This window comes from Paenibacillus sp. Soil750 (assembly GCF_001428045.1).
Taxonomy (GTDB): Bacteria; Bacillota; Bacilli; order Paenibacillales; family NBRC-103111; genus Paenibacillus_E; species Paenibacillus_E allorhizoplanae.
The window spans coordinates 1-46,097 of record NZ_LMSD01000021.1; the positions used below are offsets into that span (position 1 = coordinate 1).

The following is a 46,097-nucleotide window of genomic DNA, read 5'->3' on the forward strand; positions in this document are numbered from 1 at the left end:
TTGTCTTGATTCGCTCATGGAAAGACACCTCTTAGTTAATAGTTAAGATTATTATCACTTCTACACTAAGAGACGTCCACTATTAATTCTAAGTGCAGAAATCCATCTAATCCATTCAGAGGTGGGCACGAGAGGCAATTCGCACGCGTATAGGTTTGCCCAGCACCACCCAGCCTTGCTCTGCTCTGCTCTGCTCTGCCCTGCCCTGCTCTTTCCTGCTCCGCCCCAGCACCGCCCCAAACAACACAAAACCGCCCCCTCGCAGGGTCGGCTCCACAAGGCTCTATCGGCGATGCTTATTCCGATAGAGCAGCCAAACGAAGTACGGCACGCCAATAATGGCGATGACGACGCCGACGGGCATCTCCACCGGCGCGAACGCCATTTTGGCGATGAAATCGGAGATCATCACCAAAAGCGCGCCGACAATCGCACTGACGGGCAGCAGCCGGCGATGCGTTATGCCGACGAGTCGGCGAGCGATATGCGGCGCCATGAGGCCAATAAAACCGATGCCGCCGGAGACAGATACGCAGGCACTAACAATGCCGATGCTGCTCAGCAGCAGAATCGCCTTCTCTTTGTCCACAGCGGCGCCCAGCCCGCGGACGCTCTCTTCGCTCAGCTGGAACACATCCAGCACATGTGATCGCCAGACGAGAACTGGTGTCAATAAAATCAACCACGGCAGGATGGAAATAATATACTTCCAGTTCGCATTATAGATGCTGCCAGATACCCAGACGGCGACCATCTCGAAATCTTTGGCATTCATTTTGAGCGTAATGAACACGGTCACTGCAGATAAACCCGATGCTATTGCAATCCCCGTAAGCAGAAGGCGCTGTGAATCTAGCCTCCCTTCCTTTTGAGAGAAGACATAGATCAGAAGCGCTGCGACCAGCCCACCAACCAAACCAACAATAGGCATCGCCAATATCGCCGCCCAGCCCGTTCCTTTCACCTTCCCTTGAAAGAAAAACAGGAAGATGACCATCGCCATCCCAGCTCCCGCATTGATACCCAGGATGCCCGGATCGGCCAAGTTGTTCCTAGTCAAGCTCTGGACAACTGTTCCCGCCATCCCTAACCCCATCCCCACCAACAAAGCGATGACGATACGAGGTAGTCGGAACTCTAATATCACTAGATCATAATCATGCTGCGTATCAATCCGTAGCAGAGTTTTTAACACATCTTTCAACGTAATATCGAAAGCCCCATTTGTCAGGGACATATATGCCGTTAATAACAGAAGTCCAATACCAACGATAATCTGTAAGGCATAGTACCGATCATTTCTTTTATCGATGAGACTCCCCTCCTCGCGTGCGAATGAGATAGAGGAAGAACGGAACACCGAGTATCGCGGTAACGACACCAATCGGCATCTCGAATGGATAATTCAGGAATCGGCTCAACACATCACACAGCCCCAAGAAAACGGCACCGATCACAGCCGAACATGGAATAATCCATTTGTAATCGATCCCCGTTAGAAACCTTGTGATATGTGGTACAAGCAGGCCAACAAATCCAATTTTACCTGCAATAGCCACAGAAATACCGGTCAGTAATACGACGCTTAATGTCGTTAACAATCTGACCTGCATCGTCTTCTGCCCAAGCGATACGGCGATTTCGTCACCTAGTGAGAAGATCGTCACCGACTTGGACATCCATATGGCAAGCCCTAAGCCTACAACGGCAAAAGGAACCGCCAGCATAATCAGCTGTGGATCCAGTTGATGCAGGCGTGCGTTGTACCAGAAGCTTATATTTTGGGATACTTGAAAATACATCGCAATTGCCGCAGACACACTACTCAGAAACGTCCCAATCAGTGTCCCTAGAATCGCTAAACGTACAGGTGACAATCCCCCTGGCAATAGCGAAGCTAGCCCGAATACAATAACGATGCTTAGCGCCGAACCAGCAAAAGACGCCATAATCATAGCCATCATCGAGGAATAAGGTGCAATGACCATACACAAAGTTACTGCGAATGCTGAGCCATCGGATATACCCATGATTGAAGGGGATGCCAGATAATTCCTGGTCATCCCCTGCATGAGAGCGCCAGACACCGCGAGGAACGCACCGACGAGCAGCGCGACAATTACCCTTGGCAGTCTTGCGTGCATAATAATTTGATGATCGACATCGTTCGCATCAAAATGGACGAAAGCTTCAATGATACGGCTGAAATCCATGCTTTTGGCCCCATAGGAGATGGACAGCACGATCGTAAAAAATATCGCGAAAGGTGCTGCCAATAAGATGAGGGTTGGTGCGGGTACTCTCCATTTCATAGCTCTACTCTCACTTTGCTTGAACTAATTTAAAGCCATTAATCGCTTCTAAGAATTTAATTTTACTGTAAGCTGTACCGCCTTGTAGTAATGGATCTACGAGATTGGTATATAATTGGCCATTTTTAACGGCATTAATGTTTTTGAAGATAGGGTTGTTTTTCAAGTCTTCGAACACTTTCGGTGTATCTTTGTTCTCTTCCTCAGAGAATTCAACAATCAAATAATCCGGGTTCATCTCAGCAAGCTTTTCGAGTGAAATATTTTGTTGCGCTTTCGCTGCTTTCACTTCCGCTGGTACTGTTGCACCAAGCTCAGCGTAGATAGATGGATTAAAGAATACATCCTCAGGGAAGATGAATAAGCTGCCTGCACGTACGCGAATTGCCAATACCTTCTTATCCTTGAAAATAGGACCGATCTTCGCTTTCAAAGCTGCTGAATCCGCTTTGTACTTATCTAGCACTTGCTTCGCTTTATCTTGTTTGCCTGTCAGTTCGCCAAGTAAATTCAAGTTATTTTCCCAATCTGTTGCAATGTGAGATACCGGAATCGTCGGGCCCACTTTCGTCATTTTCTCAATCGTCTCAGCAGGGAATTTCGTGCTCATCAGGATAACATCCGGCTTCAACTTTAGAATCGTTTCTAGGTTCGGCTGTGCTTTCTCGCCTACGCCCTCTGCTTTGTCCGTAATCGGCGCGAATACTGCTGGGAATTTACCACCAACCGTTAGTGCACCAACCGGCTTCACATCTAGAAGCAAAGCATCTTCCAAGGACTCAAGTGCACCCGTAATAACGAGTTTATCCACTTTTCCAGGAACTGTGTACTCTTTACCAACGTATTTGATGACTCTTGGCCCTGAAGGCGTCGCTGCGGGAGCAGCTGTTGGAGCCACCGAAGCAGCTGGAGCTGCTGTACCTGCTGCTGCAGGAGCCGTTTCTGTTTTCCCTCCGCCACACGCCGTCAATCCTAACAGAACCAATGTCGTAATACCGATTGTTGCTAACTTTTTCATTTTTCTTAAATCCCCTCTCTATCCGTTACGAATGATAATCATTCTCATTGAATTATAAAAGAAGTTGCCCATGTCGAACATGGACAATATACGGAAGTTCTCATGTACGATTGTCACATAAGAGATCATGAATATCTTGAACCATGCGTTCCATGGCATAAGCTGAGTACTCTCTCCAAGGATCCGATGAGATTAAATGCACGCAATTTCTACGGACAACCTTCAAGTCCTGCCATAACATAGAGGTTCTAATTCGTTCCCAATGCTGTAAGGTCTCGGACTCCTGTCGAATATTGAGTAGTAGGTGATCCATATCGAGATGAGCCAGCTCCTCAAGCGTCAAGCATTGATTAGTCTCATATCGCTCTGATCCGGCTGGCGACTGCAAAGCCAGATCTTCAAACACGTCTCTCATCCCGCGTGTCGGAAATAGAAAGAAGCGATCGCCTAGTAGGCTAATAAATATTACGGTGTCATCCTGCAGCTCTTCTTCCAGTCGCTCTCGCACCAGCTTTACTTTGCGATTATAGCCATCCACCCAAACAACTGCTTCATCTAAAGCACCTACAATCTGTGCCGTGGCGTGCAGTTGTTCCTGCCAGCTTTTATCATACAGAGGGACGATATGAACGGGGGCAATTTGCGACAAACGCTCCTTCTCCTCGATTTCCAGTTGATCCGTACTAATAATGTAATCGACATGACTGTTCGCCAGTGCGTCCACATTCGTTTCCCAATCCTCATTAAAACGGTACCCACTTAAGTGCAGCGGGATATCTGTTCGATAGTTGTTGTAATAGTAGGTACTCCATTTGGGGTGTAGAGGGGCAGCATAGGGCATGATTTTGAGTGCGAGTAATTGTCCTAGTACCGCCACGGAGTACGCAACGATTCGTTGTCGGCGATTTTTCAAATAAACAGTCGGCGAGACACCAACCTCTTTCTTAAACATGCGGCTAAAATAAAACTCGTCATTGTAGCCCACTTGGTAGGCAACATCCTTTAAACGCACATCGGTTTGCAGCATAAGCTGCTTCGCCATGTTGACCCTTACTTCCGTCAAATAGTCGATGGCCGTTTTGCCGTACGTTTTTTTGAATAAACTCACGTAATATTTCGGACTTATTTCAGCCATGCGTGCGAGCTGTTCAATCGTCATACTCTCTCGAAAATGGGCTTCGATATAGCTCTTGGTACGATCCATAGCGGCCCGTGAGTCGGATTTGGAATTCTGACGAATGTGGGTCATCACCCAATAGATCAATTCTAGGAAAACGGGCTGTCCTCGAAATCGTTCTATGGCACTCTCACTTCGGCTGCACAGACAGAGCTGCTCACAGAGCTGATGTAGCGTACTCTCCATATGGACGGACAGCTCACCTATAAATGGAAAATTCACCTCGTCGTCAGAAGTATCACCCTGAATATCAAATGCAATGAGATACAACTCCGACTTCTGGCCCTCACAGAAACCGATGGTTTGGCCAGGCACCATGACATGTACCGTATCAGGTTGCATACGATAGGATTCTAAATCTATTCTCAAGTGGCCTTCACCTTGCTTGACAACCACCATGCAATAAGAAGAAATAAATTGCTGCGCTAATTTAGCCTCTTGAATGAGCTGCGCAGTACGAAATTTAAGCCATGTATGATCAAGGCAAAGGAAAGTGTCTTCATCTTTAGTCATCACTTCAGACAAGATAGCAGGCTCCCCTCTATTATGAAAATGAGAATCATTATCAATTTAAAATTTAGCACACAAAGAGAAGACCTGTCAACGATTGACAGACCTTAATGTTGTTATAATTTGGTCTATATCTACCCGTTCTGGCCCCTTTAGCTCTGAGGATAATCTGCAGCATGTCGTTAAATAGTAGGTATTCGTGTTCACGCCAGAAGGCCAATTTAATTCAAAGGATGAGAACTGCCACGGCTCACCGCCTAACTGCTTATTCCCCTCCACACCTTCTGAGGTCAAGACCGAGAAGTTGGTAAGCGGCAGCGATAGCCCTTTGCCTACAGCTTTGATATAACTTTCTTTGGCTGTCCAAATCTGATAGAAACGCAGTTGTCTCTCCCAGTCTTGAGCGCCTTCCAGTACGAAGCGATACTCATCCTCCGCAAAAAAGGATCGAGCAACGCCCTCTTCGAAGGCTTGCACGCGTTCCACATCGACGCCAACGGGTTCGTTGTCCACCAAACAAACCACCCAATCCCCGGAGTGGGACACGTTGAAATGGTAGTTACTCACCCCGCTAAGCTTCGGTTTACCGTAGCTATTTAGCTCGAATCTGATGCTTGCATTGTCCATGTGAAGATCCTCGATAATGCGACTACGAAGCAGCAGATCCGCCATCAATCCTCGGATCAGATCTTCTCGGTGACGAAAGCGATTCAGGCGTGCCCGCTTCTCTTTCGACATGTAGGTGAGTCCCTCGGTGACCACTTCTGGGGTTATCGAGGGAATAGGTAATATAAATAAACGCGCGATGGCGAACACCTCATTTGTTAAAACAATTCAGCTATTATAGCCATACTCTCATTTCGTTCCCCTCCTAGTGAATCCTCTTTTTGCCTCTCAGCATAAACAAAAGCTGCGTATCAAAAAGATACGCAGCTTTTATAAACGATGTCTATTTAGGTGGTATGGATGCGAAGCGTTGAATCGATTGCTGCAATTGCTCGAAGGCTACGGGGTTCTCAGAGAGCTGTTTATTCGACCTTACAGCCTGCACCACGTGGTGCAGCAGACTTTCTGGCATATCGACATCACCCGTATTCGCTGTCAATGCAACAATCATCTTCAATTCCGGAATACCGAAGATACGTCTACCGCCTGAACCCGAAGCATAGAAAATCTCCACTTCCTTGCGACTTCCCTTATTTAAACCTTTGGCAAGGGATTTGGTCCACCAATAATAGCCATAAGAACCTTGCGTACCATTACTATAATTTAAAGTAATTCGCTTCATGAATGATGTGCGAATCCAAGATTGCGGAATAATGGACTTTCCTTCCCACTTTCCTTCATTCAGATAAAGCAAGCCTATCTTCGCCATATCTTCCAGTGATAAAGCCAATGCCCACGCGCCAATGGTAATGCCATTGTGATCATGATTCCAGTTCACATTCGTTATACCAAGCGGTTCGAATAACCGCGACTTCGCATATTCAAACATGGACATACCCGTTACTTTCCCTAGTACTGCCGAGAGTAAATGCGCATCACCGTTCGAATAGTTAAAGACCACACCAGGTTCATGTTGCGCTGGGCGATTTAGAATATACGCTACCCAATCTGGGGCATGCATCATCTCAGTCGATGATTCTTCCTGATCATTATTCCATGAGAGTCCTGAAGTCATGCTAAGCAGATGCTTCAATTGGATCTTTGATTTTAGAGGATCATTTTCTAACTCTGGATAAAATGTAGCCAAACGCTGTTCAATCGTTTTCAGTTTTCCTTCTGCTAAAGCAATTCCGATTAATGCTGATGTCACACTTTTGGTAACTGATTTCATATCTTGCAGGATTCCAGATTGAATCCCTTCTTTACAAGCATCTGCTACCCATACACCATTCCGAATAACCGCTATACTGTGCACACCATGATCATGGAAAACGTCAAAAGTCTTAGCTAAGGTAGCTGAGTATAATCCTTGTGCCTCAGGCGTTGATGTTGGCCAACCATGTGCGGGCCATTGAGCCGATGGACGAGATGTTGCTTCCATACTACTTCGTAGTGGACTAATCGTATTTGTTAACACAAGATCAATCCTTCCAGTTTGTTTTACCCCTTTTTCCCTGTAATATACCGAAAAAGTGTGAAGCAAATGTGGTGTGAATCTTAAGAAAACCTTAATTTAGCTGAAAGTTTCCTGAAAATCTGTGTTGTAAACGCTCTTATGTTACAATTTAATGAAATGTTACTCACACCGTTAGCTTCGGAGGTTACCTATGCGCAAATTAATTTTCTTCATCGGTCCTGCAGGTGCAGGCAAAACAACACTAGCAAGGGCTTGGGTCCGCCGACATGGCGGAGCTTTCTTAGATATGGACACGTTGCTGCGCCCCGCGGCAGAAGCAATCATGACACTTGCTGGGCAAGACCCCAGCGATCGGGATTCGCCATTTTATAAGCAACACTGTCGCGATTTGGGATATCGCATCACGATGGATGCGGCGCTTGAACAGCTCCTACTTGATCAGGATGCTATCGTGATCGGGCCATTTACGAAAGAACAGGGGGACCCGCTGTGGTTGGAAGGGGAGTTGGCTCGTATCGGAGCTTCCATACGGGATGTCAGTATTAAGGTAATTTATGCTTACTTACCGAGTGAGGATGTTTTTAAGGAGCGTATTCGCTTAAGGGGCTCGGCCTTGGATGTATGGAAGCTGGACAATTGGCAGCAATTCCGTTCTTCCCTGCAGCGCAGAGAAGTTACTTGGCGGATGAAACCGTCATCACTCCTGTATTGGGATAATTCGGAGCCTTTAACGGATGCTAGGGAAGCTGATTTAGCTGCTTTTATCTTAGCTTGATTAGGAAGTAGACAACTAAGTTGAGAAGTGCAAAAGGGGCTGTCTCCAGGTTCTAAATTGACCTTTGGAGATAGCCCTTTCGTGCGTGTCCTATGCATTTCATGAAACTTAAAATCCTGATTCCAGATAATCGTCATGCTGATCGAAAGTAGGAATATCCTGCTCCTGATTCGGATCTATGACCGATACGCCATCCGTTGTCGTTACATGCCAATCTTCGTTAGAGCTGAGAACTTCAGTTAAGAAAGCATCAATATCCATTAGGTTATTTTCCTTCCATTATGTACCTCAAGGGTGTAGCCCTATTATTGGTGTTGAAGGGTATGTTTATTCAAATCATTGGTATTCAAGATATGATGTTTAATATCAAGGCTACAGCATCACTCGGTACTACAACAGAATAGTACTTATTTCATCCATCATATACTGTTATCCTACGTGTATACACATTTGCCCGAAATTTACCACTGAGCTAAAGGGAGGTTGCTTCTTTGGACATTCATCATCGATTCGATCATTTAGAAAAGAGAGTCATCGAGCTCGAGAAAGAACTCGCACTGTTAAAGCAAAGCCAAGTAAGTCATCCTGCACCTGCACCTGTTCCTACTCTTAATTCCAATCCCAATCGCACTCCCGCTCCTGTTCACGTTCCGCCCACTGCACCACCTAAACAGGAAGTCATTAAAAAAGAAACCGACTGGGAGCACCTCATTGCCAGGGTATGGCTGCCGAGGATTTTTATGTTCGTACTTCTCATTGGTATCGTATGGGGATTCAAAGCGGCGGTTGACAACGGACTCCTCACAGAACAGATGCGCTGTGCGATTGGCTACGTGGTCGGTGGATGCTTTGTCTTCCTCGGTTTCAAACAACACAAGGCTAACCGTCCACTGCTGGCACAGGCATTATTAGGCGGTTCCATCGGATTGTTCATGCTAACCACCTTTGCCTGCCATCAGTTGTATGAACTCATCGGGGCACCTATTGCGTTCACCCTGAATGTATTATGGGTAGGCTTAGGTTTATGGTTTTCACACAAATTAAAATCACAATCCTTAGCCATAATAGCAAGTGCAGCAGGCGTTTTGACGCCTTTCTTATTAAACAGTAACAACCCTTCTTCCCTATTTTTCGTTAGTTACGAGACGTTGTTATTTGTAAGTTTTATGTTATATGCGATACGTAATCAATTTGTTGGTTTATTTTACACTTCGTTCGGTCTACTACCTCTTGCATTGTTCCTTTTTGGTCTTGGTGTACATGGGGATACAAAGTTAGCGGCCATGGGAATGTTAGCCCAACAAGTAGCTTTACTAGCGACGATCTGTTTGAAAAGCCCCACAATGAATCATCAACTTCGATTGCTCATTCCGAGTTTTGCATTCACCGCCATTTGGTTTAAAGTGGCTTACACCGATACGCAATTCAACGTTGCCATGGTTGCCACTTGTATAGGCTATGCCTTGATTTCCTACTGGTTCAGTAAGATGGCACAAGAGAAGTTACCCTATACGATGACAATAGCATCCTATGCCTTACTTTTCTACTCGGCTAACTACTTCAGCGACGATGCGTTACCTGGCTTCTTATTGGTTGAGGGAATTATTGCGCTGTTACTTGGTTTTATCGTGAAATCAGTATTACAGAAAATCAACGGAATCATCATCTATGCACTCGCTTTTGCAACGGCATTGGGTACAATCACCGAAGGTATGAGCAGCATCATGTCGGTTGTCATGTTAATATGGCTGCTGGTATTAGGAACCCTAGCGGGTATGATTGCCATAGTATCGCATTTCGGGGTCGGTACCAACACGAAGAACGCCTTAATCCTGCTTAAGTATGGACTTGGATTCCTATTCTTGTGTTTTATAACGGAAATAACACGAACGTTGACACACGATTTCAGTGTGAATAGCCAACATCTGTGGGTCTCGACGGTGTGGGTCCTCTACGCGATTAGTGTGATTGCCTATGGACTCAAGAAAGAAGTCAAACAAATAAGACTCACCGGATTAGCGTTATTATTCCTAACTTTAATGAAGGTCATCTTCATGGATTTGCCCAATGTCTCCCTAACAATCAAAGCAATTATGTTCATTGGGCTTGGTTTCATCGGCCTATTGTTATCTCGCTTCTTCTACAAGAAATCATCAAGCACGTGAATACTCCCCATGTTGCACAAAAGGCGTTCACTCCATAGAGTGGACGCCTAAATTCTTCTATTCTCGTGTAACGTGTGTGCGGAATGTCCCCGCTGGTAAGCCAAGTCCATTTACTAAATTGGCCTCCGTGTAATTCGTCCAAGCATAACGCGCCTTGGCTGGCTTCGTAATCTCTGGATGCCACACTTCAACGGTTTTCCCAACGATGCTCGCTTCAGCCTTCAGGAAGTTGCCATCCTCAGCAGCGATTTGGAAGCCGATGAGCTGCTCGCTCCCCACAGGAAGTCCTAGTCCCCCATCTGTATGATCAAAATGAAGCACAATTCGCCCACCTTCGATGTTCAGCTCACGGTACACAGGGCCAGAGCTCGTAAGCTCTTTCCCATAGACATGCTCCAAGGCTGTTAAAGCAAGACGCTGCCCTACGGTCCTCTTATCTCGCGGATGAATATCATCTCGTTCCCCACAATCTAATGTGATGGCCATGCCCGTATGTGGGACACGCTCGTTCACGATCGCTTGGGACTCGCGCAGCAACGGCCATGTTTCACCATCTGGTTTACCATCCGAACAGAAGGATGTCAGTTGGACGAAATGGAAAGGGAGCTGATCATTGTGCCAAAGTGAACGCCACTCATGGATGAGTCCTGTCAGCAGCTTATCGTACAGTTCCGCACGGCCTGCATCACTTTCACCTTGATAGAATAGGAACCCCTTTAAGCCGTAAGGTACGATTTTAAGCAGCATCGTTTCGTAGATACCACAAGGCCTCATCGGATTATGAGGATTCATTGGTGGAGGCCACGGATAGCCCCCTAGTTCCTCGGGCGTAGCTCCTGCTGCTTTGCGCTTCTCATAATCCGCTGTCGCTTGATCATAAGATCGTTGAACACTCTCAAAGGCGACCCAATCGAAATCCTTCATCTCTTCTGCAAATGTATCTAGATACACCTCCAGTTCAGGGTGCTGATGAATCGTCGACTCACTTACCCAACATGCCGCCGAGGTGCCGCCCCAGTTGCAACCAATAATGCCAACAGGTATCCCCTCCGAGGCATGAATATGTTGGGCAAAATGATACGCAACCGCTGAGAAATCCGGCACGTGCTCAGGCAGGGCCTTATTCCAGGAAGCGATCATCGGCGTTTCGACTGTGGGATCTTCCCATTCCACTTTGGGAACTTCGAAGTAACGAATGAGAGGGAAATTCGCTTCCGCGATGTCTGCCTGCGCGTGACTAGTATCTCGCACCTTCCACTCCATGTTAGATTGTCCACCTGCTAGCCAAACATCGCCAAAGTAGACATCTGAAACGGTTGCAAGTTGTCGTCCCTCAGAGCTGATGGTTAAGATATGCGGGCCTCCCGCTTCGAATGCAGGCAGTATCCCCTGCCATTTGCCGCCTGCGCTGATGGTCTGCACCTGATGTCCTTGGCACTCCAAGGTTAGCTGCATCCCATCGGGGCCTGTCCCCCAGACAGGGTTCTCTTGATTTCGCTGCAAAATCATTCCTTCGGAGAAGATTGCGTGCAGTTGAAAGCGGTTGCTCATTGTCACACCTCGTCATCTAAAATTGGTATATAATGGATTATTCCTCTATCTCATGATACACTATTTCGTAGACGAAGAACGTCCTTTTTGCCAATTTGGCTGAGGGGCGTTTTTTGTTTTTCTAAAAGGAGGCGACGACTGCACGGTGTCATTTGAACCTGCTCACAAAGCATTTATGGAAGATCACCTAGCTCGCCGATCCGGAGAGCGTAAGGGACGTTTGCTCCGCGGGCATAACTATGCTGAGAAGCTATTCCTTCAGCAGGTGTGGTGGCCTTTATTCGAAAGCTTAAACCATCTGCATCCCGAGTATGAGATCTATGATTGGAATCGTAAATCACAATTCCTCGACTTCGCTTACCTCAGCCCTGGTGGACGTTTCGGGATAGAATGCGATGGCTTCCAGAGTCATATCAGAGAGATGGATCGCGAAAAGTTCAGCTATGCGCTGAATCGTGATACCTTCCTTACTGGGATGGGTTGGAGAATGGTCCATTTCGCCTTCGACGATATTCAGAACCGTCCCGAAGTATGCCAAATGCTGCTGCAGTTAGTCATTGGCCCCCATCTCATTCGGCCATCAACCTCAGCAACACTGACTCCGGATGAAAAAGAAGTCCTTCGGCTAGCCATCAATCTTAGCAGACCGCTCCGTCCGAAGGACATCATTAGCCGATACGAGGTTAATTTTCGTACAGCTCGTAAGTGGCTTAACGCCCTTGTTACGAAAGGAGCGCTGCGCAAGAAAGAAGGTGGCGGTGCCTATGCGCGATACTATGAGTTAAGCGATGGCGCTTGGCAGCGATTGTTGTGATACGTTGGGGCTGTATGCTGGAATGGTAGCATAACATAGTGATCTCGGTCTGCTAGAGCTAAAGTAGAGCCAGAGCCGTCACACTCTCGGCAAGTTGCATGCTGTGCAACATGATTGCCGAGAAACAGCCGACATGGGCATCCATGTTGCATCTTATGCAACATGATTGGCTGTTTTGGATCTAATTGGGGCTTTGCCCCTCAGATTGTTGTATCAAATACAACATCAGGGGCGATTCAGCCCCGAAAGCCCGAATGATGTTGTAGAGAATACAACATCATTCGGGCACCTATATAAATATCCAACAAATACTCACAATCAAGTTGTTTAAATAACCTACAGGTTATACAATAGAAACAAATATGCCTACAAAGTTGAGGTTCCCCCTATGCAAATTGAGGTTTCATCCAAAAACATGCCCTTCCTGGAATGCTTCTCATCGGAAACTCGCGTGAAAATGATTGAGCTTCTTGGCGAAGCGCCATTAAATATTAAACAGCTGTCCCAGCGACTAGCGATTTCGTCAGCGATCGTAACGAAACATATTCAGAAACTGGAGCAAGCTGGTATTGTGCGGTCGGAGAACGTGACCGGTGTGCGCGGCACGCAAAAGATCTGCTACCTACAGCTCGAACAAGCTACACTTCAGTTTAAGTCGAAGAAGCCCTATGAGCATCCGACAACGACGGTTGCGATTCCCATCGGCCAGTACGCCTCCTTCGACGTGAACCCAACGTGTGGCTTGGCATCACCGACACAGCTGATTGGTGTGCTGGATGATCCCCGATACTTTGCGGATCCACAGCATGTACAAGCTGGCATTCTTTGGTTCGGCAGCGGCTACGTGGAGTACCGTATCCCGAACTTTTTCCATAGCAACCAGAAGCTTCGCACGCTAGAGATTTCATTTGAAATCTGCTCGGAAGCCCCTGGCTTTAACGAGAATTGGCCTTCGGATATTTCTTTTTCGATCAACGATAAACCACTCGGACAGTGGACCTGCCCTGGTGATTTTGGTAAACACAGAGGGGTACTCTCCCCCGACTGGTGGGGAAATGGCAACACACAGCATGGTCTATTGAAAATTATTACCGTGAATCCGCAGGGTTCCTTTCTAGATGGCACACAAATCTCAGCGACTACCATTCACGACCTGAATATCGCATTCTCCCAGGATATTCATTTCCGTATTGCCTCCTTAGAAACGTCCACGAATTGTGGTGGTGTTACGCTATTTGGCAAACAATTCGGCAACTATGCCCAAGATATTATCGTGACGATGCAAGAAGATAAATAGCTCCCCTTCAGCTCAAAATAACCCTATTCCCCCACCTCAGAAAGAGGGAGGAAATAGGGTTATTTTGAGCTCTATTTTAAACATTGGCATAAGAAAATTGTAAGCCATCCTGAATCGGAAGATAATGATGCTCCGTCTCCAAAATCGCATCTACCGTGCGAAGCACATCTGGTTGGCGATGACTCATTTGTGCATTCTTCTTCAGCTTGAGCAAAACAGATTGATTCGCGATGACCTCTAACAGCTGGCTTTTCATCTCAGCTGCGTTCTTCACTTCGACGGCTGCGCCGATTCCAACGAGATAGGCAGCATTTGCCTGCTCTTGGCCTGGAATTGGCTTGTACAGCATCATCGGCAGATCCAGCGCAAGCGCTTCGGAAACGGTGAGCCCGCCTGGCTTCGTCACGATCAGATCGGATAATGCCATCAGCTCATGCACATGATCGACAAACCCTGTCACCATCACATGATGGTGCGTGTTCGATCCGCCTAGCTCCTCTTCCAAATGCTGTTTCAGCTTCTCATTGCGTCCGCAGACGAAAACAAATTGCACAGGTGCCTTCAGATCGTTCGACTGCAGCACCGATTTAAACGACTTCCCGATCAGCCCATGGCCCCCGCCCATCACAAGGACAGTTGGCATGTCGCGTTGCAAGCCATATTTATCACGAAGCTCCTCACGATTGTAGGTTTGTGTGAATGGCATGCGAAGCGGTATCCCTGTCACAACGATACGCTGTTCAGGAATCGCATACCGCAGGAGCGCCTGCTTCACATGCTCCGCCCCAACCAGATACTTATCCGTCCCCGGATGAATCCAGTAGCTGTGATCGGTGTAATCGGTGATGACCGTCACGGTCGGCACGATCGTAAGGCCGTTACATTTTAGATAAGACATCGCTGCCGCAGCACCTGGGAACGTACACACGACTTCCGTGGGCGCTTCCTCTTCTAACAAATCCAGCATCCGGTCGGTGCTGAATGACTTCATTCTTTTGAACAAATGGGATAACGCGGTATCATGTCTGGTCTTGTGATATAGAAATCCATATACGGAGGGCAGGCTTTTCACCCATTGCATATAACAGTATTTACCGAACCCATGCAGATACGGATGCGTCCACGCCAAATAATCGACGACCTTCACTTCCATATCCGGCCTATACATACGTACCGCTTCAAGAATAGCTTGTGCTGCTTTATTGTGCCCATCGCCAAGACTGCCCGTCAGTATCAAAAGCTTTCCTTTGCTTCTCATTGCTTCAGTCCCCTTTCGAGCTTATCCTGCCGCGCACTAGCAGCGGTCGATCTTGTTAACCACGTTCTTCTACTTCTCTCCACTACATAGACGACTCCTTCAGCCACAAGCACTGCACCCACAATATCCATCAGCACATGCTGCTTAACGAACAATGTTGAAACGATAATGAGAACTGCCATGCTCGCTACAAGGATGGTGTAAGGCTTCGCAATCCGCTTGGATCGGATATAGGCTCTCATCATGAGGTAGGCCGTTAACACGTGTGTACTGGGAAAACAGTTAAACGGTTCATCCGAGCGATACACCCACTGCACCGTCCGCAGCAGCCAATCACTACCTTGAATGTCCGGTCGCGGTACTGTTGTCTGATATATAGCATAGACGCTATAACACAAAAGCAAACCTATAACAAATTCCACGAGTGTCTGGAAATAATTCGATCGATCTTGATACGCTAAATATAGGAATCCTACAGCAAGAAAGAGATACCAGGATAAGTAAGGAACTACGAAGCCTTGGATAAAAGGTATCTGTCGATCGAGATCCGTCATTAAACTGTACGCCGTGCCTTTATCTTGATTTAAATGTATATAAATGAGCCCTACTAACGGGATCAAAAGCAGTCCGCTGCACGCTAGCAAATAGGACACCCAAGCTTTTGTTCTCATGCCAAATCCTCGCTCTCCTCTACGTTAACTCTATCATAAAGGAGTATCGCCATTTGCTAAACGCACCAAGGTACTGTCTTTCTTTAGCCAAAAGTCGTGAAGAAACCTAGACCAAAGGCGGAGTTGTCCACACACTTACGTGCATATAAGATGAAGGTTGATGACGCCAATGCGTTAGCTGCTTAGCAGAACGTCGGCACAATTGTTACTGTTACAATAATATTACAGCAATGTTACAACTTCATACAGCATACCAAATCATACGCGGAAAAGCATCTTCTGAGCATATCGGTGAGAAGCATGCATTATGGTTTTGCAGTTCGGACTAGCGGTATCGCGTCCAAATGGTTATCATACTCTCCACCTGTGGATAACATTTTCTGTGGATATGTGTATAAGATATTGAAAAGATTATGCACAGCTTGGTTTGTGGACATGTTGATACTGTGGGTAATTTTGGGGATAAGTGTGTAAAAGGTGGATTTCCATGGCAAATTTGAGGACAAAAAGAGGGAGGAAGGCGGGTGGATTGAGTTAGAAGAATGAAGGGTAAAGAGAAAAGAGTGAAGGAGAGCAGATTGAAGAGTGAATATGGCCGGCGGGATTGGACGATTGAAGGTAGATCAAAAAGCTGGTGGCAACGAGGATAGAAATAGATGGATAGTGGCATGTAGATGGTCAATTGGCGTTGGTGGTGTGTAGTTGGTGACATGTGGATGATTAGTGTGGTTCGTGGGATGTGGATAGCTGAGTGTGCTTGGTGGTGTTTAGATACTCGCGTCAGAACAACTAACTGGATTTTCTCCAGCTAATTTCAGGTCTTTTCACTAAAACGAAGCATTAGATGGAAAATCTCCAGCTAAATCTGGCCATGCGCGGCAAAAGGGGGAGATGGCGTCAAATTAGCTGTAGGAAATCCATCTACTTTGTGTTTCGAAGGATTTACGCCGAAATTAACTGTAGGAACTCCAACTATTTCCGCCACTGCGCCCCTTCCACAGCCACCACAGCGTCAACCGACGCATCCAGCCGCGGACACGTCTTATTTTAAAAACTGATCCGTTGATCCCGTCGCCACAAAATCACTTAGCTTCAGTAGTTTCTTCTTCCCCATGTTGCCTTTTATCGTGTGTGAAGTGGGCTTCTCGGCTTTCGGATCGTCAACGATTCGTTTGACATAATCACCTGTAAGCAGGTTATAGTCTTCTTCGTCACCCGTCGTTTCAGTCATCGTCCCCGAATAGAAGGACCCCATCGTGGCACCGATCAGGTACCAGTCCTCATTTTGAAATCTGAATCGGTATTTCCCGTACCATCTGTCGTTGCTTCCTCCATAAAAACTCACGACAAGGGAGCCTCTATCGATGTGTATGTCAGCCAGCGGATCGCCCCAGATCCCGCCTTCATCGGCTTTCAGGATCGCCTTATCTGCCATGATTGAGCGTGTGTAGGTGCCATCCTTATTTCCAAAAGCAATCAGAAGTGCCCTTTCAGGTGCTTGATCTTCTGCGCTTTCAATCTTTTCGATGACCATGGCAATGTCTTGGATACCATCTTTGTTCAAGTCACCTTCCACCCGCACGGAGCCACTCTGACGGACAAGCTGCTGCCAACCTTCGGGCATAAGGATTGCCGGGTTTTTAACCTCGCTCATCTTAGGTGTCGCTTCTTCCTTTTTCACACGAATAGAAGCCGTTGGCTCTTCTGACATAGCGTTCGGAACGGCCGTTGTAAGCTCATCTGCTTGGCACGCGGACAACCCCATCATGAATGCGAATACCATGAAATAATAGAAAAATTTCAACCGTATTTACTCCTTCCCACGTATCACTTAGAACGAATCTTATTATTCACGAAATGTCCGAAATCCTATCACTGACCCAATAACAACTAATACGGGTACGAAAGTCTATTCCTTACCCCTTTCCCACTATGTTACACCTATTTCAGAAACTTTTTGCCCACACTTTACGTCTAATATTTGAAATATTTACCACAATTGGTGATGGGAAGTGGTGCCGAAATGAATTGGCGAGCAAGTTGTATGGTAACTTTGTTAGTGGTAACCCTAGCAGGACTCTTAGGTAAACCTGCAGGAACCTCGGCGGAATTCATGGCTCAGGGGCCCTATCCCCCTGATGGATTACGTATTCCTAGATCGATAGAGCTACTGTCGGATACAGCTTACTTTCCTGCAGCAGATACACCTGCCGATCGGCCCGAAGGGTGGTTTTCTCCACAAAACGTCAAGGTCATTGAGACAAATGGTGCTTGGTCTATTGGCGCAGCTAACTGGAAAATTGAGACGATGTTCGGCCCTCGTTGGATTCGTCCAAATCCGTGGGAGATTGATATCGCTCCACCCGATCGCATTTTGCTAACCTCGGACACGCCGCTATTTAGTAAAATGAGCGAACGAGGCGGTTCGGTAGCAGCCCTCGCACCTCAAGAAGTGAAGGTTGTCCGTGCGGAGAAGCAGTGGTTCTACACGAATGACACGTCCAGTAAAGCATGGATTCAGATTCATACTTCATGGATGGGAGACTTGTGGGCGCACATCCCGGTCAAGCAGATAGGCACCGTTCAAGACGTCAGCAAGCCCGTCTATTATCAAGGTATCTACGGCAGTAAGGAGCTGTTGCCCCTATTACAATCAGTGCAGACTTCGATGGAATCTGCATCTGCTGGGGAAACACGAATCATCCAAGAGTATACAACGATTTATGACCGTTACTTCTTAGTTGAAACCGAGGTGGGTCCTCTGTGGACTTCGCAAGCAGGTGTGTCCATCGTCGCTTCCGATGAAACACTAAACCTGACTACTGAGATTCCACTATTCGCTAGCCCAGCGAACAAAGAAATTGCCGTCCTCTCTGGGGAGAAGGTCACTGCCTTCGAAAAAATCACCCAGCCGTTAAGGACTGGTAGAGGTCCTTATGATATTTGGCATTTCTCAACTTGGTACCATGTCCACACATCAAAAGGAACAGGATGGATTAATCTCTTATACGGGGAGCCCGCGGACGCGGTAAACGTTCATTGGAGGGTATCCATTCATGGTGACCGTGAGTTAATGCGTTATCCTGATGTGTACTATACATCTTCTGTCCTTTTACTACGGAATCAGGATGTGGAGGTTTCCGCGGTATGGAGCATGCCAAACGGCACCACATGGCTCAAGGCTAGTAAAGAAGGGCATATGGGGTGGATCCCTTTACAATCCTGGAACCAAGACAGATTCTGGGACCTCGATACGGGTACTGAACTGCAGATTGAGACCCAGTATCCACAACAAGTTATTCTAAAGCTTGATAGCCAAGGCGTTCTTAAGTGGAACGAAGATGTTGACGCAGGCTATGTAAAAGAAGACGTGGATGTCCTGAAGCTGAAGGTTCTAGCTGAGCAGTTGGGATACCAGCAAGCGGATGTGGAAGACCCTAACGGCGCCGTTCGTTATTCGAAAGGTGACTATGCCTTCGTTCTACACAAAGGGGAACAGCGTGTTGATATCTACTGGAAAGATATTTTAACCAAATCCGTTACCCTTAGCAGCATCCCCCACCAACAAGAAGGTGAGTGGTACTTGGAACAGACTGATGTGAAGCTATTATTCGGCCTTTCCCCCATTCCTTGGTATGAGGGGCACGCTTATTATGAAGGAGCCTACAAAGTCGAGCTCGGAAAGCTCCCCGACAAGTTAGCAGGAACAACTGCTAAACTGGATGCTTTTCTTTACGATACACAGATACAATGGACTCAGAAAAATCTCAAAGACGCCATCCAGCCACGGTTATCTTTGGAGGAAAATAATGATCTAGGCGGCAAGGATGCCTTATCATCGATCACGGTTGCACCCGCCAGTAAGGCTGTTACCGCTGACACAGTCACGCCATTGTACCACTTGAGCACTTCAAGAACCCTGACTTCTGGTCCCCATGATTTGAACATCGTTCTTCGTGTAGGTGAGCGAATCGTGTGGATGCAGCCTTGGCATGTGGTAATGGAGTAGTTGATTTACAGGAATAAAACGAAAAAAGAAGCCTTGGAAGAGGCTTCTTTTTTTTGACTTCAATGTGGCTTAATTGCCGTTTCAATCGGATAAATCCCTCTAATTCCCTGTCACTTCGTCCAATCTACCTTCAAATGATTCCACAGATCTCTCTTCCCCATACAACTCATTCAAATGGGTGAGATGCGACATTCCCCAGTCATTCATGGCCTGTAAGACCGTAGACATGCCTTTGCCGTGTTCTGTGATGGAATATTCGACTTTGGGAGGAATTTGGTGATAGATCTTTCGATGAACAATATCGTGATACTCTAGCTCTCTTAATTGTTGGGTTAGCATTTTTTTCGTTATATCGGGAATCGCTTTTTGAAGTTCGCTAAATCTCATCGTGCCATTAGAGAAAAGGTGAAACAAAACGATGGGCTTCCATTTGCCTACAAGAATCTCTAGGACGGTTTCAAATTTACAATGGGGTTCCTCCATATTGATTTCCTCCTCCATTTCACTTAGGTATCTTTTTGTATACTAGGTTTATTTTGAGTAACTACTTCTCAGTATAGATCCTAGGGATTATTATACGACTATACACTTACTTAATTCAAGGAGGTAATTTTATTTTATGAATATCGCATTGTGGATCGCACAAGGAATTCTAGCATTAGCGTTTATTATGGCAGGTTCAATGAAATCTTTTCAGTATGAGAAAGCCAAAGCCAGTATGCCTTGGGTCAAAGAGTCATCAAAAGGCCTGGTAACTTTCATCGGGGTATCCGAACTACTTGGAGGATTAGGATTAATTGTCCCTTATGCGACAGGAATCGCACCTATTTTGACGCCAATTGCCGCTATTGCACTAGGTTTAATCATGGTACTAGCAGCCATATTTCATGCAAAGAGGAATGAAAACTCAGGTATCGGGATGAACATCATTTTCTTGGCGATATTACTCTTTGTAGCAATTGGACGTTGGTAAGTTGATTACAGCACAATACAATGACGAGTAGGAGGTTCAACTATGCTTTCCCCTGTCTTCTTGCCTCACGGCTCACCCTATACCATTTTCGAAAAATCCGAATTCACTGCGTTCCTGAACCGCTTTGGCCAGGAGAACCGCCCAAAAGCCATCGTCATTTTCTCAGCCCACTTCGAAAGTGAAATAACGACCATTGCTGCGACGGACGATGTGCATGAGATGGTTTATGATTACTACGGGTTTCCATCCTCTTATTATCAAGTTCAATATCCCGCGAGAGGCTCATCGATCGTTGCCTCCATGGTGGAAGAGCGTCTGCGCCAGCATAACATTCCTGTTCAAAGGAAATATCGCGGCTTAGATCACGGCGTTTTCCCTATCATGATGCACGCATATCCGGAAGCAGATATTCCTATCGTTCCCGTTTCGGTCAACCCCTTCTTGCCTGCGAGACAGCAGATTGCGATCGGTGAAGCGCTGCAAGGGCTTGAGCAAGATGGTATTCTCGTCATCGGGAGCGGATTTTTGACGCATAACTTTAATGAAATTGACCGTGACAAGGAAGCTGCACCTCGGGCATGGGCCGTGCAATTCAGAGATTGGATTCGGGAGAAGGTGCTCGCCAGAGACATCGAAGCCTTAAGCCAATACGAAACGCTTGCCCCGCATGCAGCAGTAGGCGTCCCACGTGCCGAGCATTTTGTGCCTTTGCTCATTGCTCTGGGCAGCGGAAGCCCAGGTCGCGAAATCAATGTTCTGCACGACACCATCGAACATGGTTCATTGAGCACACTTTGCTTCAAATTTTGACAAAAAAAAGACACTTCATTCATTAGAAGTGTCTTTTTCATTGCAAGATTCATATGATTATTGAGCTTGTACGATCTCTCTACCCTTATATGAACCGCAGTTTTTGCAAACATGATGCGCTTTTTTAAGTTCAGCACATTGTTCACACTTCACCATTCCTGGCACAGCCAGTTTAAAGTGAGTACGGCGCTTATCGCGACGTGTTTTGGACGTTCTCCGTTGAGGAACTGCCATAGTCAAAACACCTCCAGTTACTTTACTAAACAACAAGAGATATCATAGCCTTCTCGAAGGCGTTTGTCAATGCTAGAGACCATCTTTTGACCTAGCTAATGTCGAATACTTACGATTTTCTTCTTGCCCTAATCAGCAGCAGACCTGCTCCAATAACTAGGATGACGGCTACTTGCACGAATTCTAACAGATGATAGCGAACCAACCGATGATAGATCGCTTTGAGATAAGCCCATTTATTCGTATAGGCCATGGTATCCATCTTGCCTTTAAAACTCACATTCTCTATCGGCTCCACGCCTTGCGCCATCTTACTCAATTCCGATGTAGCATTAGTAAGCTTCTTCGTTAATGAACATGAGCTTGTTTGCAGCATATTCTCCTTAAAGTCATAGTCATAAGCAAAAACTAGATAGGTTTCACCCTGCCCAAACGTATATCCACACGAAGGTTCGCCCAAGTTGGTAAGGACAATGGCCTGCGTCTGATTCATCCCTTTCCACGATTTCTCAACATCGAAATGAACGGCGATTTTATGATCGAGAATGCCATCGATATCTAGAACCTTGGGTTCAATGGCAAGTACTTTGCCAGAAAACACAGCCTTAGATTGTTCCACAGCCTTTATCGGATCTGTTTGCAGCGCGCAGCTACAGGCATAGCTTTTACTCGGCAAGACTAGGCTCATAACAATTAATATAAATACAACAGCTATAGCCATCACAACTTTATTCACAATCTTCGTCCTTCCATTGGAAATCTTCTAAACTAACAGACGTGGATTTCCAAATAATGTTTCACTTGTAGGACAGGGATAATAAAAAAATCCTCCTACCCCGAAGGGCAGCAGGACAACTGTTACTTCTTAACGGCTGAAACCAATAGGAAGATGGGACGACGCGTTTCGTCTTTCATATCAGGGTACTTCTCCAAAGCTTCTGGCGTTGGTTGTGGCTCAGCGAGCTTCGTAATAAGGAAGCCCGCTTCAATTAACGCGTTCATATAGGAAGCGATCGTTCGATGATATTTGACCACATCATGATCTAAGAACCTCGCTACCCGCTGCCCCTCCTCCTGATAGTCGTCGACAGGCCAGTGCATACGCTCGCCTCCGGGACCGTAATGCCAGTCTTGCGCAGCACGTGCGGTAAAGATCGGATGCTCCACAGAGAGTACGAAGGAGCCTCCTGCGGCCAGACAGTGCTGCACCTTACGGCAAACCGCATCAAATTGCTCAACGTAGTGAAGAGCCAATGAGGAGATGACAACGTCAAACTCACCCGCCGAGAAGTCGATATCCTCAATCGCCAGTCTCTGATACGTGATACCCGAATCGCTATGATTCGCGCTGGCATAAGCCAGCATTCTCTCGGAAAGATCTACACCAACAACGGACGCAGCCCCTTGCTCACGGGCATACTTGCAATGCCAACCGTACCCGCATCCAAGGTCAAGAACACGTTTGCCTTGAAGCGTAGGCAGCATCGTACGAAGTACAGGCCATTCCCCGGCTGCGTTGAGACCGCCAATGGAACGAGGCATCTCGCTGTATTTTTCATAAAATCCAAGCTCATCGTATTTATTCTGTTTCATGGCATCCAGAACTCCTCAATTGAATTTATGGTATGATTTATATGTCAGAATCCATTTAGCTCTGTTAACCAGTTTACAATACAATAAGTTTAAAACTCAAAGAATGACCAAAGTGGGTGAATTCCGTTGTTTAAAATCTTACTTATCGAAGATGATGCCACCTTGTTCGCAGAGATCAAAGAGCGCTTGGCCCAATGGTCCTACGAGGTGCATGGCATCGCTGATTTCAATAAAGTACTCGAGACATTTATTGCATTGAAACCCGATTTGGTCATTATTGATATTCAACTGCCGAAATTCGACGGGTTTCATTGGTGCCGCATGATTCGGACGCATTCCAATGTGCCTATCGTCTTCCTCTCTTCGCGCGACCATCCTACGGATATGGTGATGTCTATGCAGCTTGGAGCGGACGACTTTATCCAAAAGCCCTTTCATTTTGACGTGCTGATCGCGAAAATCCATGCCATACTCCGGCGGGTCTACAACTACAATACGGAGCAAATGAAGCTCAAAACATGGTGCGGCGCTACCATCGATTTTGAGAAAAATATCGTTAGTCATGCTTCTGGATCCATTGAACTGACCAAGAATGAAATCTACATATTGAAACTCCTCATCGAGCATAAAAATACGATTGTCAGCCGGGAAGATATCATCAATAGCTTATGGAATGACCAGCGTTTTGTAAGTGATAACACCTTGACGGTGAACGTGAATAGGCTTAGAAAGAAGCTGGACGAGCTGGATTTAGGACGTTTTATCGAAACAAAGGTCGGCCAAGGCTACATCGCAACGGAAGAGACCCCTCAGTATGATTAAGGCGTATCTTAGAGAGCGAATAAGTTGGATAGGGATGTTCCTATTGGGTCAAGTCCTTCTGCTGCTTATCGCTTATCTCGACCACTCGATTCCATTCCGGTCCGTTCTATATATTGTCTTCTTATCCACGATGCTGTTCATCATCTTCATCATCATTCGCTATCACAAGGAGACTGCCTTTATTCAGCGGTTAAATGACTGGGAAACCAGCCTGGATGTATCCGGTTTCGCTGACGCAGCAAGTCCGTTTGAGAAGATCATAGAAGCAGCCTTGGTCAATCAAACCGAGCAGCTCCACCAGACGGCCTCGCGGCAGCAAATCGCATTGGAACAAGAGAAAGACGAACTGCTATCTTGGATCCATGAAGTGAAGACGCCTCTCACCGCCATGCATCTGATGATTGGACGTTTGGATAACGATAGGGCGAAGGCTTCCATCACCTTTGAATGGCTGCGTATTCATCATCTTCTGGACCAACAGCTTCATCAGCTGCGACTTCCTTCGATTGACAATGATCTTTTCATTGAAAAGGTACAGATCGAAGATCTCCTCTATATGGAGATTAAATCGCTGCAATCTTGGTGTATTCAAAAGGGGATTGGTTTCGACGTCCAATTAGATGCCACGGAGACGCTTCTCAGTGATGCCAAATGGCTCGCATTCATCCTGCGACAGCTCTTAACCAATGCGGTCAAATATAGCGACAGCTTCTCACCCGATATTATCGTGAGGAGTTTCACTGCACAGGAGCGTACCGTCCTAGAAATAACGGACTTTGGACGCGGGATTGATGCCAAGGATCTCCCTCGGATCTTCGATAAGGGCTTTACCTCCACGACGTGGCATCAGGACAGCGCCGCGACGGGCATGGGCTTATATCTAGCCCGTAAAGCAGCTGCTACGCTGCACATCCAGATGGCTGTGCAATCGGAGGTTGGCGTTGGAACAACGTTCACACTCGCTTTTCCACAGCCCAACGAACTCGTGCGGATAACAGGCATGTGACAATAATGTCACATGCTTTTCTACTTTGTTCGTCCAATCGAAGGATAAATGCGGTCTAGCTTTTTATAATAAAGCTAATCGTGTAAAGGAGTGTGTCATTCATGTCTATCTTACAAGCTGTTAAAATTCATAAAAGCTTCGGCAATAAACATAACAAACAAGAGGTACTTCGAGGCCTCGACATCTCGATCGAGAAAGGGGAGTTCGTCAGCATCATGGGCCCTTCCGGCTCTGGGAAAACGACGCTGCTCAACGTACTTTCCTCCATCGACAAAGTGAGTCATGGTTCCATTCAGATTAACAAGGCAGAAACGACGAGCATGAAAGAAAAGCAATTGGCTGAGTTTCGGAAGAATCATCTCGGCTTTATTTTTCAGGATTATAATTTGCTGGATACGCTAACTGTGAAAGAAAATATCCTGCTTCCCTTATCGATAACGAAGATGTCCAAGGTTGAAGCTAATCAGAGGTTTCATGACCTTGCGACTGAGCTCGGCATTTATGAGTTGAAGGATAAGTATCCGAACGAAATATCCGGTGGGCAGAAACAGCGAACGTCCGCTGCTAGAGCGTTTATTCATGATCCTGATATTATTTTCGCAGATGAACCAACGGGTGCGTTGGATTCCAAATCCGCCTCAGATCTGCTGAATAAACTTAGTGAAATGAATGTAAGTCGGCAAGCGAGCATTGTGATGGTCACACATGACCCCGTTGCCGCCAGCTACAGCTCCAGAGTAATCTTCATTAAAGACGGACAGATTTACTCCCAAATCTATAAAGGGCAAGAAACGAGACAAGCCTTCTTTCAAGACATTATGAAGACCCAAGGCGTTCTTGGCGGTGTGCACAATGAGTATTAATCAGCTCATCTTCCAAAACTTGAAGGCCAATATCAAACATTACTACTTGTATGTGTTCGCCTTAATGTTTAGCGTTGCGCTCTATTTCGCTTTTGTCACATTACAGTTTGATCCTGCTTTGGACGCGGCCAAGGGGACTATTAAAGGCGCCGCTGCGCTGAAGTCTGCATCCATTCTGCTTATCGCCATTGTTGCTATTTTCAATTTATATGCGAATAACATTTTCGTGAAAAGACGCAGTAAAGAAATCGGCCTTCTGCAACTCATTGGCATGACGAAGGGAAAAATCTTTCGTATCCTAAGTACCGAAAATTTCATCTTATACTTCGGTTCGCTAGTCGTTGGGGCGTTTATCGGATTCTCTGTGTCTAAGCTCATTCTAATGATCTTATTGCAAATTACAGGGGTTGAGGCTAACGCAACGCTCCACTTTTCGGTTCAAGCGTTTATCCAGACCATCGTTGTTTTCAGTGCCGTTTACGTATTAATTCTACTGGTCAATTATTTTTTCATTCAGAGGCAGACCATTCTTTCGTTGTTCCATGTCGCTACCTCTACCGAAGCCAAAGTGAAGCAAATGTCGAACAAGGAGGCGATCCTTGGATTCGTTGGGCTTTTTCTCGTTTTGTTAGGCTACTATGTATCCTCCAAACTATTTTCAGGAAGCATTACGACAGCACAAGGATTACTAAGCAGTATGCTATTAATTCTTGCCTCGGTAATCATCGGTACTTATTTGTTCTATAAAGGGTCCGTTCGCTTGATAATGAATGGGATCCGTAAGCGGAAAAACGGCTATTTGAACGTGCAAGAGGTGCTTTCACTCGCTTCCATCATGTATCGGATGAAATCCAACGCTTTACTTTTGATGGTCATTACGACGGTATCTGCCCTAGCCATTGGATTACTGTCATTGAGCTATATTACGTACTATTCGGTAGAAAAAACAGCCGAAAGGAACTTGCCGGCTCACTTCTCTGTTACGGAACGTCACTATGCGGAGAGCTTCACGAAAGCCCTAGATGCAGGTGGCATCAAACACCGTGATACAACGATTGAGGTCATTCAAATCAAAGCTGATCTTAGCCAAGTGATGGAATCGAGCAATGAGCTGTATATGAGCCCAGATATCAATCGGATGGCCGTTATTAACGATACCGCTGTAGGCATCGATTTGACTGCGGACCAAACCTTTTTCACCGGGGCTAATGATGAAATGCAAAAATTCCTTCAGTTCAAAAACAACAGCCAAGCCAAGCTAATCACCTTAAATGCCACCATCCCACTAACCTATATCGGCATTGAGGAACGATCCTACATTTCCAGACGCTTCTCATTCAGCAGCCTGCCTGTTGCTGTCGTCGACGATTCGGTTTTTCAGCGTCTGAAGCAAGATCTCGATCCTCAAATTCAAGGAATATCTTCGCTATATTTCGGTATTGATATTGTAGATGAGAAGGAACGTGAGAAAGCGAATCAACTTTTCCATGAAATCAAATGGGATGATCAAGCATCTTATGATTCGCGCCAGGATATGGCGAGTGAATCTAAAAATCGCATGGGCTTGATCATGTTCATCGTCGGTTTCCTAGGACTCACCTTCTTGATCACTTCTGGCTGCATTCTTTATTTCAAGCAAATGGATGAGAGCGAAGATGAGAAGTCATCGTATACCATTCTACGAAAACTCGGTTTTACCCAAAGTGATCTGATAAAGGGTATTCAAGTTAAACAGCTTTTCAATTTCGGGATCCCCTTAATTGTGGGGTTGGTTCATAGCTACTTCGCAATCCAGTCCGGATGGTTCTTCTTTGGAACCGAGTTGTGGACGCCGATGATGATCGTGATGGGGTTGTACACGGCACTCTACTCTGTGTTCGGGGTTCTGTCGGTTCAGCATTATCGGAAGGTGATTAAGAGGGCATTGTGAGTATCTGTCCTAATTCAAGTAAATTGAAGGCTGCCCCAAGTAGTTCCATCTACTTGAGAGCAGCCTTTCTCTATTTCGTCAAATGGACGCGTGGCGAGTTAGCGAAGGGAACGTGAGTGCGCTAACTACCCGATTACCGTCTTTCTGAGCGTTTTCTGACAAATAGGAAACTAACGTTCCCCTTAATGACCATTTGGCCCCTTTAATTACTAATAGAGCATCCTAGTTTTCCTCTCATCCCTGAAGCTCAACAAAAAAGAAGCCCGCAGAAAGTACTGCGGACCCCTACCCTAATAGCTGCGAGCTACGTTACCTTACTCACAATTTTCATAACCGCGTCGCGTGTCAATTTGCTTCCACCAGCAGAAAGCAGATTAAGCGTCGCATGCGCGAGCGCCAACGGTACCTTACAGAATTTCAACGCTGGACCCTGCTTCAGGTCTGCGATATAAGCGTCGGCAAGTTGTAGATTACGGCGCGTGTACTGCTGCATTTCCTTGAAGCCCCAGCCTTCCGGGAAGAAGCTAACGCCACGTTTCGCGTCTTCAGCTTGGTTTCGAAGGATATTAACCGCCTGCAATCCTCTTCCGAAGGCAATGGCCTTATCACGATCTGATTGCGTGCCGTCATTCCACTGCCACAGTTCAGACAGCATTTCGCCAACCATACCAGCCACACTGTATGTATACCCATCCAAATCTTCTTCCGTACGGATGCTCCACCCTTTTTGGACCCATTCCGACATTTGGAGCGACATTTTCGCAATGTATTTCTCAATAATTGGTCTCGCCGAAGGCGGACAAAGACGCAGCCATTCAGCAAGTCGCAGAGAAACTTCTGGAAGTTCTTGCGCCGTATAGGGTGATAATAATTTCTGTATGGCATCCATAATATCCGATGACTGGAATGCTCCGTGCACACCAGCTAACAGCTCTATTTTCAAAGCATCCACCAGATTCTCATGATCTTCGATTTCATCTATAGCCCGCATGCACAGATAGGCAGATGCTACCGCTTCTTTCAGACCTGCGTCCAAGCTGCTAATCGGTATATAAAAGGTGCGGCTCGTTTGTTTCAACATGGTCATTGCATCTTTCACAGTATCGGTACTAATGGTAATTACCTCCAAGTATAAACTTACCTTTAACTTATATAATGTTACCTCATGATAACATACTTTATTATTGTTAATCCAAGCTCAACCACCAATAGTTTCAGAATCTGAGCTTTATTACACAAAAGTGTCAAATTTTCAGAGAGGAGTCATCGTCAATTGCAATATATTGGGAACGAAGCAAGTGATGACCCCCTTTTTTGGATATTATGTCCAAATTGTGAAAGGAATAAAATAATCCGCGCAAATTTCAACTTCCCTTTCATGAAAAAAAGGCTACCGATTCTCTTCCATCGGCAACCTCGTTTTACTTCCTATCGCTCATACGAGCATCTAAGACATAATCAATTCGATCCTCACAAGATGAAACGAAATCGGGCGCGGCATCCTGCGACATGCCACATACAGATAGCCAATACCCTTCAACCGGAAGTTGGGCATCAGAGATTTCATGGATTTGATCCTTGTCTATGCGGTATTTCATCCTATTTTTTATAGCATAAGTCATACGAGAGCCACTCTCATGAATCCGCATGTAACGTATCGGATCGTCATTATTCGGTTTCATTATCCTCAAATCCATCTCATCCAATCGCTCAAAGAAATACTTCACCGGAATCGAACGATCATATTGTAACCATGGCCCCTCAATCTTTTGCTTTTTGACAATAGCATTACTAGTTATAAGGTCATAATCTACATAGTAATAAATGAAATCTTGCTTCCCAGGACGACGCCATACGACTTCGTAAGATAGCTTCTGAACCTCACCCTGAGGATTATAATACACATGAAAATCTTGCAGCTTCGCTTGTTCATCCATCTCCAGCGTGGTAACAATCACCTGCCAGTGTTCAGAGTAGTGATGCTCATTCAACTGTGCGACATTCACCAGGATGCTATGCTCTCTCTCGAAGATAGAGGATTCAACGATTAGATACATGAAAAATGTAAATCCACCCATGATGATGATACCTAACGTCGTTCGATATAGTCGATTCAACGGTGGTGACTCCCCCTCACGCTTGGTTTCTCGATGGGCTACTCCACGCTGGCGCGGTACAAGCCACCCTTCCCCTGAACAGGCTCCGCCACTATCTCTCCGTTTGGTGCCTGCCAGTCTACCCATTTATTGCGTAGAAGATCATACTTCACATACCGATTGTCATCTTGCTTTGTAAATAATTCCGTCCCACTAGCAAAGGTAACGATTCCCTCTGGCGGGTTCGCAATTTCTTTCGCGGCTTTTCCGGGTTGCCATATTACCCACCCGGAGGCTTGCAGTTGAAATTCCCCTTTTTCATATTGCTGTAGGTACGCACCTTGTTTTGTGACGAGCCGAGCAATTCCTTTGGCGGTAAACTTTCCCCCTGCTTGATTAACGTAGTCCGTGTAGGGAACGCCATCTTGTATACGTGTCCAATAGGTGCCCTCCAGCATAGGGGTAATGGTCATATCCAAATCGGAGTATTTGGCAACCAGTACACTTGTCGTGTAGGCTGGAATTCTTTGGGATATGGTTTCTCCTGAGACATATGTTAATCGTGCCAATTGACTCGTTTCATGCCGGTTCTCATAGGCCAAAACATGAAGCAGCTTTCTCGTCGTATCATAGGCAGCGTAATTGATATTATCATTCTCATCAGGATCAGCTTTGTGAAGAATACGTTTCTCACCTTTCTCAATATCATAGACAAACACGCCGTAGTAGGACGCATACATGAGTGTTTTCGCATCTATCCATTGAATGGGCTGCTGATCAGGCTCAATCGTGGAGTAGAACACATTCTCTATGACAATAGGGTCCTTCCCCTTTTGCTCCAAAATATACGAATAGCTCGTTCCGTCCCCGTCTCCCATAGACCCGCCAAGTTGAACAATTCCGACATAGTTTTGTTTATAACCAATTGATCGTATAAGGAATCCCTCGGGCCCCCACCAGCCAACTCGCCTGAATCGGCATAGCGCCATACATACCTCGGCATTTGTTGAACCCAGACTCCCTGGAGACTCCCCCCCAAGCGATTGCCGCTTACATCCACCAAGTTATCCATTCGCAGATACTGCTCTTTCATTCGATGCTCTACGGCCCCCGTATTGTCTAGTAGGACCAAGAGGTGTTTGGGATCTATCCATTTAGCTGCTACAGGCCCACCCTCTACCGTCGTAGGCAGGTCATTTCGCATCTCATTCGAAAAAACTAATTCTACCGAGCTTTCCCCCTCAGGAATACGCAGTCTTGGTCCATATTCCTGTGCCATTACTAAAAGGTGAGGAACATCGCGACCTGCAGGTGAACTAAAAGTAAAGCTCACAGGTTCTTTTCGCATGAACGTCATGGCAGGCAGATCCCCTACGCGCAGGACGAACGGTTCATTTGCATGATGGAATTGAACCCTCACCTGATTGATTGGACTGTTACTTTCTACAATCTCCCAATCCGCATTGCCCTCAACCCTAATCTGCTTAATCAGCAACTGTCGTTCTTCTTCGCTCATGTTCGCAAAAGTTGCATTCACACTCACATCCTCTAGATGATACACAACTTGGAAAGGTTCCTGAGGGACATCCGTAGCCTTCCATTGTTGGAATACCCTCCCCTCAGAACTATTGTGTTCACCGAAAGTAAGGCTTTGCAGCTTAATCCGAGTCAGGGATTCAACCGTTGCGACGGGCGCAATTGTATGAATCGCCGATGCTTCCGGAGAGGTTGCTTGTGGCGATACGGATACGGCCGAACCCTGGGTATTGTTTTCACACGCGTTCAGCAGCAGCATGACCAACAATAGTAATCCAAAACCACATAATCTGACCATCGTACACACCACACCAATCCTTGTTCAATTTTAAGACATTTCCCATATTTTGTTAGACGTACAGCGCTGACGAAAAGTTGCCATTGGAAACGCTACCGCAGAACGGAAATGCAAAAAAAGCTACTTTTAAGTAGCTGGTTTTTCTCATTTTTGCCCCGCGGCATGGTTAGATATAAAGCTTAAGGTAAACAATGTACAGGAGTGAAAAATCTGAGGGAGTTGAAGCCATGTTTAAACGAATGGATGAAATTTCAATTGAAATTCCTGACATTGAGAAACCTGACCCGAATGCCGCAGCAGCTGTACAGGAATTGTTAGGTGGCAAATTTGGTGAAATGTCCACTTTGAACAATTATCTGTATCAATCTTTTAATTTTCGTTCAAAAGAAAAACTGAGGCCCTTTTACGATCTAATCATGAGTATTACGGCCGAAGAGCTGGGCCACGTAGAGTTGGTTTCCCACGCAATCAATAAATGCTTAAGAGGTTCAACGAGTTACAAAGAGCCCGACCAGACACCACTGGATGTTGTCAAAGACGCTCGTCTTTCCTATCACTTTCTTGCAGGTGCGCAAGGGGCTATGCCGTTTGATTCCATGGGCAACCCATGGACAGGCGCGAATGTGTTTAACAGCGGCAACTTAGTAGAGGATTTGCTGCATAATTTCTTCTTAGAATGCGGCGCACGCACTCATAAAATGAAAGTGTATGAAATGACCGACCACCCCGCAGCGCGTGCAGTGATTGGTTACCTCCTCGTTCGTGGAGGCGTTCATGTTGTTGCTTACGCCAAAGCGTTGGAAGTTGCAACTGGAGTCAATGTCACCAAATTAGTCCCCATTCCATCCTTAAGCAACAAATCGTTTAATGAAACCAGAAAGTATGAAGAGAAAGGCGTTCATACTAAGCTGTACACATGGAGCGACAACGATTTCACAACAATCGGCCAGATTTGGAAAGGTACACATCCCGAAGATGGCTCTGCCTTGGAAGTCATCCCAGGCACACCTCAGGGATACCCCATTGCCGAAGCGCCGGCGGTAGAAGAGGAATTTACTCCTGGCATTTCGGCTGAAGATTTCCAACAAATCGCTGCACGTCTCAAAATGGCTGGAAATATCAACGCATAATTCTGACGATCCTTACGTTGTAGGGATCTTTTTTGTCCAAACGAACTTGGATTGAAAAAGCTCGCTTATCTCCCTTGCCATTTCCTCAGGCAGCCCCTACTCTACTCTGTAATCGGCTTCAGATCACTGAACTTTAGCAATACTTCTCTACTCGTATCGAGATAGATTACCCGAATATCTAACTCCTCGTCGTTAAGCTCGAAAGCAAGAATCATACATTTCCGACCTCGATTCTTAGTCTTTCTAGGATTATCTGGTGCCACAACGTAGGAGCCTCCAAGACTTAAACTTACCGTTTCGCTCATATTAATCTGCTACCCTCTCATGTTGTTTTTAGGATCATTCTATCAACCTAATCTTCTTACCTTCTCCTCGATTATACATTGATTAGTCTCATCCCACACAACCGAAATTTCAAAAGTTCCCGATTCAAAAAATAAAGGAAACCTCCGCTTAAACCAATCTTGCATCGGCAACTGTAAAGCATCGTCTATATCTACCCAGGCTAATTCCCCTTCAGGTGGATCCGTTAGCAACTCTCCTGTAAATGTCCGAGTCAGATAATTAAACACCATATACCTATAGTTTTTCTCAGGGACTAAATATTCATCGACGCCCTTGTATATGAGATCTTCCGGTTTCACCACGAGTCCCGTTTCCTCCCACAACTCTCGGACGGTCCCCTCCGTGAAACTCTCCGCCAAATCCACCTTACCACCTGGGCCTAGAAATCCGGGAAACCCTTTGGACTCGGGACGATTTATCAGAAGCACCTTTTTCCCATCTTGGACTAAGCACATTGTATAGATGCCACATTCAACTTTACTCACTTATGCAAATCCTCCTACTTTTCCATCATTCAAAAGGACACTCCAACAAAACAACCTCATTCGTCCCCGGATTTAACTCCACTCGCCCACCAAGAGGCAGAATCAATTTCGGATCCGTATGCCCAAAGTCGAAATCAACAACAATCGGTACACGCTCCGCTCCAAACTCTTTTGCAATAATATTCACGAGGATTTCTCTAAGCTCTACATTCTCAGCTGCGCTATAATCCTTCGCTCTCCCAAATATGACGCCTTTAATACGTGAAAAGATGCCCTGCATCCCATAATTCCGCAGCATATATCCGACTTGCCTAGGGGATGGTTTCTCTTCCGATGTTTCGAAAAACAAGACCTTATCCTGCCAGAAATCATCCTGCGGCCAGTAGTCCGTCGATTTCATAAACTCTAGTACTTCGATGCAGCCACCCCACAAATCCCCTTGCTCAATCGCTTCCCCCTGTAGAAACGTCCACCCATTCTCATTCTCTACAAATGGCTGACACTCACCCAAGGTTTCCAGATGGCTCCAGTCTTTATAACCGTTCGTCCATGATTGATATGGCGTATAGCGATAAGGGAACTGCTCTTCGAACAACATCGCTTTTAGATGCTCCGTATAGGCATTAGGGAGACTTCTCAGCTGTGCGATTCCAGCCATAATAGATGGCCCATAGAACGTTACCATCCCCCAATTATTTAAGTACGTTAAGAATGTCGTCGCGTCCGAAAATCCCATAATAAATTTAGGATGACTCATGATCAATTCCTTATTTAATAAAGGTAAAATCCTTACCGATTCATATCCACCAATGGAAGTGATGATGCCATCTATTTCTTCATTTTCAAAACAATGATTAATATCCTGAGCACGCAGCTGTGGATTCTTATACAGTTCCTCCGGTGACATCCTTGCCGATGGCATTTCAACAACTTCCAGGCCAAGGACCTCCCCCAGATACTTCAAGCCCATCTCATAAATATCTGGGAATAAATATGGCAGTCCGTTGGAAGGAGAAATAATAGCTATTTTGGAGCCAGACTTTAATCGTTTGGGTTTAATCATGTTAATCCCCCTAGTAATAACTGCCAGACACTCTCGAAGTCCTCACCCAAACTCCCCATTGCCCATTCCCCCGCATGTGATGGATGATGGAAACGTGAGGTAGCTAAGAAAATGGCTCTAGCAAGAGATTCTGAGTCACCTTGCTTCAACTCTTTACTCGCCATCCCCGCCTCAATGATCTGTTCTAGTTGCTTTATTAAGCGATACATATGGGTGCTAATCATTTCAACTTCAATGACCGTAACGTTGGCATACATCGCAAACATTTCCGCATCTTCAGCAGCGAATTTCCGCTTGGTTTGAATCAACGTGTCTAACCACAAACGCAACCTCCCAACGGCGCTACCGCCAGTTCCACTCGCAATTGCTTCCAAAGGAACTGCAATGCTCGTATGCAACCAACGCGATGTCACCGCTTCCCGCAGCGCGGCTTTACTTTCAAAATGTCGATACAACGTCCCATGACTCACTTGCAGCACCTTGGCTATGTCTACAACAGACGTTTTGTCCGGTCCATACCGCCGAAGAACTTGCTCCGCTGCATCCAAAATTTCATCCTTCGATAACGGCAACTCATTCTTCGTCATTTTATATAAAACCGCCATTCACTCGAAGTGTTTGTCCCGTTACCCACTGCGACTCCTCGCTGGCTAGGAAAAGTACAACCCGCGAAATATCTTCCGCTTCCCCTAATCGACCGAACGAATTCATGTTAGCGATCGCTTTGATTTGTGCCTCTGATTTCCCCACTGTGAATAATTCGGTATTCACTGGACCTGGTGCAACGGCATTAATCGTAATACCCTTAGGTCCTAACTCTTTGGCGAGCTGACGCGTGAACTGTTCAACAGCCCCCTTCGTACCCGCATAGGAGCTGTACCCAGGGAACATTTGCCCATTAACCGAAGTAGAGAAATTAATAATCCGACCATTCTCCTTCATATGCAGCGCCGCTTGCTGAATTGCAAAGAAGGTCCCTTTCACATTAATGTTAAACTGCCTATCGAAATCCTCCTCAGTAATCGAGAGAATCGGTTTCGTAATCATAATCCCCGCATTATTGACCAAAATATCAACCTGCCCATACGCCTCCAACGTCTTCTGGAACAAAAGCTCCACTTGCGCCACTTGGCTGATATCCGCCCCAATCGCGATCGCTTCACCGCCTTGTTGCTTAATGCCGTTAACGACTTCCTCCGCTTTTCCCGGACTGCTTGCGTAATTCACAACAACCTTAGCCCCGTGCAGCGCAAGTTCTTCTGCTATCTTCTGACCGATCCCTCTCGATGCACCCGTAACCAAAGCTACTTTACCCGTTAATTTCTGCTCCATGCACAATCCCGCCTTTTCGATGTAGTGAGAAAGTAGAGTCGCCTTCCCCGAACCTTATTAACTTTATTATAAAATGATGAATGACAAAAATCAAATGACATTATTTGATTTTTGTCATTCATCATTTTAGTAAACCATTATGCCTCTCCCCTGACGGAAGCCCCCAACCCAAAAGTTCCAATCCACCTGCAACTTATCCCGATCTCCCTCCGTCAGTCATGTCAGACAGATTCTATATAAGGGTGGGCTTCAGATGATCCTAATGCGTTATGCCATACTCGGTGTACTAAGCATTTCAATACTTCTTGCAGGATGCTCGAAGAGCGAGGTCACACCACCGGAAAGCTCAACGAAACCAGTATTTTCAACTCCGAAGGAAGTCATCCTTCCTGTCATGCATGGCATCGTGACGGTAGATAATGGACTCAAAGAGACGAAAGTAACCTATACGTTCACGAATCAAACTAAAGATAAGATCACTGTCATTGGCGGCGCAAAGTATTCCCTTTTGAAAGATCAAGCCGTTTTCGAACATGGCGCCGTGGCGATCAAAGATTACTTAGACTTGGAGCCAGGCCAATCCTATACAGATTCGAAATCCTTCACGAATTTACCTCAAGGAGATTATCTCATCGAAGTCACTTGGAACAAAACGAAGGCGACAGCAGCATTTAATCGCAGTTAAATGCACCCTGCGAAACGCATAGAGGTGCTTGATTTCAGGACTCCCATCCTCTACATCAAGCACCTCTACTTCACGTCCTATTCCTCGGTTCACTCGGCTATCAATGTTTCTCCATGCTTCAACAACCGCAGCAGGCTTGGGTCAAGACCCCTCCACTGCCAATCCGCCAGCAATCGATCCAATGCCTCTTTGGGCGTATCATCGGCAAGACGAAATGCCCCATAATGCATCGGAATGAACTGCTGCGCTCCGACATCAAGAAACGCCTGCACCGCTTCCTCTGGGGAAACGTGCTGCATCCCCATGAACCACTCCGGCTCGTAGGCGCCAATCGGCATCAGCGCGTAGCCGATACCCGGAAATTTCGCACCAATCTCCCGAAATCCTTCGAAGTACCCGCTATCGCCAGCGAAATAGATCGCAGGAGGATGCGACTCTCCCTCCAACACCGCGCTCCGCTTCACAATCCATCCGCCCCATAGCGAGGTATTCGTATCGGTTAATGTACGTCTTGTCCAGTGCTGCGCAGGCACGAAATGAAACTCCAGCTGGCCGACGGCCTGACTGCCCCACCATGGCAGTTCATAGACCGTGCTGAACCCCAGCTTCCGCACCTTAGAGCCTAGTCCTTCGGGCACAAGTACGTATGGCGTGCCTCGCAGCTTTTTCAACGAACCCACATGCAAGTGATCGTAATGCGCGTGAGACAGCAATATTACATCAACAGGCGGAATCTCTTCTATAGATAAACCTGGCTCCTCGAGCCTTGAACTAAAGCCCATTCGAGTGGCCCATACGGGGTCGGTTACAATCGTCATTCCACCTACTTGCAGCAAAAAGGTTGCATGCCCGATCCATGTGATCGTGACTTCACCCTGATTATTCTTCAGCAGCTCCTGCTGCTTATGCTCAGATTGGCCAATCCGGAAGCTCAGATCTTTCACTTTACCCTTCCGCTCTTTCTGCCAGCGACGTACTTCTTTCCATGTCTTCGTCTTCGCATTTGGATCTAAGTTACTATATCGCTGCCGCACCATACGTTCATCCCCATTCATCTTCTCACAATCTATATCTGCTCTAACCCAGCTTCATCGTATGCAAACTCCCTTTAGATACTGGGTGAGGTTCTCGATATTCATACGAATATGTCGGTTGTCCCCTTCAAGCTTGCTCATCATAATGCCGCCTTCCATCACAGAAAGCGTGAAAGTCGCCAAAGCTTCGATATCGAGATCCGCTTTGAATTCGCCATTTTGAACACCTTCGGAAATAATCTCTTTCATGTTGTTCAATGTACTCTTTAGTCCCCGCTGAGCCCGTTCTCGTAAAATAGGATGACTATCGTCGCTCTCGGTAGCTAAGTTCAACAGTGGGCATCCTCCGATAAAAGGCGGCGTTTCAACCACATTTTCATAGACACGCAAATAGGCTAACAACTTGCCACTGGCGGTCTCTTCCGCACGAATGGCATCGTTCATTTTCCCACTAACTACGCTACCTGCATAGTCATAGGCTTCCAGCGCAATCTCGTCCTTACTGGCAAAATGGCGATAAATCCCGCCCTTCTTAATGCCTGTCAGCTCCGTAATATCCGATAAGGATGAACCTGCATATCCCTTCTGGTTAAACAGCTCCGCGGCCTGAGCGATAATATGCTTGCGAGTTCTTTCACCTTTTTGCATAGTAACCCTCCGTTACACGCGTAAAATCTTATCTTTTAGTATAACAAAACAGAGCAAGACATTAAAATGTAGCTCTCCCCCGTAAACTCATGTCATATTAATTTACATATAAATTTACATAATCACAATTCATCTGCCTATTTTAATGAAAAACACAATCCGCCTACCAGATCATTGACTGTTTCGAGCGAACAGACCTATAATTCAGTTAACAAATCGAATTTGTGTCACATTCCCTTACATTAAAGAGGTGCAAAGGTATGGAACTTGATTTGATCATCCGATGCTTCTCCAACCCCCAGTTCGGCACCTTGATGGATGTCGGCATTCGGGATGGGAAAATTATTTACCTTCAGGAGCATCTCCCTAGCAACCCTAACGTTCTCAGCGCTGGTCAGCTAATTGAAGCCAACGGGCGAGTTCTACTCCCCGGTCTAATAGAACCACATATTCATCTGGATAAAGCCTTTCTACTGAATCTCATGACGAAAGACGCCAACTCGATCCAGCAAGCGATCGCCTCTACCTTGGAGCTTAAACACGCCTTCACCTCAACAGATATCGAGGCTCGTTCGATCCAAGTAATCCAACAAGCCATTGCCAATGGTGTGACTCACATGCGTTGTCATGTTGAGATTGATCCTATCGTTGGCCTAATCGGTTTCGAAGTGATGTTAGCGCTGAAGGAACGCTACGTCAATCAGATCACCCTGCAAATCGTTGCCTTCCCCCAAGAAGGCATCGCCAAGCAGCCTGGAACAGAAGAACTGCTCGCGCAAGCCCTACAACTTGGCGCCGATGTCGTCGGCGGAATTACGTATCAGGATGCAGATTTACAAGCGCATCTCAGCACCGTTTTTAACTTAGCCAAAGCTTTCAACAAATCCATAGACTTACATGTAGATTTCTCTGACGATCCGTCCATGTTAGCCATTCTCAGCATCATCCGGATGACGCATGCGTATGGGATGCAAGGGCGCGTGAGCGTGGGCCATCTGACTTCACTTGGTTCACTCCCTTATGAAGAGGCCCAAGTCATCTGTACAGCTATTGCGGAGGCAGGCATCCATGTCATGTCATTACCCGCAACAGACTTGTATCTGAACGGGCGCGGAGACGATCACCGTCACAGACGGGGACTAACCCCTGTGCCCCTCCTTTTGGAGCAAGGAGCCAATGTAATCTATGGAAGCAATAACATCCAGAATCCTTTTACACCTTTCGGCACAGCAGATCCACTGGACACAGGCATGCTCCTTGCACATACCACATATATGGGCTCCAAGCAGGATGTTGTCACACTTATTGAGATGGCGACAACCCGTGCGGCGAAAGCCTTAGAGCTAGAGAATTACGGCCTGCACATCGGAGCGGATGCTGATCTTGTGCTATTCGAGTCAACGAATCTGCGCAGTGCCTTCTACGAAAGAGCACCTAGACGCTACGTCTGGAAGCGCGGACAACTGGTTGCCTCAACGGTAAAGCAGACGACCTTTTACAATGAACAAGTGAGCTCCTAATGAGGAAAGGCGGGGATTAGATGCACCTGACCGTTGAAGAAGCGTTAACCATTTACCCTTTGTCACGTGCCAAATTAGTTGCTGGAGAAAAAGGTCTGTCACGTATTCTGCGATCCGTCAATGTCATGGATGCCCCCGATGCGGGCGATTGGATCAAATCCGGCGAGATGCTGTTTACGACCGCCTTTGTCATGAAAGATCACCTGGATATGGCCCTTTCCACCTTACGGATGTTGGATGAGCGAGGCGGAGCAGGGCTAGGCATCAAAGTAGGCCGATATTGGGATCAAATTCCACAAGAGCTGTACGACGAGGCCAATCGACTCGAAATGCCGATCCTAGAGCTGCCATTTGAATTCACCTTTTCCGATCAGATGGACGCTTTATTCAACGCGGAGCACACGAAGACAACCAAGAAACTGCAGACTGTCCTAGAAAAACAAAAACAGCTCATGCAATTCGCCCTGCGCAATAAGGAATCCTCGGATATTTTTCATATGATATCAGGCATTCTAGGGCAACCAATCTCCGTATTTGGGCAGGGTGGCAATGTGCTTTTTCATAACACTTCTTGGTCGGAGGATGTCCTCCTTCACCAATGGCCATGGACAAAATCCCCGCAATGGGAAGGCTTCGGAGACACCCGATGCTTCCGCATCCCATTGATGGATTCACTAGGCTGCACGGGCTTTTTCAAGGTGTATGTGAATTCTCCGTTGATGTTGAAGGAAGAGGAAGCTTTGTTCCATCAAGCCGCCGAAATCTTAACCTATCATCTCGGACTCGATATTCAAAAAGGTAAAGACCCCTCACGCCAACATGCACTTAGTCAAGTGTTTACGGACTTTTTCCAGCGAGAGCTATCCTTTCACGATTTCATGAAAAGCTGCAAAAGCTACCATCTCACCGTCATATCCACCACCTACCAATGCGTGCTTACGACGATCCCATCGGAACAACCTAGTGCAACTAGGCTCCTTAATGAGGTTCGCCAGTTGCTGATCTATCATCCCCAGTTGCAGCAGTATGAATCAGAGCACTTCTACTTGGCAGATGGATTGTTCTCGATCTTCGCTCTTCCGGAGGAACAGACTTTTCATAAAAAAGATTTCCTGTCTTCACTAAATTCCTGCTTGTCACATCTAACTTCCAAAACCTCTGCCGCTGATCTGCACTGCTGGGTCAGTCGTGTAAAAGCTCAACCTGAACTCATCTACAACGCATTCAAGGAATGCTTGGAAACGCACCACGCCGCTGAGCGACTACGTATGAGCCAAACTGTCCTGCATCATGATTCCATCGAGTTATTCTCCCTATTCCAGCATCTGTCCGAGGAAGCCATGCGAGGGTATTACAACTACGTATTGGAGCCCATTTACGGTAAGAACAAGCAGGTCGATCCCGAGCTGGCGTTAACCTTGGAAGTTTATTTTGAGTATGACGGATCTATTAATGAAACAAGCCGCTATCTCTTTGTCCATCGTAATACGGTTTCGTACCGGCTGGAGAAAATCGCAGATTTATTGCAGATGGATTTCAAAAAGATGAGTGATCTCCTGCGCTTGAAGTTAGCTTTTCTCTTCCGAAATTATCTGAAATAAACGCAACCAAACTAGAAAAAAGACACTACGCTTTTTCGCTGCGAAAGGAGTTATCACGATGGAACAATGGCTAAGTAACGTTCTTGTAAACGGCGCCCTACATAACCTTCTATTGAAACAAGGCGTTATCGCCGAGATCGTACCTGCTGCGAATAGTGAGGAAACTCCCTCTTGGGACGCACAAGGCATGCTCATGGTGCCTACTTTCAAAGACTATCACGTGCATTTGGATAAGGCGTTCCCTGATGATCAGTGGATTTCACGGCGCCAAGTTGCTTCCTTATATGATCAATTTCAAATGGAGAAAGAACTCTTAGCTCCTCTCCAAAGTGGGCAAAAGGAACGTGCGCGAGGCATCTTGCAGCAGATGCTGGCCTTCGGAACAACCCGACTCCGTGTTCATGTCGACATTGACCCCGAGATCGGTTTATCCCATCTTGCCATGGTGCGGGAGCTTCAGGAGGAATTCTTAGGGGCATTAACCATCGAGATCGTCGCCTTCCCACAGCAAGGGCTAATACGTTCACAATCGATTAACCTCATTAAACAAGCCCTTCAGGAGGGCGCCACAATTGTCGGCGGCGTGGATCCTGCAGGCGTAGACCGCGATATCGAGGCTAGCTTACAGGCCATTTTTGAAATGAGCGTCGCTCATGACACCGAAGTCGATATTCACTTGCACGACCCTGGACACCTGGGACTCTTCACCTTGGAGCGCATCATGGACTACACCGAGCAGACGGGGAAAATGGGTAAAGTCGCCATCAGCCACGCCTACTGCTTAGGTGAGGTATCCGAAAGCGAATCCCTTCCGATAGCAAAACGTTTAGCCCTACTAGATATCGCCATCATCACCAGCGTGCCGATCGATTCCGCGATGCCTCGCGTCGCGCAATTAAGAGCTGAAGGCGTGCGAGTTTACCTCGGCTCAGATCATACCGGGCTAGATGCATGGACACCCTTCGGTTTCACCGATCAGCTCATGCGTGCCCGAAGAATGGCGGATATGTACCGTTGGAATGACGATGAGCGCCTGCGTTCCGTCTATCCGCACCTTGGCTCTACCGCAGGGACCTTCCAAATCGGTGACCCTGCCGACTTCATCCTCTTAGCTGCGGTAAATGCTGAGCATGCCGCAGCGTCGGCCCCTCCGCGCGAGGTCGTTAGTGTTCGTGGTGTTCCTGTTGCTGGCAGGCAGCTGCAGAACGCTTGGAAGATATAAAACTAGACATAAACAATTAAAAGGAATGGGGAGATTTCGAATGACATTACTGGGGAAAACAAAAGTAGGTACAGCCGCTATTGCTACAGTCCTTTTACTCTCTGCTTGTGGAACGAGCACATCAACAACGTCCGGAACTCCTGTAGCATCAACGGCCGCATCAAGCTCCAAAGCGCCAGACAAAGTAACTCAAGCGATGAGCTGGTTTGCCCAACCAGAAATGGGTGGACACTACGCTGCGCAGCTGGCGAAAATCTATGAGAAAGCTGGCATCGACATTACGCTTCAACAAGGTGGACCTCAAGTTTCCAACGTCCAACTCGTTGCTGGCGGCAAAGTGCAATTCGCGATGGCCAATGCCGATGAAGTTGTCCTTGCCCGCAAGGAAGGGATTCCCGTCAAAGTTATCTATGCCAATCTGCAAACCAATCCTCAAAACCTGATTTTCCATAAAGACTCTGGTATCAAGAAAATCGAAGACCTCAACGGACGCAAAGTGTACACCGCCGTTGGCTTTCCGTTCTGGCAGTACATCAGCTACAAATACAAGCTCGACAAAGTACAAATCCAGAACTACACAGGCTCCCTGGCGGGCTTCTCCGCAGATAAAGATTCCATCACTCAAGGCTTTGCTACCAACGAGCCCTACGTTCTGAAGAAACAAGGCGTTAACGTCGATTGGTTCCTGAATGCAGACCTTGGCTACAACCCTTACGGCAACGTCGTTATTGCCACCGATGACTTTATCAAGAAAAATCCCGACTTGATTAAGCGCTATATCAAAGCCACCAGCGAAGGCTGGGACTATTACTACGCGCACGGCGACGAAGTCAATAATGCCCTTAACGGCGTTAACAAAGACTACGACGTCGATCATCTGAAAGATGCGCAAGCCGTTGCCAAAGACTTCATCTTCGGCGGCGATGCCAAAGCCCACGGCGTTGGCTACATGTCCGATGAGCGCTGGAAAACACTCGTTAGCCAAATGAAAGAATCCGGCATGATCAAAGAAGATATTCCGGTGAAGGATTTGTATACGAATGAGTTTTTGCCGGTGAAGTAATAAACACACCACCTCCACCAACCGCTGGATAATTGCCGCTGTATACGGGGATTTGCTAAAGCCTTTATGGGCACTCTTCCCTGTCTAATACAATGAAAAAGACCACCCGAAGGTGGTCTTTTCTATGTAAACGCTGGTGCGCTAGGGTTCAGTTCTTCCTAACTAATGATTATTAGTAATGATAAAGAACGGTTCAAACCATTGGCAATAATCGCTAGTTTCTTTTTAAACTTAGCAACTCGGACTTCTTCTCATCGAATTCAGCTTGAGTCAGCACACCCATATCCAGCAGCTGTTTGAATTTGAGCAACTCGTCAGCCACACTGAATTCTGGCTTATCTGACTTGGAAATGGCAGCTTCCTCAAATGGCTCTTCAATCACTTCAGTGACATCAGCAGTGATATCTATGACTTCGTTCTTGACATCCTGATAGTCTTTCTCAAAGTCCTCATTTGAATAATTCCCAACTGCATCAAATAAGGTTTCTCTCAGTCGATTTCCCATCGGTTTCATCGAAGCATAAGTCAGTCCACCGGAGATAATGCCTCCGATAACCGGAATCGCTTTCGATATTCCTTGCGCAAAAGTCCTCTTGGTAATCTTGATGCCAATTGCAGCAGCTACTTTCTTTATGATTGGATAATAAATGGTTTTGGTCAACGCCTTCTGCGGAAGTTTCTTGAGCACCTGCTGTGAAAGTTTTGCAGATAAAATTTTCAATGCAGAAGCAGAACCACCTACACCAAACATCACACCCAAGAAAATCGTAAGTTCTCCTCTTACTCGCTCACTGTCGAGCTTGTCTTGTTCCCACATATCCTTATAACCAAACAAGTAAGCTAGCTCTTGTGCCATACGTAGAGCTACACCGAAAAATTGCAGTGTATCTGCCGGTATTGTCGCTGCCATTGCAAGCCCGCCAGGAAGACCTGCAGCAAATGAGACAGCCGTACTTTGCATTGTACGTTTCTCAATTAATGATTTGGCAACCTTGTTAATTATACTAAGTGGAATCCCTGCCTCCACTGGCCCCTTATCTAACACTGCAGCAAACTGTTCAGAGTTAGCATAATCTGCCAGCGTATGAGCAAGAAACTCTTTTCGATTCACTTTAACTCCAGGTACCTTCAAAGCATTTACTAATACCAGCTCAAAGGTGTTATTTGATTGTTGACTTTCTTTCATTTCGAACATCCTCCCGCGCATTCTCTTCTTCGCTTGTCGTTTATATTTTACAAATCTCTCACTAGTAATATATCACGAAATGAGTAGTAAATACTGTAATTAACACAGAGACATAAGAAAAAGACCACCCGAAGGTGGTCCTTTTCATATAAGCGGGCGGCGGGAATCGAACCCGCGCGATCAGCTTGGAAGGCTGAAGTTCTACCATTAAACTACGCCCGCGTAGTTTGTTTAAGCAAAGATGGCGCGCCCTGAGAGATTCGAACTCCCGACCTTTTGATTCGTAGTCAAATACTCTATCCAGCTGAGCTAAGGGCGCATCTATGAGGTTAAAAAATGCCGAAGACCAGACTTGAACTGGTACGGTAGTCACCTACCGCAGGATTTTAAGTCCTGTGCGTCTGCCGATTCCGCCACTCCGGCTTATATATAAAGGCGCTACCCAGATTCGAACTGGGGGTAAAGCTTTTGCAGAGCTCTGCCTTACCACTTGGCTATAGCGCCGAAATCTTCTTCTCAACTAAATAAATGGTGGAGGCTGACGGGATCGAACCGCCGACCCTCTGCTTGTAAGGCAGATGCTCTCCCAGCTGAGCTAAGCCTCCATGGGAAGTAAAAATGGTGACCCGTAGGGGACTCGAACCCCTGTTACCTCCGTGAAAGGGAGGTGTCTTAACCACTTGACCAACGGGCCTAGAAAGAATGGCTCCCCGAACAGGACTCGAACCTGTGACAACTCGATTAACAGTCGAGTGCTCTACCAACTGAGCTATCAGGGAATAATGGTGGAGCCAAGCGGGATCGAACCGCTGACCTCCTGCTTGCAAGGCAGGCGCTCTCCCAGCTGAGCTATGGCCCCAGACAAAAAAAATACCCGTTAGGGTAACTGCTTGGCAACGTTCTACTCTCCCAGAACCCTGCGGTTCAAGTACCATCGACGCTGGAGGGCTTAACGGTCGTGTTCGAGATGGGAACGCGTGGG

44 protein-coding genes, 8 tRNA genes and 1 rRNA gene are annotated in these 46,097 nt (G+C 46.5%); 17 read left to right on the forward strand and 36 right to left on the reverse strand.

The window, feature by feature from the left end; genetic code table 11:
• Positions 1-283: 283 nt before the first annotated feature.
• From ASL11_RS20005 to ASL11_RS20030, 6 genes are all read right to left on the reverse strand, one after another.
• On the reverse strand, positions 284-1,312 hold the full coding sequence (locus tag ASL11_RS20005; RefSeq protein WP_056618804.1) for a FecCD family ABC transporter permease: 1,029 nt from the start codon (positions 1,310-1,312) through the stop codon (positions 284-286).
• Positions 1,305-2,312, reverse strand: coding sequence for a FecCD family ABC transporter permease (locus tag ASL11_RS20010; protein ID WP_056618697.1), 1,008 nt, complete (start codon positions 2,310-2,312; stop codon positions 1,305-1,307). The genes ASL11_RS20005 and ASL11_RS20010 overlap by 8 nt, the downstream gene beginning before the upstream one ends.
• 10 nt (positions 2,313-2,322) lie before the next feature.
• Positions 2,323-3,330 carry an ABC transporter substrate-binding protein gene (locus ASL11_RS20015; protein ID WP_056618699.1) on the reverse strand — a complete coding sequence of 336 codons (1,008 nt, stop codon included), beginning with the start codon at positions 3,328-3,330 and terminating at the stop codon, positions 2,323-2,325.
• A 100-nt stretch (positions 3,331-3,430) separates the two neighbouring features.
• Positions 3,431-5,023, reverse strand: a complete 1,593-nt coding sequence (locus ASL11_RS20020; RefSeq protein WP_235550519.1) for an AraC family transcriptional regulator — start codon at positions 5,021-5,023, stop codon at positions 3,431-3,433.
• An 84-nt stretch (positions 5,024-5,107) separates the two neighbouring features.
• The gene (locus tag ASL11_RS20025) at positions 5,108-5,755 is read right to left on the reverse strand and encodes a 4'-phosphopantetheinyl transferase family protein (protein ID WP_056618702.1); all 648 of its coding nucleotides are present in this window, start codon (positions 5,753-5,755) and stop codon (positions 5,108-5,110) included.
• Between the two features lie 211 nt (positions 5,756-5,966).
• Entirely contained in the window at positions 5,967-7,100 is a 1,134-nt protein-coding gene (locus ASL11_RS20030; RefSeq protein ID WP_056618705.1) for a serine hydrolase domain-containing protein, read from the reverse strand.
• Between the two features lie 190 nt (positions 7,101-7,290).
• Between ASL11_RS20030 and ASL11_RS20035 the strand changes: the two genes are divergently transcribed.
• The gene (locus ASL11_RS20035; RefSeq protein WP_056618708.1) at positions 7,291-7,875 is read left to right on the forward strand and encodes an AAA family ATPase; all 585 of its coding nucleotides are present in this window, start codon (positions 7,291-7,293) and stop codon (positions 7,873-7,875) included.
• Positions 7,876-7,983: 108 nt separating this feature from the next.
• On the opposite strand, the gene ASL11_RS36565 is transcribed toward ASL11_RS20035, so the two are convergent.
• Positions 7,984-8,136, reverse strand: coding sequence for a hypothetical protein (locus tag ASL11_RS36565; RefSeq protein ID WP_157256979.1), 153 nt, complete (start codon positions 8,134-8,136; stop codon positions 7,984-7,986).
• Between the two features lie 230 nt (positions 8,137-8,366).
• Between ASL11_RS36565 and ASL11_RS20040 the strand changes: the two genes are divergently transcribed.
• Positions 8,367-10,040 carry a DUF2339 domain-containing protein gene (locus ASL11_RS20040; RefSeq protein WP_056618711.1) on the forward strand — a complete coding sequence of 558 codons (1,674 nt, stop codon included), beginning with the start codon at positions 8,367-8,369 and terminating at the stop codon, positions 10,038-10,040.
• 57 nt (positions 10,041-10,097) lie between these two features.
• On the opposite strand, the gene ASL11_RS20045 is transcribed toward ASL11_RS20040, so the two are convergent.
• Positions 10,098-11,591 carry a sialate O-acetylesterase gene (locus ASL11_RS20045; protein WP_056618715.1) on the reverse strand — a complete coding sequence of 498 codons (1,494 nt, stop codon included), beginning with the start codon at positions 11,589-11,591 and terminating at the stop codon, positions 10,098-10,100.
• Between the two features lie 145 nt (positions 11,592-11,736).
• Here ASL11_RS20045 and ASL11_RS20050 point away from each other — a divergent pair, with 145 nt between their 5' ends.
• Both ASL11_RS20050 and ASL11_RS20055 read left to right on the forward strand, forming a co-directional pair.
• Positions 11,737-12,405 (forward strand): hypothetical protein, encoded by a 669-nt coding sequence (locus tag ASL11_RS20050; RefSeq protein ID WP_056618719.1) that lies wholly within the window; start codon positions 11,737-11,739, stop codon positions 12,403-12,405.
• 388 nt (positions 12,406-12,793) lie between these two features.
• Positions 12,794-13,702: an ArsR/SmtB family transcription factor gene (locus tag ASL11_RS20055; protein ID WP_056618722.1), complete on the forward strand. Its 909-nt coding sequence runs from the start codon at positions 12,794-12,796 to the stop codon at positions 13,700-13,702.
• Positions 13,703-13,778: 76 nt separating this feature from the next.
• On the opposite strand, the gene ASL11_RS20060 is transcribed toward ASL11_RS20055, so the two are convergent.
• The 3 genes from ASL11_RS20060 to ASL11_RS20070 all read right to left on the reverse strand — a co-directional run bounded on the left by ASL11_RS20060 (position 13,779) and on the right by ASL11_RS20070 (position 17,435).
• A complete protein-coding gene (locus ASL11_RS20060) occupies positions 13,779-14,960 on the reverse strand; it encodes an MGDG synthase family glycosyltransferase (protein WP_056618725.1) in 1,182 nt (393 codons plus the stop codon).
• Complete coding sequence (locus ASL11_RS20065; protein WP_056618728.1) at positions 14,957-15,631, reverse strand: phosphatase PAP2 family protein; 675 nt, start codon at positions 15,629-15,631, stop codon at positions 14,957-14,959. The genes ASL11_RS20060 and ASL11_RS20065 overlap by 4 nt, the downstream gene beginning before the upstream one ends.
• 1,042 nt (positions 15,632-16,673) lie before the next feature.
• Entirely contained in the window at positions 16,674-17,435 is a 762-nt protein-coding gene (locus ASL11_RS20070; protein ID WP_056618730.1) for a hypothetical protein, read from the reverse strand.
• Between the two features lie 219 nt (positions 17,436-17,654).
• Between ASL11_RS20070 and ASL11_RS20075 the strand changes: the two genes are divergently transcribed.
• Positions 17,655-19,640, forward strand: coding sequence for a hypothetical protein (locus ASL11_RS20075; protein WP_056618732.1), 1,986 nt, complete (start codon positions 17,655-17,657; stop codon positions 19,638-19,640).
• A gap of 99 nt (positions 19,641-19,739) precedes the next feature.
• Here the strand turns inward: ASL11_RS20075 and ASL11_RS20080 are convergent, their stop codons facing one another.
• Positions 19,740-20,123, reverse strand: a complete 384-nt coding sequence (locus tag ASL11_RS20080; RefSeq protein WP_056618736.1) for a winged helix-turn-helix transcriptional regulator — start codon at positions 20,121-20,123, stop codon at positions 19,740-19,742.
• A gap of 136 nt (positions 20,124-20,259) precedes the next feature.
• Between ASL11_RS20080 and ASL11_RS20085 the strand changes: the two genes are divergently transcribed.
• Together ASL11_RS20085 and ASL11_RS20090 are read left to right on the forward strand one after the other, a co-directional pair.
• Positions 20,260-20,613, forward strand: a complete 354-nt coding sequence (locus ASL11_RS20085) for a DoxX family protein (protein ID WP_056618738.1) — start codon at positions 20,260-20,262, stop codon at positions 20,611-20,613.
• A 42-nt stretch (positions 20,614-20,655) separates the two neighbouring features.
• The gene (locus ASL11_RS20090; RefSeq protein WP_056618741.1) at positions 20,656-21,423 is read left to right on the forward strand and encodes a DODA-type extradiol aromatic ring-opening family dioxygenase; all 768 of its coding nucleotides are present in this window, start codon (positions 20,656-20,658) and stop codon (positions 21,421-21,423) included.
• A 57-nt stretch (positions 21,424-21,480) separates the two neighbouring features.
• Here the strand turns inward: ASL11_RS20090 and rpmF are convergent, their stop codons facing one another.
• From rpmF to ASL11_RS20105, 3 genes are all read right to left on the reverse strand, one after another.
• Positions 21,481-21,657 (reverse strand): 50S ribosomal protein L32, encoded by a 177-nt coding sequence (gene rpmF / locus ASL11_RS20095; protein WP_047680282.1) that lies wholly within the window; start codon positions 21,655-21,657, stop codon positions 21,481-21,483.
• 109 nt (positions 21,658-21,766) lie between these two features.
• On the reverse strand, positions 21,767-22,393 hold the full coding sequence (locus tag ASL11_RS20100; RefSeq protein WP_056618745.1) for a hypothetical protein: 627 nt from the start codon (positions 22,391-22,393) through the stop codon (positions 21,767-21,769).
• A 122-nt stretch (positions 22,394-22,515) separates the two neighbouring features.
• Positions 22,516-23,250, reverse strand: coding sequence for a class I SAM-dependent methyltransferase (locus ASL11_RS20105; RefSeq protein WP_056618748.1), 735 nt, complete (start codon positions 23,248-23,250; stop codon positions 22,516-22,518).
• A 126-nt stretch (positions 23,251-23,376) separates the two neighbouring features.
• Between ASL11_RS20105 and ASL11_RS20110 the strand changes: the two genes are divergently transcribed.
• From ASL11_RS20110 to ASL11_RS20125, 4 genes are all read left to right on the forward strand, one after another.
• Positions 23,377-24,072, forward strand: a complete 696-nt coding sequence (locus ASL11_RS20110) for a response regulator transcription factor (protein ID WP_056618750.1) — start codon at positions 23,377-23,379, stop codon at positions 24,070-24,072.
• Positions 24,065-25,078: a sensor histidine kinase gene (locus ASL11_RS20115; protein WP_056618753.1), complete on the forward strand. Its 1,014-nt coding sequence runs from the start codon at positions 24,065-24,067 to the stop codon at positions 25,076-25,078. The genes ASL11_RS20110 and ASL11_RS20115 overlap by 8 nt, the downstream gene beginning before the upstream one ends.
• A 101-nt stretch (positions 25,079-25,179) precedes the next feature.
• Positions 25,180-25,941, forward strand: coding sequence for an ABC transporter ATP-binding protein (locus ASL11_RS20120; protein ID WP_056618756.1), 762 nt, complete (start codon positions 25,180-25,182; stop codon positions 25,939-25,941).
• Entirely contained in the window at positions 25,931-27,871 is a 1,941-nt protein-coding gene (locus tag ASL11_RS20125; protein ID WP_056618759.1) for an ABC transporter permease, read from the forward strand. Before ASL11_RS20120 ends, ASL11_RS20125 begins: the two co-directional genes overlap by 11 nt.
• Before the next feature lie 304 nt (positions 27,872-28,175).
• On the opposite strand, the gene ASL11_RS20130 is transcribed toward ASL11_RS20125, so the two are convergent.
• The 4 genes from ASL11_RS20130 to ASL11_RS20145 form a co-directional block, all read right to left on the reverse strand.
• Entirely contained in the window at positions 28,176-29,000 is an 825-nt protein-coding gene (locus ASL11_RS20130) for a squalene/phytoene synthase family protein (RefSeq protein ID WP_235550518.1), read from the reverse strand.
• Between the two features lie 292 nt (positions 29,001-29,292).
• On the reverse strand, positions 29,293-29,988 hold the full coding sequence (locus ASL11_RS20135; protein WP_056618762.1) for a hypothetical protein: 696 nt from the start codon (positions 29,986-29,988) through the stop codon (positions 29,293-29,295).
• A 38-nt stretch (positions 29,989-30,026) separates the two neighbouring features.
• Entirely contained in the window at positions 30,027-30,845 is an 819-nt protein-coding gene (locus ASL11_RS20140; protein ID WP_157256980.1) for a hypothetical protein, read from the reverse strand.
• Entirely contained in the window at positions 30,776-31,801 is a 1,026-nt protein-coding gene (locus ASL11_RS20145; RefSeq protein ID WP_056618768.1) for a hypothetical protein, read from the reverse strand. The genes ASL11_RS20140 and ASL11_RS20145 overlap by 70 nt, the downstream gene beginning before the upstream one ends.
• A 227-nt stretch (positions 31,802-32,028) precedes the next feature.
• On the opposite strand from ASL11_RS20145, the gene ASL11_RS20150 reads away from it, so the two are divergent.
• Positions 32,029-32,931, forward strand: coding sequence for a manganese catalase family protein (locus tag ASL11_RS20150; RefSeq protein ID WP_056618772.1), 903 nt, complete (start codon positions 32,029-32,031; stop codon positions 32,929-32,931).
• A 101-nt stretch (positions 32,932-33,032) separates the two neighbouring features.
• On the opposite strand, the gene ASL11_RS36570 is transcribed toward ASL11_RS20150, so the two are convergent.
• From ASL11_RS36570 to ASL11_RS20170, 5 genes are read right to left on the reverse strand one after another with little or no spacing between them, the layout of a single operon-like run.
• Positions 33,033-33,236 carry a hypothetical protein gene (locus ASL11_RS36570; RefSeq protein ID WP_157256981.1) on the reverse strand — a complete coding sequence of 68 codons (204 nt, stop codon included), beginning with the start codon at positions 33,234-33,236 and terminating at the stop codon, positions 33,033-33,035.
• A gap of 42 nt (positions 33,237-33,278) precedes the next feature.
• Positions 33,279-33,731, reverse strand: coding sequence for an 8-oxo-dGTP diphosphatase (locus ASL11_RS20155; RefSeq protein WP_164483574.1), 453 nt, complete (start codon positions 33,729-33,731; stop codon positions 33,279-33,281).
• A 55-nt stretch (positions 33,732-33,786) separates the two neighbouring features.
• A complete protein-coding gene (locus ASL11_RS20160; RefSeq protein ID WP_056618777.1) occupies positions 33,787-34,824 on the reverse strand; it encodes a S66 peptidase family protein in 1,038 nt (345 codons plus the stop codon).
• Complete coding sequence (locus tag ASL11_RS20165) at positions 34,821-35,411, reverse strand: TetR/AcrR family transcriptional regulator (protein ID WP_056618810.1); 591 nt, start codon at positions 35,409-35,411, stop codon at positions 34,821-34,823. The genes ASL11_RS20160 and ASL11_RS20165 overlap by 4 nt, the downstream gene beginning before the upstream one ends.
• Before the next feature lies 1 nt (position 35,412).
• Positions 35,413-36,156: an SDR family oxidoreductase gene (locus ASL11_RS20170; protein WP_056618782.1), complete on the reverse strand. Its 744-nt coding sequence runs from the start codon at positions 36,154-36,156 to the stop codon at positions 35,413-35,415.
• A 253-nt stretch (positions 36,157-36,409) separates the two neighbouring features.
• Here ASL11_RS20170 and ASL11_RS20175 point away from each other — a divergent pair, with 253 nt between their 5' ends.
• A complete protein-coding gene (locus ASL11_RS20175; RefSeq protein WP_056618785.1) occupies positions 36,410-36,841 on the forward strand; it encodes a hypothetical protein in 432 nt (143 codons plus the stop codon).
• A gap of 89 nt (positions 36,842-36,930) precedes the next feature.
• Here the strand turns inward: ASL11_RS20175 and ASL11_RS20180 are convergent, their stop codons facing one another.
• Both ASL11_RS20180 and ASL11_RS20185 read right to left on the reverse strand, forming a co-directional pair.
• Complete coding sequence (locus ASL11_RS20180; RefSeq protein ID WP_056618786.1) at positions 36,931-37,878, reverse strand: MBL fold metallo-hydrolase; 948 nt, start codon at positions 37,876-37,878, stop codon at positions 36,931-36,933.
• 51 nt (positions 37,879-37,929) lie between these two features.
• Positions 37,930-38,523, reverse strand: a complete 594-nt coding sequence (locus tag ASL11_RS20185) for a TetR/AcrR family transcriptional regulator (RefSeq protein WP_056618789.1) — start codon at positions 38,521-38,523, stop codon at positions 37,930-37,932.
• Positions 38,524-38,783: 260 nt separating this feature from the next.
• On the opposite strand from ASL11_RS20185, the gene ASL11_RS20190 reads away from it, so the two are divergent.
• The 4 genes from ASL11_RS20190 to ASL11_RS20205 are packed head-to-tail and all read left to right on the forward strand — an operon-like array spanning position 38,784 to position 43,929.
• Complete coding sequence (locus ASL11_RS20190) at positions 38,784-40,043, forward strand: amidohydrolase family protein (protein ID WP_056618792.1); 1,260 nt, start codon at positions 38,784-38,786, stop codon at positions 40,041-40,043.
• A 20-nt stretch (positions 40,044-40,063) separates the two neighbouring features.
• Positions 40,064-41,644 (forward strand): PucR family transcriptional regulator, encoded by a 1,581-nt coding sequence (locus ASL11_RS20195; protein ID WP_056618793.1) that lies wholly within the window; start codon positions 40,064-40,066, stop codon positions 41,642-41,644.
• Positions 41,645-41,702: 58 nt separating this feature from the next.
• Positions 41,703-42,866: an amidohydrolase family protein gene (locus ASL11_RS20200; RefSeq protein ID WP_056618797.1), complete on the forward strand. Its 1,164-nt coding sequence runs from the start codon at positions 41,703-41,705 to the stop codon at positions 42,864-42,866.
• A 25-nt stretch (positions 42,867-42,891) separates the two neighbouring features.
• Positions 42,892-43,929, forward strand: coding sequence for an ABC transporter substrate-binding protein (locus tag ASL11_RS20205; protein WP_063795639.1), 1,038 nt, complete (start codon positions 42,892-42,894; stop codon positions 43,927-43,929).
• Between the two features lie 214 nt (positions 43,930-44,143).
• Here ASL11_RS20205 and ASL11_RS37525 read toward each other — a convergent pair whose 3' ends face one another.
• The 10 genes from ASL11_RS37525 to rrf form a co-directional block, all read right to left on the reverse strand.
• Positions 44,144-45,115 carry an SHOCT domain-containing protein gene (locus ASL11_RS37525; protein WP_082595626.1) on the reverse strand — a complete coding sequence of 324 codons (972 nt, stop codon included), beginning with the start codon at positions 45,113-45,115 and terminating at the stop codon, positions 44,144-44,146.
• A 151-nt stretch (positions 45,116-45,266) separates the two neighbouring features.
• Positions 45,267-45,337: transfer RNA gene (locus ASL11_RS20215), tRNA-Gly, on the reverse strand.
• Between the two features lie 20 nt (positions 45,338-45,357).
• Positions 45,358-45,434: transfer RNA gene (locus tag ASL11_RS20220), tRNA-Arg, on the reverse strand.
• Positions 45,435-45,452: 18 nt separating this feature from the next.
• A tRNA-Leu gene (locus tag ASL11_RS20225) sits at positions 45,453-45,538 on the reverse strand.
• 10 nt (positions 45,539-45,548) lie between these two features.
• Positions 45,549-45,619, reverse strand: a tRNA-Cys gene (locus ASL11_RS20230).
• A 25-nt stretch (positions 45,620-45,644) separates the two neighbouring features.
• A tRNA-Val gene (locus ASL11_RS20235) sits at positions 45,645-45,720 on the reverse strand.
• 14 nt (positions 45,721-45,734) lie between these two features.
• Positions 45,735-45,809: transfer RNA gene (locus ASL11_RS20240), tRNA-Glu, on the reverse strand.
• A gap of 9 nt (positions 45,810-45,818) precedes the next feature.
• Positions 45,819-45,894: transfer RNA gene (locus ASL11_RS20245), tRNA-Asn, on the reverse strand.
• A 4-nt stretch (positions 45,895-45,898) separates the two neighbouring features.
• Positions 45,899-45,974: transfer RNA gene (locus ASL11_RS20250), tRNA-Ala, on the reverse strand.
• 29 nt (positions 45,975-46,003) lie between these two features.
• Positions 46,004-46,097, reverse strand: a 5S ribosomal RNA gene (gene rrf, locus ASL11_RS20255); the annotation flags it as partial.

What these genes read in the sequence shown, in the direction of transcription:
- ASL11_RS20010 (WP_056618697.1), bottom strand. Translation starts at nt 2,312, where the DNA reads ATGAAATGGAGAGTACCCGCACCAACCCTCATCTTATTGGCAGCACCT.
- ASL11_RS20015 (WP_056618699.1), bottom strand. Translation starts at nt 3,330, where the DNA reads ATGAAAAAGTTAGCAACAATCGGTATTACGACATTGGTTCTGTTAGGA.
- ASL11_RS20025 (WP_056618702.1), bottom strand. Translation starts at nt 5,755, where the DNA reads ATGTCGAAAGAGAAGCGGGCACGCCTGAATCGCTTTCGTCACCGAGAA.
- ASL11_RS20035 (WP_056618708.1), top strand. Translation starts at nt 7,291, where the DNA reads ATGCGCAAATTAATTTTCTTCATCGGTCCTGCAGGTGCAGGCAAAACA.
- ASL11_RS36565 (WP_157256979.1), bottom strand. Translation starts at nt 8,136, where the DNA reads ATGGATATTGATGCTTTCTTAACTGAAGTTCTCAGCTCTAACGAAGAT.
- ASL11_RS20045 (WP_056618715.1), bottom strand. Translation starts at nt 11,591, where the DNA reads ATGAGCAACCGCTTTCAACTGCACGCAATCTTCTCCGAAGGAATGATT.
- ASL11_RS20055 (WP_056618722.1), top strand. Translation starts at nt 12,794, where the DNA reads ATGCAAATTGAGGTTTCATCCAAAAACATGCCCTTCCTGGAATGCTTC.
- ASL11_RS20060 (WP_056618725.1), bottom strand. Translation starts at nt 14,960, where the DNA reads ATGAGAAGCAAAGGAAAGCTTTTGATACTGACGGGCAGTCTTGGCGAT.
- ASL11_RS20065 (WP_056618728.1), bottom strand. Translation starts at nt 15,631, where the DNA reads ATGAGAACAAAAGCTTGGGTGTCCTATTTGCTAGCGTGCAGCGGACTG.
- ASL11_RS20075 (WP_056618732.1), top strand. Translation starts at nt 17,655, where the DNA reads ATGAATTGGCGAGCAAGTTGTATGGTAACTTTGTTAGTGGTAACCCTA.
- ASL11_RS20080 (WP_056618736.1), bottom strand. Translation starts at nt 20,123, where the DNA reads ATGGAGGAACCCCATTGTAAATTTGAAACCGTCCTAGAGATTCTTGTA.
- ASL11_RS20085 (WP_056618738.1), top strand. Translation starts at nt 20,260, where the DNA reads ATGAATATCGCATTGTGGATCGCACAAGGAATTCTAGCATTAGCGTTT.
- ASL11_RS20090 (WP_056618741.1), top strand. Translation starts at nt 20,656, where the DNA reads ATGCTTTCCCCTGTCTTCTTGCCTCACGGCTCACCCTATACCATTTTC.
- rpmF (WP_047680282.1), bottom strand. Translation starts at nt 21,657, where the DNA reads ATGGCAGTTCCTCAACGGAGAACGTCCAAAACACGTCGCGATAAGCGC.
- ASL11_RS20105 (WP_056618748.1), bottom strand. Translation starts at nt 23,250, where the DNA reads ATGAAACAGAATAAATACGATGAGCTTGGATTTTATGAAAAATACAGC.
- ASL11_RS20115 (WP_056618753.1), top strand. Translation starts at nt 24,065, where the DNA reads ATGATTAAGGCGTATCTTAGAGAGCGAATAAGTTGGATAGGGATGTTC.
- ASL11_RS20120 (WP_056618756.1), top strand. Translation starts at nt 25,180, where the DNA reads ATGTCTATCTTACAAGCTGTTAAAATTCATAAAAGCTTCGGCAATAAA.
- ASL11_RS20125 (WP_056618759.1), top strand. Translation starts at nt 25,931, where the DNA reads ATGAGTATTAATCAGCTCATCTTCCAAAACTTGAAGGCCAATATCAAA.
- ASL11_RS20140 (WP_157256980.1), bottom strand. Translation starts at nt 30,845, where the DNA reads ATGGGAGACGGGGACGGAACGAGCTATTCGTATATTTTGGAGCAAAAG.
- ASL11_RS20145 (WP_056618768.1), bottom strand. Translation starts at nt 31,801, where the DNA reads ATGGTCAGATTATGTGGTTTTGGATTACTATTGTTGGTCATGCTGCTG.
- ASL11_RS20150 (WP_056618772.1), top strand. Translation starts at nt 32,029, where the DNA reads ATGTTTAAACGAATGGATGAAATTTCAATTGAAATTCCTGACATTGAG.
- ASL11_RS36570 (WP_157256981.1), bottom strand. Translation starts at nt 33,236, where the DNA reads ATGAGCGAAACGGTAAGTTTAAGTCTTGGAGGCTCCTACGTTGTGGCA.
- ASL11_RS20155 (WP_164483574.1), bottom strand. Translation starts at nt 33,731, where the DNA reads ATGTGCTTAGTCCAAGATGGGAAAAAGGTGCTTCTGATAAATCGTCCC.
- ASL11_RS20160 (WP_056618777.1), bottom strand. Translation starts at nt 34,824, where the DNA reads ATGATTAAACCCAAACGATTAAAGTCTGGCTCCAAAATAGCTATTATT.
- ASL11_RS20165 (WP_056618810.1), bottom strand. Translation starts at nt 35,411, where the DNA reads ATGACGAAGAATGAGTTGCCGTTATCGAAGGATGAAATTTTGGATGCA.
- ASL11_RS20170 (WP_056618782.1), bottom strand. Translation starts at nt 36,156, where the DNA reads ATGGAGCAGAAATTAACGGGTAAAGTAGCTTTGGTTACGGGTGCATCG.
- ASL11_RS20175 (WP_056618785.1), top strand. Translation starts at nt 36,410, where the DNA reads ATGATCCTAATGCGTTATGCCATACTCGGTGTACTAAGCATTTCAATA.
- ASL11_RS20180 (WP_056618786.1), bottom strand. Translation starts at nt 37,878, where the DNA reads ATGGTGCGGCAGCGATATAGTAACTTAGATCCAAATGCGAAGACGAAG.
- ASL11_RS20185 (WP_056618789.1), bottom strand. Translation starts at nt 38,523, where the DNA reads ATGCAAAAAGGTGAAAGAACTCGCAAGCATATTATCGCTCAGGCCGCG.
- ASL11_RS20190 (WP_056618792.1), top strand. Translation starts at nt 38,784, where the DNA reads ATGGAACTTGATTTGATCATCCGATGCTTCTCCAACCCCCAGTTCGGC.
- ASL11_RS20195 (WP_056618793.1), top strand. Translation starts at nt 40,064, where the DNA reads ATGCACCTGACCGTTGAAGAAGCGTTAACCATTTACCCTTTGTCACGT.
- ASL11_RS20200 (WP_056618797.1), top strand. Translation starts at nt 41,703, where the DNA reads ATGGAACAATGGCTAAGTAACGTTCTTGTAAACGGCGCCCTACATAAC.
- ASL11_RS20205 (WP_063795639.1), top strand. Translation starts at nt 42,892, where the DNA reads ATGGGGAGATTTCGAATGACATTACTGGGGAAAACAAAAGTAGGTACA.
- ASL11_RS37525 (WP_082595626.1), bottom strand. Translation starts at nt 45,115, where the DNA reads ATGAAAGAAAGTCAACAATCAAATAACACCTTTGAGCTGGTATTAGTA.